Genomic DNA, 51,322 nt, shown 5'->3' with positions numbered 1-51,322 from the left:
GTGACGTCCGGCAGGCCCAGCTCCTCGCCCTGGTAGATGTACGCCGAACCCGGCAGCGCCAGCATCAACAGGGTGGCCGCGCGGGCCCGGCGCAGCCCCAGTTCCCGGTCGCCCGCCGTCCTGATCTGCGTACCCAGACCCGACGGATTCGCGTACCGCGTCGCATGCCGCGTCACGTCGTGGTTCGACAGCACCCAGGTCGCCGGCGCGCCCACCGGACGCATCGCGTCCAGCGACGTGTCGATGATCTTCCGGAGCTCGTCGGCCTCCCAAGGGGCGCCCAGGTACTGGAAGTTGAAGGCCTGGTGCAGCTCGTCAGGACGCACATAGTTCGCGGTGCGCTCCACGGTCGGGGTCCACGCCTCCGCGACGAAGATCCGCTCACCGTCGTACTCGTCCAGGATCGTCCGCCACGAACGGTAGATCGCGTGCACACCGTCCTGGTCGAAGAACGGCATGACATCGTTGCCCAGCAACTTCAACTGATCACCGCCACCGAGGTCCGGCAGCCCCTCCGCCTTCACCAGACCGTGCGCCACATCGATCCGGAAACCGTCCACACCCATGTCGAGCCAGAAACGCAGGATCGACCGGAACTCGTCCGCGACCGCCGGATGCTCCCAGTTGAAGTCCGGCTGCTCCGGCGCGAACAGATGGAGGTACCACTCCCCGTCCGGCAGCCGCGTCCACGCCGGACCACCGAAGATGGACTCCCAGTCGTTCGGGGGCAGTTCACCGCTCTCGCCCTTGCCGGGGCGGAAGTGGTAGCGGTCCCGCAGCGGCGACCCGGAACCCTCCGCCACCGCCCGCTTGAACCACTCGTGCTGGTCCGAGGAGTGGTTCGGCACGAGGTCCACGATGATCCGCAGCCCCAAGTCGTGCGCGTCCCGGATCACCGCATCGGCGTCGAGCAGCGTGCCGTACATCGGGTCGACGGCCCGGTAGTCCGCGACGTCGTAGCCGCCGTCGGCCTGCGGGGACGCGTAGAACGGCGACAACCAGACGGCATCCGCCCCCAGCTCCTTCAGGTACGGCAGACGGCGCCGGATGCCCTCCAGATCACCCGTCCCATCGGCATCACTGTCGGCGAAACTGCGCGGGTACACCTGGTAGATCACCGCGTCCCGCCACCAGTCGGCGGCCTCGCGGGTCGTGGTGGCAAACGAAGCGGGCACAGCTGACTGGTCCGTGGAGTGCTGGCTCATGGTGTCCTTGAGACGTGAGGGGCTGGACGACTGGTGGGTGGTGCGGGGCGGTTCAGCCCTTGGTGCCGCCGGCGGTCAGACCGGTGACCAGGTTCTTCTGGACGAGGTAGAAGACCGCGGAGATCGGGACGGCGATCAGCACGGCCGTCGCCGCCATGTACTGGCGCTGTGCGTCATGCTCGCTGATGAAGCTCTGGAGTCCCACCGCGAGGGTGTACTTCTGGTCGTCGAGCAAGAAGGTCGTGGCGAAGGCGACCTCGCTCCATGCCGTGATCATGGTGTAGAACGCGGCGACGGCGAGACCCGGCCGGGCCAGCGGCAGGATGAGGCGGAAGAACGTACCGAACGGCGAGAGCCCGTCGACCCGGCCCGCCTCGTCGATCTCCAGGGGGATCGTGTCGAAATAGCCCTTCATCAGCCAGGCGCAGTACGGCACGGCGGTCGTCAGATAGACGATGATCAGGCCGGCGTAGGTGTCGATGAGGCCGAGGTCCGAGAGGATCACGTACATCGGGACCATGAGGACCGCGATGGGGAACATCTGCGTGACCAGCAGGACCCACATGAACTTCCGGTAGCCCGGGAAGCGCATCCGCGACACCGCGTAGCCGCTGGTGGCGGCGACGAGCACGCCGATCACGGTGGTGCCGAGCGACACGATGAGCGTGTTGCCCAGCCACTTCAGGAAGTTGGTCTGCCCGAGCACGTACGTGTAGTTGCTCAGGGTCGCCGTGTCGAGGATCCGCGACGGGTGGAGGTAGTCGTCCTTGTCCGGGCCGAGGGAGAGGAAGACCAGCCAGGCGATCGGGAACAGCGCGACGAGGCTCGCCACGATGAGGACGGCATGGGTGGCGAAGGACGCCTTGCGGCTGCGCCGGCCGCGCTGGGGCGCGTTCACGTACCGCGGGGCCGCGGCGGGTTCGGGGACGGGGGTCTTCGTCAGGGTCTCGGTGCTCATGGCGGTGGCTGCTCCTGCGGCGTCAGATGGCGGCTTGAACGTCATTGCGGTTCAGCCAGCGGCGGTAGACGGAGGTGAAGACGATGAGAAGGGACAGGAGCAGCACGCCGTACGTGGCGGACTGGGCGTAGTCGCGGGGTGTCTGGCCGAAGCCGAGGTAGTAGGCCCAGGTGACGAGGATCTGCGCGTCCGGCGCGGTGTTGCCGAAGAGCAGGAAGATGATGGCGAACTGGTTGAACGTCCAGATGATGCCGAGCAGGACCACCGTGGAGCTGACCGAGCGCAGGCCGGGCAGGGTCACGTTGCGGAACTGCTGCCAGGCGCTCGCGCCGTCCATCTCGGCGGCCTCGTAGAGCGTCGAGTCGATGGACTGGAGCCCGCCGAGCAGCGAGACCATCATGAACGGCACACCGCACCAGGTGTTGACGAGGATCGCGGCGATCTGCTGGAAGAGGGGGTCCTCGAGCCAGGACGGCGAGGGCAGACTCAGGGCGTCGAGCGTGGTGTTGATGACGCCGGAGTCGGCGAGCATGAACCGCCAGGCGAAGACGGTGACGAAGGTCGGGACCGCCCACGGCAGGATCAGCATCAGCCGGTAGGCGGTGCGGGCGCGCAGGTCCTTCTGGTTGAGCAGCAGCGCGAGGCCGAGCCCGATCACGTAGTGCAGCGTGACGCAGGACGCCGTCCAGACGATCGTCCAGATGAAGTGCGACCAGAAACGGTCGTAGGAGGTGGGCCCCCACAGGATGTCGGCGTAGTTGTCGAGGCCGATGAACTTGTAGGTGGCGTCGATGTGGTTGACGCCGATGGTGCGGGCCGAGTTGAGGCTGTCGGCGTCGGTGAGCGTCAGGTAGAAGCCGCGGACCAGGGGGTAGAGCACGATCAGCGCGAGTACGGCGACCACCGGGGCGATCATGGCGTACGCGTACCAGTGCTTCTGGTAACCGTTCTTGAGCCGGGCTATGAGGCCCGGACGCCGGCCGCGGTCACCTCCGCTGGGGGCGGCCGGGCGCTCGACGGCGACAGTCATGGGGAACACCTTCTGGTCTGCGGGTGGTGCACGGCTTCGGGGTGGTACGGAGTGCGGGTGCCGCGGTCCCACGCGCGGGGCGGGCTGTCGGGTGGGACCGCGGCACCTGATCAGGGGCGTGCTCGGTTACTTGGTGAAGCCGTCGGGCAGGAGCTTGCCGTACTGGGTGGTGACGGAGGTGAACATCTTGTCCAGGCTCTCCTTGCCGCTCGCGGCCTTCGGCAGCTCGGTGTCGAGCGGGCCCCACAGCGAGCTGTACTCGGGCAGTTCGGGGCGCGGCGAGGCGGCGGCCAGCACCTTCTGGAAGCCGGCCAGGCCCGGGTCGGAGGTGACCTCGGAGGTGTAGGCGTCGTCGCGCGTCGGCAGCGTCGAGTTCTTCAGCGCGATCTGCGTCTGCGTCTTCGCCGACGTCATCCACTGGACGAACTTCAGGGACGCGTCCTGGTGGGCCTTGTCCGAACCCGCGTACACCGACAGGTTGTGGCCGCCGGTCGGGGCGCCCGCCTTGCCGGAGGAGCCGGCCGGGACGGTGGCGACGCCGAGGTTCGCCTTGTCCTTGAACGCCGAGCCCTTGTAGAAGTTGGTGACCTCCCACGGGCCCTCGATCGTCATGGCGACCTTGCCGTTGACGAAGGCGTCCTGGCGGTGGGCGTACGAGTCGGCGGTGATGTCGGCCTTGTGCAGGCCCTTGCCGTTGAAGGTGCTCAGCCAGGTCTTGGCGGCCTTCTGGCCCTCGGCCGAGTCCAGGGTGATCTTCTTGGCGGCGGCGTCGACGGTGTCGACGCCCTCGCCCAGCAGGAAGGGCTCGAAGTAGTAGCCCTTCTCGGAGCCGAAGTAGCCGTCGACGCCGGTCTTCGCCTTGATGGTGGCGGCGTCCTTCTTCAGGTCGTCCCAGGTGGTGGGCGCCTCGGTGATGCCGGCCTTCTTGAAGAGGGCCTTGTTGTAGACGAGCCCGAGGGTGTCGGTGAGCAGCGGAACGCCGTAGGTCTTGCCCTCGTACTGGGCCTGCTTGATCAGGTTCGGCTTGAACTTGTCCTTGTCCGCGAGGGCCTCGGTGCCGTCCAGCGGCAGCAGGTAGCTCTTCTTCGCGAAGGCGGGCGTCCAGCCGACCTCGGCGCGCAGCACGTCCGGGGCGCCGCTGGCACCGGCCGCGGTGTCGAACTTGTTCTGCGCCTGGTCGAACGGCACGTTGACGTACTTGACCTTGATGCCCTTGTTGGCCTTCTCGAAGTCCTTGACCAAGGCCTTGAACGTGGGCGACTCGTTCGTGGCGTTCGACGTGTCCCACCACGTGATGGTGACCGGCCCCGAGGACTTGCCGCCGTCGTCGTCGCTACCGCCACAGGCCGTCGCCGCGAGTGCGAGGGACGCCACCACCGCGGTGGCCGCTATGCCACGCCGCATGAGATCTCCTAGAGAGTGAAAGCCCGTGAGTGGATGGGGGCACGGTCCCGACCGCTCCCCTGACCGACTTGCCGGACGCTCCGCTGCGGCCGCCGGGCGACGTGAACGTAACAGCGTGGAAAGCGCGGCGAAAGACCTTGCGCGAAATTTCTGCAAGACGGAGTCATCGTTACATCGCCGTGTCCTGAAGGTTGCCGGAGGATCGCTTGACTCCCACCTCCAGACACGGACATAAGCCCGCCAATGGTCTGCAAATGCGTGCGCAAGACGTCGCGTTGGCCCGTCGTCGCGGCCGGTTCACGACCCCACAACGCTCTGCAACACCTTCCAAAGAAGTTGCGGGCAGCGGTTTCTCCCTGTCGGTGGGCATTCCCGCAGGCAACCGGTACAGTCCAATGCCATGACCGCGCGGCTCTCCGACATTGCAGCCCAGGCGGGGGTCAGCGAAGCCACAGTCAGCCGCGTGCTCAACGGCAAGCCCGGTGTGGCCTCCGGCACCCGCGAATCCGTCATGGCCGCGCTCGACGTGCTCGGTTACGAGCGGCCGCCGCGACTGCGCACCCGCAGCGCCGGCCTGGTCGGCCTGATCACCCCGGAGCTGGACAACCCCATCTTCCCCGCGCTCGCGCAGGTCATCGGCCAGGCGCTGACCCGCCAGGGCTACACGCCGGTGCTCGCCACCCAGACCCCGGGCGGGTCCACGGAGGACGAGCTGACCGAGATGCTCGTGGAGCGCAGCGTCTCCGGGATCATCTACGTGTCCGGGCTGCACGCCGACACCACGGCCGACACCCAGCGCTACGACCAACTGCGCGGCCAGGGCATCCCGTTCGTCCTCGTCAACGGCTTCTCGGCGCAGATCAAGGCGCCGTTCGTGTCCACCGACGACCGGGCCGCGACCCGGCTGTCCGTGCAGCATCTCGCCTCGCTCGGGCACACCCGGATCGGCCTGGCCGTCGGCCCGCGCCGGTTCGTGCCCGTGCAGCGCAAGATCGAGGGCTTCCAGTCGGGCATGGCCGAGCAGCTGGGCCTCGGCACGGAGCAGAGCGAGGAGCTGGTCCAGCACTCCCTTTACACGATGGAGGGCGGACAGGCGGCGGCCGCGGCACTTCTTGCGCAAGGTTGCACAGCCATCGTGTGCGCCAGCGACATGATGGCGCTGGGCGCGATCCGCGCCGCCCGCCAGGCGGGCCACCGGGTCCCGCAGGACGTGTCGGTGGTGGGCTTCGACGACTCCCCGCTGATCGCCTTCACCGATCCGCCGCTGACGACGATCCGTCAGCCGGTGCAGGCCATGGGGCAGGCGGCGGTGCGCGCGGTCCTGGAGGAGATCGGCGGGACGCCCGCGCCGCACACGGAGTTCGTGTTCATGCCGGAGCTGGTCGTCCGCGGTTCGACGGCGGCGGCGCCCGACCGGCGCGACTGAGCGGGCCGCGGCCGCTGTCCGCGGTCAGCCGATGAGCGTCTCCTTCGGCCGGACCACGCAGAACTCATTGCCCTCCGGGTCGGCGAGCACGGTCCACGACTCGTCGCCGCGCTGCCCGACGTCCGCCCGCCGGGCGCCGAGCGCGAGCAGCCGCTCGATCTCCTCCGCCCGGTCCCCCGCCGCCGACGTCAGATCCAGGTGCAGCCGGTTCTTGACCGTCTTCGGGTCGCTCACCGGCATGAAGCAGATGCCCACGGGGGCGGTCTCGTCCGGCCCGATCACGATCTCCCGGTCCCGCTCGGACAGGATCCGCCAGCGCAGCGCCGCCGCCCAGAAACGGGCCAGGCCCGGCAGGTCGTGGGCGTCGATCACGATGTGATGCAGCGACAGGGGCATGCCGGTCAGTATCGTCCGGTCAGGCCGCCGCGTGCAGGGACGTCCACCAGTCCGTGTGCTCCCGGTACCAGCGGGCGGTGTCCGCGAGGCGCCGTTCGAAGTCGCCGCCCGGCCGGTAGCCCAGTTCCTCGGTGATGCGGGTGTGGTCCACGGCGTAGCGCCGGTCGTGGCCCTTGCGGTCCGTGACGTGGCGGATCCGCTCCGGGCCCGCTCCGCACAGGGTCAGCAGGCGGCGGGTGAGGTCGAGGTTGGTCAGGGAGGTGCCGCCGCCGATGTTGTACGTGCGGCCGGGGCGGCCGGCGGTGCGGACCAGTTCGATGCCGCGTACGTGGTCGTCGACGTGCAGCCAGTCGCGGATCTGCAGCCCGTCGCCGTAGACCGGGACCGTGCCGCCGTCGAGCAGGGCGGTGAGGAAGCGCGGGATCAGCTTCTCGGGGTGCTGGTACGGGCCGAAGTTGTTGGAGCAGCGGGTGACCCGGACGTCGAGGCCGTGGGTGCGGTGGTGGGCCAGCGCGAGGTGGTCGGCGGCCGCCTTCGACGCCGCGTAGGGCGAGTTGGGGCTCAGCGCGGTGTCCTCGGTGGCCGCCCCGGTGGGCAGGTCGCCGTACACCTCGTCGGTCGAGATCTGCACGAAGGTGCGGATGCCGTGGCGCAGTGCCGCGTCCAGGAGGGTCTGGGTGCCGAGCACATTGGTGCGGGCGAAGGCGGCGCCGGACTCGATCGAGCGGTCGACGTGGGACTCGGCGGCGAAGTGCACGATGTCGTCGTGCTGGGCGGCGAGCCGGTCCACGAGCGGGGCGTCGCACACGTCGCCGTGCACGAAGGTGAGCCGGGGATCGTCGTGCACGGCGTCGAGCCGCGCCGTGCTGCCCGCGTAGGTGAGGGCGTCGAGCACGGTCACCCGGACGGCGGGCGGCCCGGCGGGGCCGAGCAGGGCGCGCGCGTAGGCGGAGCCGATGAAGCCGGCTCCGCCGGTGACGAGGAGGCGTCGCGTCATGAGGTCAGGTGCACCTTGCTGTGGTCTCCGATGACGAGCCGGTGGGCCCGGGACAGGGCGGGCGCGGGTGCGACGACCGCGCCGCGCCCGATGAGGGAGTCCTCGATGCGCGCGGCGCCCGCCACCCGCGCCCCGGGTAGCAGCACCGAGTGGGCGATCGCGCTGTCCTCGACGCGACAGCCCTCGGCGACGGCAGTGTACGGACCGATGTGGGATCCGGTGACGACCGCCCCGGCCCCGATGATCACCGGTCCGGTGATCCGGGAGCCGCGCACGACCGCGCCCTCGGCGATGCTGACCCGGCCGCGCACGGTGCTGCACGCGTCGACCTTGCCCTCGACCGTTCCGACCAGGGTGTCGAGGACCTGCCGGTTGGCCTCCAGCATGTCGTCGACGTTGCCGGTGTCGCGCCAGGGCGCGGTGGTGGTCTCGGCGCGGACGGGCAGCCCCTGCTCGATCATCCACTGCACGGCGTGGGTGAGCTCCAGCTCGCCGCGCGCGGACGGGGTGATGGCGCGGACCGCGTCGTGGACGGCGGGCGTGAAGGCGTAGACGCCGACCAGGGCGAGGTCGCTGCGCGGGCGTTCGGGTTTCTCCTCCAGGCCGATGACCCGCTCGTCGTTCGCGGGGTCGAGCTGCGCGACGCCGAAGGCGGTGGGGTCGGCGACCCGGGTCAGGAGCAGTCGCGCGGCGGCCGGCGTCGTGCGGGCCCGGTGGAGAAAGCCGTGGACGCCGTCGGGGAGGTAGTTGTCGCCGAGGTAGAGGAGGAAGTCGTCGTCGCCGAGGAAGTCGCGGGCGACGAGCACCGCGTGGGCGAGGCCCAGGGGGTGCTCCTGGCGGAGGTAGGTGAGCCGCAGGCCGAACGCCGAGCCGTCGCCCGCGGCGTGCCGGATCTCCGGTTCGTGCGCGCCGACGACGATGCCGGTCTCGGTGACACCGGCCGCGGCCAGCGCGTCCAGCGCGTAGAAGAGCACGGGCCGGTTGGCGATCGGCAGGAGCTGTTTGGCTCCGGTGTGGGTGAAGGGACGCAGTCTGCTGCCGGTCCCGCCCGCCAGGAGCAGGGCTTTCACGCGTACCCCCGGCGGGGCGGTCCTGCCGGTGGATGTGGTCTCAAGGGTTCCTCCTCGGCGACGCGAGCAAGACGGGCCCGGGTGACGACCACCCGCCGGCCCCGACTCAAGCAGACCCCCGAACCCTTCCGCAAGACCAGTCTGAAATTTTCAGCAACTACTTGCTAGAGCCGTCGCCGTGGTGTTTCACTCGGTGCCCGCAGCACTCAACAGCCTTGATCCACCGGCCAGTTCGCGCCGTCCGGCAGCACCGAGGGAGCCGCAGTGAGGCAACACAGCCGCCAGCTCGCCCAGTTGGAGCGGGAGGATCGGCGTCTGGCGCCGGGCGCGTCGGAGGAGGCGGCCGTGGGCCGACGGGTGTTCGCCGAGGGCCGCGGCCCGGTACTGACGGACCTCGACGGCAATCAGTACCTGGACTTCGCCGCGGGCACGCTCACCCAGTCCCTCGGCCACACCCATCCCGAGGTGGTGGCGGCGCTGACGGCGCAGGCCGCACGTTTGTGGAACGTGCACGACACGGCCACCCCCGACCGGGCCCGGCTCCTCGACACGCTCGCCCGGTCGCTGCCCGAACACCTCGACACGTACGCCCTGTTCTCGACCGGCGCCGAGGTGGTGGAGGCCGCGCTGCGGGTGGTGCAGGCGACGGCGGCCCCGGGCCGCAACCGGATCGGCGCGCTGCGCCACGGTTTCCACGGCAAGACGATGGGCGCGCGGATGCTGGTGCACTGGGACATCGGGCACCAGTCGTTCGCGGGCAACAGCGTGCTGGGCTACGCGCCCTACTGCTACCGCTGCCCGCTCGGTCTCGACCGCTCGTCGTGCGGGCTGCGCTGCGCGTCGCTGGTGCGGCGGCACATCGCGGACAAGCCGAGCACGGCCGCGCTGGTCTTCGAGCCGGTGCTCGGCGCGGCCGGTGTCATCGTGCCGCCGCCCGGCTACTGGGAGCAGATCGGTGACGCCTGCCGTGAGAACGGGGTGCTGCTCGTCGCCGACGAGGTGCTGACCGGCGGCGGCCGGACCGGCGCCTTCCTGGCCAGTGAGCGCGTGGGCGTGGAGCCGGACCTGGTGGCGCTGTCCAAGGGCATGGCGAACGGCTTCCCGTTCGCGGTGCTGGCGGGCCGCCGCGCCCTGCTGCACGATCCGGCGGCGGCGACACCGGGCGCGTACGCGTCGACGTACGCGAGCAACCCGCTCGGCATCGCGGCGGCCCGCGCCACGCTGGAGATCATCGAGCGCGACCACCTGATCGAACAGGTCAACAGGCTGGGCGAGTTGCTTCAGGAGCGCCTGCTCGGGCTGCACGACCGCTTCGACCGGCTCGGCGACGTACGCGGGCTCGGGCTGCTGTGGGGCCTGGAGTTCGTGACGGACCGGGCGAGCCGAACGCCCGCCCCCGCGCTCGCCCGCGCGGTGTACGCGGCGGCGCTCGATCTGGGACTCCGGGTCGCCCTCGGCGGTCATGTGCTGCGCCTCGCGCCGCCGTTCACGATCGACGAGGCGCTGCTCGACGAGGGCGTCGGTCTACTCGAAAAGGCGATCGAGCAGGCGGTGACCGCGTGATCGTCGCGCACGAACTGGTCAAGGAGTTCCGGATCCCCGAGCGCGGGCCGGGCCTGGCCGGCAGCATCGGGACGCTGTTCACGCGCCGGCACCGCGTGGTGCGGGCGGTGGACGGGGTGTCGTTCGAGATCCCGGCGGGCTCGCGCACCGCCTACATCGGGGCGAACGGCGCGGGCAAGTCGACGACCATCAAGATGCTCACCGGGATCATGACACCGACCTCGGGACACTGCCGGGTGCGGGGCATCGAGCCGTACCGCCACCGGCAGCGCAACGCCCGCTCGATCGGGGTCGTCTTCGGGCAGCGCAGCCAGCTGTGGTGGGACCTGTCGGTGCCGGACTCGTTCCGCATCCTGCGCCGGATCTACGACATCCCCAACGCCGTCTACCACCGCAATCTCGCCCTGTACCGCGAGCTGCTCGACATCGACGCGCTCGGTACGACGCCCGTGCGGCAGCTGAGTCTCGGGCAGCGGATGCGGGCGGAGATCGCGGCGAGTCTGCTGCACGATCCGGCCGTCGTGTTCTGGGACGAGCCGACCATCGGGCTCGACATGGTGCTCAAGGAGGCGGTGCGCGAACTGGTCGTCAGGGCCCACCGGGACCTCGGTACGACCGTCGTGCTGACCAGCCACGACATCGCGGACATCGCCGCGATCTGCGACAGCGCGCTGGTCGTGGACCGGGGCCGGGTGGTGCACCAGGGCACCCTCCAGGAGCTGCTGCGCACCGCCGACCGCAGGTCGGTCGTCTTCGACCACCGGGACCGGCTGGCGGCGGACGCCGCGTGCGCGCTCGTCGAGCGGCAGCTGCCCGGGGTGCGGGCCGTGCCCGCCGAGGGCGGCCGCGTCCAGGTCGACTATCCGGCGGCGGAGTTCACCTCCCGCCAGGTGCTGGCGTTCCTCCTCGACCGGTTCGACCTCGTGGACTGCTACGCGCCCGAGCCGGACCTGGAGGACGTGCTGCGGCAGATCTACGGCCGGGGGCGGGCCCCGGAGCCGGCCGAGGTGAGCGGCGCATGAGCGTGCGGACCTCGTTCAGGGCCCATCTGCCGTTCGCGACGGGCGGGCTCCAGTCGCTGCTCCAGTACCGGTCGATGTTCGTGATCACCGGGGTGACCGCGGCCGCGGGCGCCGCCGTGACGGTGTTCCTGTGGCGGGCGGTGTACGCGGACGCCCCGGACGGCGGCGGGCCCGGCGGCTTCACGCTCACCGGTATCACCACGTATCTGCTGGTGGCGCAGGTGCTTCAGGTCCTGCACACGAACCGGGTGGACGACGAGGTCGCGGCCGAGGTGTACCGCGGGGACGTCGCCGTGATGCTGGTGCGGCCGGTCAGCTATCCGCTGGTGCGGTTCTTCGCGTGTCTGCCGGTGGTCGTCGCCAACGCGGCGCTCGTCGGGGTGCCGGTCCTCGCGCTCTTCGCGGCCGTCGTGCCGCTCGCCGTGCCGCGCCCCGCCGACCTGGCGCTGTTCGTGGCGTCGACGGGGCTCTCGGTCCTCATCGCGTTCTGCGTCAATCTGCTCACCGGCATGACCGGCTTCGTCACCACCAACACCTGGGGGGTGCGGATGGTGAAGCAGAGCGTCGTCGCCTTCTTCGCCGGGCAGCTCGTGCCGATCGCGCTGATGCCGGGCCCGCTGGCGGCGCTCGCGTACGCGCTGCCGTTCCGCGGCATGGTCGACGGCCCGCTGACCCTGCTGCTCGGCCGGTACGACGGTGCGGCGGGCGCGTGGTCGGTCCTCGCCCAGCAGGCGGGCTGGGTGCTCGGCCTGGGAGCGCTCTGCGCGGCGCTGTGGCGGGCCGCGCTCGGCCGGCTCGAGGTGCTGGGCGGATGAGCGGACTGCGCACGGTGGCGCGGTACGCGCGCCTGTCCTGGTTCCTGGGCGGGGTGGGCCTGCACCGGCTGACCGCGTACCGGCTCGACTTCGTGCTCGGCGCGGGCGCCTTCCTCGTGCGGGTCGGGGTGCAGACGGCGGTGGTCGGTCTGGTCTTCCGGCAGGTGCCGGTGGTGGCCGGCTGGTCGTACCACGAGGTGGTGTTCCTGCTGGGCTTCTCGCTGCTGCCGCGCGGCCTCGACCACCTCTTCACGGACCAGCTGTGGGAGCTGGGCCGCAAGCTGGTGCAGCGCGGCGAGTTCTTCCGGCATCTGGTGCGCCCGGTCAGCCCGCTCTTCTCGCTGCTGTCGGAGCGGTTCTTCCATCCGGACGGCTTCGGTGAACTGGTCGTCGGCGCCGCCCTGGTGGCCTGGTCGGGGAGCGAGCTCGGCCTGGATCCGACCGCCACTCAGTGGGCGCTTGCCCCCTTGCTCGTGCTGTGCGGGGCGCTGATCCACACCGCGGTGAAGCTGCTCTTCGCCTCCCTGTCCTTCTGGACGGTGACGAGCCTGCCCGCGATGTACGCGGCGAGCCAGGTCTCCGAGTTCGCCGCCTACCCGCTCGACCTCTACCACCCGACGCTGCGCGCCCTGCTGACCTGGGTGCTGCCCTTCGCCTTCACGTCCTACGCCCCGTGCGCGTACCTCCTCGACGGCGACACCGGACTCGTGGTGTGGCTGCCGCTGGTGACGGCCGCCGCGCTGGGTCTCGCGCTCGCGGTGTGGCGGCGCGGCATCACCACGTACGAGATGACCGGGAGTTGAGAGCCGCATGATCGACGACGGCGCACTGGACGCGCTGCTGCGCACCGCCCCCTGGATGCCGGAGGACGGGCGCGCGGCCGAGCGCTACGAGCGGGTCGACCACGCCGTGCTGGGCCCGGCCGCGCTGCTCCTCGTGGTGGCCGCGGCGGGGCGGCGGTTCTTCGTGCCGGTGCGGGCGGGCCGGGACGGGCGGCTGGAGGAGGCGGTCGGCAGCGACGCGTTCGACGAGGCCGTGGTCGCCCGGACCCTGGCCGGCGGCCGGGTGCACACGGCGCGGGGCGGCACGATCGAGTTCCGGGGCACCGGGCGGGCCGCCGCGCGGGTGCGGCGGCTCCCCTTCGAGCAGGGCTGGTCCTCCAACGCGCTGTCCCTGGTGGACATCGCGGGCACGCCCTGCATCCACAAGACGTACCGGAGTCTGGACGAGCCGGTGCACGAGCCGGAGCTGCTGCGCCGGATGAATGGCACCGGCCGCACCCCGGAGTGGGTCGGCGACTACGCCTACACGGACCCGGCCGACGGCACCCGCCACCCGCTGGGCGTGGTCTACCGCTACGCCCCGGGCGACGGCATCGACACCCCGCTGCGGGAGAACCTGCGCTCGATGTGGCCGCTCCTCACCGACGCCATGCCGCACGGGCGTGTGGTGGAGGCTCATCTGCGGCCGCTGGAGGCGAAGTTGAGGGGCGTCGGCGTCTTCCTCTCCGCCTTCCACCGCGACCTGGCCGAGCGGCTTCCCGGTACGGCCGTGTATCCGGTGCGCGAAGCTCTCGCGGACGCGACCCGCAGGCTCGACCACCTCGGCCGGCACGACGCGTTGCCGCTGCCACCGGCGGCGCGCGCCGCGGCCTACGCGTCTCTGCGCACCGAACTCACATCCCTGGATGCCGAGTTCGAGGAGTCTTCCGGACTTCCGGCCGCCGGTCCGTGCCACGGCGACCTGCATCTGTCGCATCTGCTGCGCACCGGCGACGACGCCTGGCGGCTGACCGTCATCGACCTGTCCACCCCCGCCCTCTCCCCCGCCGAACCGCGCTGGTCCGAACAGTCCCCGCTCCAGGACCTGGTCGCGGTCGAGCGGGCCCTGGAGTACTTCGCGGCGGACGAGGCCGCCTTCGAGAGCGCGCGGCGCCTGGGGGTCGACTCGCTGGAGACGATGCTCGCCGCGCTCGACGACACCCACGACCTTTCCGAGCCCCGACGGGCGGTGGTGCGGCAGGTGTTCGGCGCGGCCGACGCCTGGCGGGAGCGGGTGCTGCGGCTGCTGCTCGGCCCCGCCGCGCGCGATCCGCTGCGCCGTCTTCTCCATGTGCGCCGGCTGCTGCACGAGCTGGCCTACAACCAGGCCCATGCCCGCCCCTACCACGCGGCGATCGACCTGCGGCACGCCCGCGCGCTCGCCCCCGCCATCGCCTTCGCGAGGAAGTGACCAGCTCATGCGACAGCCCACGGGCGAGCGTATGCACATCATCGAGACGTACTTCGAATGCTGCGGTTTCGACCACACCTTCATCCAGGGCGGCACCTCCGTCTATCTGTGGAATCTGTCCCGGACGTTCGCCGCGCGCGGGCACCGCGTCTCGATCGTCACCCCGGCCCACGGCCGTCTCGGTGATCTGCGGGACCGGTACGAGGTCGAGGACCTGCCGTACGAGGACGCGTACACGCTTCCGCTCCCCCTCGACCCCGAGGTGTGGCACGGCTTCCCGGCCGAGGCCGCCCTGGAGCTGCGGACCACGGCGCACCGCATCCGTCTCGACGGCGTCGACCTGTACTTCCTGGCCAACGAGTGGCTGGACCGGCTGCCGGACACCTTCTATCCGCCCTACGACAGCAAGGGCCGCGACCTGGTCTTCTTCAAGCCGCTCGTGTTCCAGGTGGACGCGGTGCGGTTCCTGCGGAGCTGGTTCGGCGACGAGAAGGCGCTGGTGCACGCGCACGAGCCGTACTACCACTACCTCCTTCCGGCGGCCCTCCGCGACGACCCCACCAAGCTGGTCGTCAGCAATGTGCAGAGCAACATGCCGATCGCGAAGCAGGTCTACGCGCCCGAAGTGCGACGGCTGCTGGACCTGTTGGGTGTTTGCGCGCCCCGGGCCGCCGAGGAGAGCGCACCCGACGCTCCGGCGGCGATGGTCCAGTACCAGCGGCGCACCCACCTGCACTACACGTACGGACCCGACCACGTCCCCGTGTACGAACTGACGGCGGACAACGCCGACTTGATCGACTTCCTGTCGGCTGGCCAGCTCGACTTCTACGCCTCGTTCCGCGACACCCCCTTCGAGGAGCTGTTCGCCCGGCTTTCGATCGCGGACGTGGTGCGCCGCAACGCGCACAAGATGTTCGTCGGCGGCTGCGCGATCTCGGACCGTTGGCTCGCCTGGGACCCGGCGGACGTCGACCGGTCGGCGGTGCTCGGCGCGCTCGGGCTCGACCCCGGGCTGCCGACCTTCTTCCACAACGCCCGCTACGCCGTCCACCACAAGGGCCAGCGGGAGCTGATCCGGGCCGTGGACCAGGTCCTGAACGCCGGTCTCGCGGCCAACTTCGTGGTCCGCTGCATCTCCGGCGACGGCATCGCCGACCCGCTGTTCCACGAGATCGCCGAGCGCCACAAGGGGCGGCTCCACCTGGAGTGGGAGCGGGTGGCGGAGCGGCAGGTGTTCGGGTACGCCGCCGCGTCGGACTTCTGTCTGTTCCCGTCGAAGTTCGAGATGGACACCTTCCTGATCGCTCAGGGCGAGGCGATGGCGGTCGGCGCGGTGCCCCTCGCCACGGACCAGCGCGGCATGGAGCACTTCCGGCACGCGGACGGCCCGGAGACGACCACCGGGTTCGCCGTGAACCGTTCGTTCGCCGAGGACGACGACCTGCTCGTCGCCGCGCTCGTCGCACGCGTCCACGAGGCGACGGCGCTCTGGCACGAACAGCCGGACCGCTACCGGGAGTTGTCGCGGCGGGCCACCATCGTGGCCCGGGTCTTCACCTGGGACCACTGCGCCGATCTGCACCTGGAGGCGTTCACCCGGCTGTGGCGGGGCGAGCCGCCCCGCCTCGATGTGCGGCGCGCGCTGCGGCACGGCTGGTTCGACCTGCTGGACGACGCCGCGCTCACGCCGGAGGCGGCCGTCGCGCACGGCGATCCGGCCGCGTACGAGCGGTGCGCGCCGCTGGACGACGCGGCGGCCCGCACGCTGTTCGCCGCCGCCTGGGAGCGGGCCGACTTCGCCGCCTGTGCCGTCGCCGCCGAGCGCCGGCCGGGCGCCGTCGCCGACGCGGACCTGGAGCGGCTGCGGACGCGCGCCACGGTGTCGGCCGACGGCACCCTGCGCTACCGGCTCCCGCACGCGGCCCGCGTCGAGGTCGTCTCCCCCGCCACCGCCGCGGGCGACCGCGCCCTGCCCGGCGTACGGCCGCTGGCGCGGACGGCTCCCGGCACCTTCGAGGGGCCGCCGCCCGGGCCCGGCGCGCTGCTGCTGCTCACGCTCGACTCGGGGCGTGTGACCTGGGACGAGGTGCGGCATGGCTGAACGTGACGGGGTGCGCGCCGTACTGCTCGCGGGCGGTGAGGGCAGACGCATGGGCCCGCTGGGCACGGGCCGCCTCAAACCGCTCGTCCCGTACGGCGGGGCGTGCCGGCTCATCGATTTCAGCCTGGCGAACGCGCACGCCTCCGGGCTCGGCGAGGTGCTGCTGCTCTCGCAGTTCGAGGAGCGGCGGCTGATGGACGATCTGCACCGGGTGTGGCACGCACGGCCGGGGCTCCGGGTGCACTTCGGCCCGTACGACGCCGCGTACCGGGCGACCCCGCCCGGTGAACTGCCACGTGAACTTCCGCCCCCGTCCGGTGCGCCGGAGCGCGGTACGGCCGACGCGCTGATCCGCAAGGCCCCGTACGTCTTCGGTGCCGAACAGGTCCTCGTGCTGCACGCGGACCACGCCTACCGCTTCGACTACGGCCCGCTGATCGCCGCCCACCGAGCCTCCGGCGCCGCGCTGACCATCGCGTACCAGCGGATCGAGCGGCGCTGGGTGCACCTCTTCGGGATGGTCGAGTTCGACGGTCACGGCCGGCTGACCCGGTTCGTCGAGAAGCCCGAACTGCCCACGTCGGACCTGGTGTTCGCGGCGTTCTGCGTCTTCGACTCCGCGATCCTGCACCGGTACCTCGAACAGCTCGACGGCACGGACTGGCAGCACGACATCAGCCGTGACGTCATCCCGGCGATGCTCGCCGCCGGGGAGGACATCCGCGGCTACGAGGTGCGCGACCACTGGGCGGACATCGGCACCGTCGAGCGCTACCACCGCGCCCATCTGGCCCTGGCGGACGCGCCCCGCGACGGCCTGCCGGTGGACCGGATGCCGTGGACGGTCCGGCCCGGGGTGCGCCGCACCTGGGTGGCCGACCGGCCCGGCGTGCGGAGCTCGTGGGTGCCGCGCGACCTCGTCAACGACGGGCACGTGGAACGCAGCGTGCTCTTCCCCGGCGTGCGCGTCGGCGCGGGCGCGCGGGTGAACCGCAGTGTCGTGCTGCCCGGCGCCGTCGTTCCCGCGGGGGCCGACATCGACGCGGCGGTGGTCCTGGAGGACGGGACCGTCCAGCACGTGCCGCAGACCGAAGGAGCACTGACATGACAGCGAACCCCAGCCCCTCCTCGTACGACATCCTGGTGGCGGGCGGCGCCGGAGTGGACACCATCGTCCGGGTACCGGCCCTCCAAGTGCCGCCCGGCGACTCGGTGTTCGTGCCGCCCGTGCACGACTACGTGGCGCACACCGGCAACGGCGTGGCGCGCGGCGCCCGCGCGCTCGGCATGGCCACCAAGTTCATCGACTTCCTCGGCGACGACATCCAGGGCCGCACGATCCTGGACGCGTACGCCGCCGACGGCCTCGACTTCAGCCATGTCGTCTCGCCGCACGGCACCCCGCGCGGGGTGAACCTCGTCGACCCGCAGGGCCGCCGCTTCTCCTTCTACGACGGCCGCCACCCGGCGGACCTGCGGCTGCCCCGCGACTTCTGTCTGCCCTTCCTGGAGCGGGCCCGGCACGTCCACCTGTCCATCACGGGCGTCACGAAGGACCTGTACGAGGACATCCACCGGCTCGGCATCCCCAGCTCCACCGACCTGCACGACTGGGACGGCGAGAACGAGCACCACCTGACCTACGCGCTCGCCTCCGACTACGTGTTCCTCAGCGCCGCCGCGATCCACGACCGTCTCGACGACGTCCTGCGCTCGATCGTGGACCGGGGACGGGCGCGCCTGGTCGTCGCGACGGACGGCGCCGCCGGCTGCCATGTCCTGGAGCGCGGCGACGACAAGCCGCGGCACTTCGCGGCCGTGCGGCCGCCGCGTCCCGTCGTCGACAGCAACGGCGCCGGGGACGCCTTCGTGAGCGCCTTCCTGTACGGGCTCGCGCAGGGCCTGCCGGTCGCACAGTGCGTGCTCGCCGGATCGGTGTCGGGGGCGTTCGCCTGCACCAGCGCCGGTACGCACACCGAGTTCATCGACGAGGCCGGGCTGCGGTCCGGGTGCGCAGCGGCGACGGCCGGCTGAGGGCGGGGACGACACCGACGTGCACATCATCGCGTTCTCCTTCGAGTGCGGCGGCTTCGACCGGCGGCTGATGCGGGGCGGTCTCTCCCCGCTGGTGTGGCAGTTGGCGCGCCAGTACGCGGCGCAGGGCCACCGCGTCTCGCTCGTCACCCCGGCGCACGGTCAGCTGGACCGGCTGCGGGACACGTACGCCGTCGAGGACCAGCCGCACCGCACCCTCACCCACACGGTGCCGCTCGCGCTGGATCCGAAGATCTGGACGGGCCGTCCCCCGGACCTCTCCCTGGAGCTGACGACCACCGCGCACCTGCTGCGGCTCGACGGCGTCGACATCCACTTCCTGTCGGACGCCTTTCTCGATCTGCTGCCGGACCGGCTGTATCCGCCGCCGGGAGCGGAGGGCCAAGATCCGGCGCACTTCAAGCCCCTGGTGTTCCAGGCGGCCGGTCTGCGGTTCGTCCAGGAGCATCTGCGCACCCCCGGCGAACCGGCCGTGGTCCACGCCTTCGAGCCCGCCTACCACTATCTGCTGCCTCCCGTGCTCGCCCGGGACCCGCTCCTGCGCACGGTGAGCACCGTCGCCGCGAACGCGCCGATCGGGCAGAAGGTGTACCGGCCCCTGGTGGAACGGATGCTGGCGCTGTTCGGCGCGGACGACGTCGCGCTCGACGCGCTGGACGGACCGCTGCCCGCCGAGGGCTCGGCGCGGGCGACGATGGGCCGCGCCCTGGCGGGAACGCGGATGCACGTCGAGTACGGGCCCGGCCATGTCGGCCTGTTCCCGCTCGTCGCGGCCCACGCCGACCTCGTCGACTTCGTGTCGCCCGGACAGCGCACGTACTACAGCACGTTCCGGGACGCGCCGGTCGAGGCGCTGTTCGAGTCGCTGCCGGTGGCGAAGGTGCTCCGGGCCCGCGCGGACCGGCTGCTGACCGGCGGCTGCGGGGTGACCGACAGCTGGCTGGCCCGGGACCCCTCCGCGGTGGACCGCACCGGGTTCCTGCGCGGCCTGGGTCTCGATCCGGACCGGCCGGTCTTCTATCACGCGGCGCGCTACGCGGTGCACCACAAGGGGCAGTTGGAGCTGATGCGGGCCGTCGAGGAGGTGCTCGACGGCGGTCTGGAGGCGAGCTTCCTGATCCGGTGCGCCACCGCGGACGGCGCCGCGGCGAACGCGTACTTCCGGTCGGTCGCCGACCGGCACCCCGACCGCGTCCGCCTCACCTGGGAGCTGGCCGACGAGGACACCCTCTTCCGGGAGGCGGCCTCGGCGGAGTTCTGCGTGTTCCCCTCCAAGTTCGAGCTCGACGGTTTCCTCATCGCGCAGGCGGAGGCGATGGCGTGCGGCGCCGTCCCGCTCGCGACCGACCAGCAGGTGACCCGGCACTTCCGGCACGCGCTGCCGCTCGACCATCCGGAGGCGACGGGGTTCGCGGTGCCCGCCTCGTTCCGGGACGACGACCCGGAGCTGGCGCGGCTGCTCGCCGAGCGCATACGGGAGGCGGCAGCCGTCCACGCCCGCCGCCCCGGCACCTACGCACGGCTGTCCGCCACCTCGCGGGCGACCGCCCGGCGGTTCACCTGGCGGCGCGCGGCCCGGGCCCGCCTCGACGCCTTCACCGGTCTCCTCGGGGACGCGCCGCGCCCGTACCCCGTGGAGGAGGCGGCGGCCGACGGCTGGTTCGACGACCTCCCCGACTCCGCGTGGCGGGACCGCCCCGGGACGATCCGCGCCGCCGCGCTGGCCCACGGGGACGCCGAGGCGTGGGAACGGGCGGGCGGCACCCTCGACCCGCGACGGTACGAGGAACTCTTCGCCGCCGCCTGGTCGCGGGCGGACTTCGCCCGCTGTCTGCGCACCGCGATCCTCGCGAACCGCCCCGATCTGGCCGACCGGGTCCACGGGCGGGCCCGCGTCACCCGGGACCCGGACGGCTCGTGGCGGCTCACGTACCGGCACGACGGGGCGGCGACGGTGGAGATCGTGCGGGAGGGCGCGGCGGCCCCGGCCCGCGCCCTCCTGGAGACCGCCGCCGAGACGCTGGCCTCGGACGAACCGGCCCCGGCCGCCACCGGCACCACCTTCCGCGCCCTGGCCAGGACCGCCCCGGGCACCTTCACCGGCCCGCTCGGTCTCACCGGGCCGCCCGACACCCTCTCCGACGCCGGTGCCGTGGTCGTCATGGTCACGCTGGCCACGGGCCGGGTCGCCTGGGACAGCCTGTCGCCCGCGGGACCGCCGTTCCGGCTGGTCGCCACCGATCTCGACGGCACGCTGCTCCGCGACGACCAGTCCGTGTCGGAGCGCACCCTGCGCGCGCTGGCGGCGGTGGCCGACGCGGGCGCACACCATGTCGTCGTCACCGGCCGGCCGGCGGCCGCCTGCGCCCGCGTCCTCGACGCGCTCGGCTACCGGGGGCTCGCCGTGTGCGGGCAGGGCGCGCAGCTCTACGACGCCGGGTCCGGGCGGCTGCTGTCCTCGGCCCGGCTGTCCCGTGCCCTGGCCCGCCGGATCGTCACGCGTGTGGAGGGGGAGCTGGGGCCCGTGGAACTCGGGGTGGTGACCGCGGCGCCGGACAGCCGGTTCAAGGTCACCGAGCGGTTCGGCGAACGCATCCGGCACGGCTGGGACGTGACGGCCGACCGGGACCGGCTGTGGGACACCCCGGTGGACAAGCTGATCCTCCACCATCCGACCGTCCCGGAGGACGAACTCGCCGTCGCGGTGCAGCGGTTGTGCGGTGCCGAGGCGACGGTCGTGCATTCGGTGAAGGGCATGGTCGAAGTCCTGCCGCCCGGCACCACCAAGGCCGCCGGCATCGAACGCGCCGCCCGTCTCCTCGGCTGCACGGCCGCCGACACCCTGGCCTTCGGCGACATGCCCAACGACCTTCCGCTGCTTGCGTGGGCGGCCCACGGCGTGGCCGTCGCCAACGCCCACCCCGCGCTCCTGGCCGCCGCCGACGAGATCGCCCCCGCCAACGAGCAGGACGGCGTGGCCAGGGTCCTGGAACGCCTCTTCGCGAGCACCTACGCCCCGTGAGGGCGCCGGACCTCCGTCCCTCCGCGCCCGACACCCACCCTCGAAAGGCGACCTCATGTCCCCGCCCGCCGAAGACGCCCTGCTCCGCCTGGCCCGTGCCCGGGGCGTCGCCACCTCCTACACCACGGACCGCGGCACCCGTACCGACGTCCCGCCCGACACCCTGGTCGCGGTGCTCGCCGCGCTCGGTGTCGACGCGAGCACTCCCGCCGCCGCTGCCGAGGCCCTGGCGGCGCTCGAACAGCGGCGCGGCACACGGCTGTTGCCGCCCTTCATGACGCTCGGCACGTCCGACACGCTGCGCCTCGACCTGCCGGACGGTGCTCGGGCCGACATCGAGTGGGAGGACGGCGCGGGAACGGCCCCCGTGACGGGCCCCCTCGCCGGGCTCCCGGCGGGCCTGCACACCCTCCACGTCCGCACCGACCGCGCCGCCGAGAGCACCCCGCTGCTCGTCGCCCCCGAACGCCTCGCGCTGCCCGGGGGCCGTCACTGGGGGTTCCTCGTCCAGCTGTACGCCACCGTCTCGCGCCGCTCCTGGGGCATGGGCGACCTCGCCGACCTGGCCGACCTCGCGGAGTGGTCGGCCCGTGATCTCGGCGCGGGTTTCGTGCAACTGGGCCCGCTGCACGCGGCGGAGCCGGGGCCCGGCACCGACCCCTCCCCGTACCGGCCGGGCTCGCGCCGCTTTCCCGACCCATTGCATCTGCGCGTCGAGGCGGTGCCCGAGTACGCGTACCTCGGGGGCAGGGCGCGCGACCGCGTCGACAGGTGCGCGGCCCGCGCCCACGCCCTCAACGACGCGCTCCTGAGGGGCGGTTCGCTGATCGACCGGGACGCCGTGCGGGAGCTGAAGCTGGGCGCGCTCCGGGAGCTGCACGCCGGTGTCCCGCCGACTCCGGCCCGCGCCGCGTCCTTCGCCGCGTTCGTGCGGCGCGAGGGCCGCGATCTCACGGACTTCGCCACGTGGTGCGCGCTGGCCGAGGTGCACGGCGGGGCCTGGCGCTCCTGGCCGGCCGCGCTGCGCGACCCGCGCTCCGGCGCGGTGGAGCGCGCCCGGGCCGAACTCGCCGACGCCGTCGCCTTCCATCGCTGGCTGGCCTGGATCACGGACGAGCAACTGGCCGGGGCCCAGCGGCGGGCGACGGCGGCCGGGATGCCGATCGGGCTCGTGCACGATCTCGCCGTGGGGGTCTCCCCCGACGGTGCGGACGCCTGGGCCCACCAGGACTTCCTCGCCGCCGGGACGAGCGTCGGCGCGCCGCCCGACGACTTCAACCGGCGCGGCCAGGACTGGGGCCAGCCGCCCTGGCGGCCGGACGCGTTGGAGGCCGCCGGGTACCGTCCGCTCGCCGGAGTGCTGCGGGCCGGGCTGCGCCACGCGGGCGCGCTCCGCGTGGACCATGTGATGGGCCTGTTCCGGCTGTGGTGGATCCCGGAGGGCCGGCCGCCCGCCGAGGGCACCTACGTCCGCTACGACGCCGACGCCCTCCTCGGCACGCTCGTGCTGGAGGCCCACCGGGCGGGCGCCGCCGTCATCGGGGAGGACCTGGGCACGGTCGAGCCGGGCGTACGGGAGCGGCTCGCGCGGCGCGGCATCCTCGGCACGTCCGTCCAGCGCTTCGAGTACGTGGGCGGCTCCGAGGGCCGGGCGGGTCCGCTGCCCGCACAGCGGTGGCGCGGCGACTGTCTGGCCACGCTGACCACGCACGACCTCCCGACCACGACGGCGTGGCTGACCGGCGAGCACGTCGAACTCCGTTCGCGGCTCGACCTGTTGACGCGTCCGGAGGCGGAGGAGAAGGCGCAGGCCGCGGCGGAGCGGGACGGCTGGCTCGCCGAGCTGGTCCGCTGCGGCCTGCTCGACGAGGGCGACCACGACCCGGAGACCGCGCTGTCGGCACTGCACCGGTTCCTGCTGCTGACCCCGTCCCGGCTGCTCGGCGTATGGCTGCCGGACGCCGTCGGGGACCGCCGCCCGCAGAACCTGCCGGGCACGTCCGGGGTGCACCCGAACTGGCGGCTGCCGACGGCGGACGGAGCCGGGCGCCCCGTTCCGCTGGAGGAGCTGGCGGAGCACCCGCTGGTCCGCAGGATCACCCAGCTGTTCACCACGCTCCCCCGCGCCTGCGGGCGGGAGACGCCGGAGCCTCACGAGAGAGAAGAGAGAGATGCCAGGCCAGCTTCTTGACCAGGCCGGATCGGGCGTACGCGAGGACGCCGGCGGCTTCGGCCTGCGGGCGCCCGACGGCACGGCCTATCGCGTGGACGTCACCGACGGCGTGTTCGACCAGGACAATCCGCTGCTCGCGCGGTCCGTCGCGGGCCGCAGGGTCGTCGCCTTCGTCAGCCCGACGGTCGACCGGCTGTACGGCGACCGGCTGCGCGCCTATCTCAACACACATGTGGATCCGGGCAGTTGGAGCGTCCATCAAATCCGTACGGGCGAGCACCACAAGACGCTCGCCGCAGCCGAGCAGGTGTGCGCGACCGCCAAGGCGGCGGGGCTCGACCGGCACGGGGTGATGCTGGCCGTGGGCGGCGGGATCGTGGCGGACGTCGTAGGCTTCGCGGCGTCGATGTACGCCCGCGGCATCCGCTACGTCAAGGTGAACACGACGCTGGTGGGGCAGGTGGACGTCGGCGTCGGCGTGAAGACGGGGGTCAACGCGCTGCGCACCAAGAACATGTTCGGCGCCTACCATCCCGCCCACGCGTCGCTCAACGACCCCGCGTTCCTGTCGTCGCTGCCACCGCGCGAGGTCCGCTGCGGGCTCGCCGAGATCGTGAAGATGGCGGTGATCCTGGACGCGGACCTGCTGCGCACCCTCGAGGACCGTCCGGACGTCTTCCTCAACTCGTCCCGCACTCCCGGCCCGTTGGAGACGCACGTCCTGCGGACCTCGATGCGGCTGATGATGGAGGAGCTCTGCCCCAATCTGCGCGAGCACGAGCTGGCCCGGCTCGTGGACTTCGGCCACACCTTCAGTCCGGTCATCGAGACGGCGGGCGATCACCGGCTGGAGCACGGGGAGGCGGTCGCCGTCGACATGGCGCTGTCCGCGCACATCGCCCGGCTGCTCGGCCTGACGGACGCCGACACCTGCGCGCGGATCGTCCGGCTGCTGCGGCGCATCGGGCTGCCCGTGCACGATCCGCGGACCTGCACCCCCGAGCTGATGTCCGACGCCCTGCGCGCCTCCTGGGAGCGGCGCGGGCGCAGGCTGCACCTGGTGGTGCCGACGGCGCCGGGCAGGGCGGCGTTCGTCGACGAACTGGAGGACGTCCCGCAGACGTTGCTGCGGTCGGCCCTCGACGCGCTGGCGCGGGACGGGGAGCGGCACGGTGGCTGACGCCGGGAAAGTACCCAATCTGCGCGACCTGCTCGCGCCCAAGACGCACGACCACGGCGGGACGGGCACCCTCCACGCCCACCGGGCCTTCGCGCGGCGGCCCGGCGGCCACGGCGCCGAGTTCGTCGATCTGGCCGTGCTGCCGCCGGGCACGTCCATCGGGCGGCACCGGCACGGCGCGGACCGGGAGACGTACATCGTGCTCGACGGCAGCGGCCTGATGTTCCGCGACGGGGTCCGCTTCCGGGTCGCCGCAGGTGATGTCGTCGTCAACCGGCCGTACGGCGAGCACGGCCTCGTCAACGACGGCACGCGGGAGCTGCGCCTGCTGGTCTTCGAGGAGCCGCTGCCCGACTCCGACCCGGCGTCCACTCCAGGAGGTTCCGCGTGAACTCCCCTTCTCCACATGCCCCCTTCACCGTCCTGGACGTCGGCGGCACCACACTGCGGATCGCGGAGTACGCGCCGGAGACCGGGGCACTGTCCCGGGTGCGCCGGGTGCCGGTGGACGGCATGGCCCAGGACGCGGAGGCGCCCGTACCGGTTCTCCAGGAACGGGTCGTGGCCCAGCTGGTCCGGGAGATCGAGGCGCACTCGGCGGCCGGTCCCGCCCCGCGCGCCGTCGGTGTCGCCTTCGCCGGGCCGATCACGGCCGCGGGTCTGGTGCTGGCGGCGCCGACGGTGTGGGGCGGGCGCGGCGAGCCGCTGCCGCTCGGCGCGCGGCTCACCGCGCGGCTGGGCGTCCCGGTGGTCGTCGTCAACGATCTGACCGCCGCGGCCTGGCGCTACGCGGCGACGGAGGACGAGCCGTTCTGTCTGCTGACCGTCAGCTCGGGCATCGGCAACAAGGTGTTCCGCGGCGGTGAGATCCTGCTCGACGCGGACGGGCACGGCGGCGAGCTGGGCCACTGGACCTGTGACACCTCGCCGGACGCGCCGCTGTGCGACTGCGGGGGCCGCGGCCATCTGGGCGCGATCGCCTCGGGCCGCGGGGTGCTGGCGGCGGCCCGCAGGGCGGCGGAGTCCGACCCGGACGGATTCGCCGCGTCGCTGCTGTCCGCCCTCACGCCCGGCGGGCGCCCCGCCGCGCTCACCAACGAGGCGCTGGCGGCGGCGGTCCGCGCGGACGACCCGTTCGCGACCGCCGTGCTGCGGAGCACGCTCACCCCGCTCGCGCAGGCGATCGCGTCCGTGTTCACGTCGATCGGGATCTGCCGGTACATCGTGATGGGCGGCTTCGCGCTGGCCGTCGGGGAACGCTACCGGCGGCTGCTGGTCGGCGAGTTGGCGCGGCTCGGCTGTTTCGGGCTGGCCGCGGAGGGGGTCGACGCGATGGTCGCGCTGGGGGTCGCGGACGACGATCACGGGCTGATCGGCGCGGGCCGGCTGCTGGCCGAGCGGCTGCCGGTGCCGGCCGGGCAGGGGGTGCGATGAGCGGCGTACTCGTCATCGGCAGCGGGTTCGTGGGCACCGGTGTCGCCCGTCGGCTCAGCGCCGACGGCATCCCGGTCACCCTGGCCTCCCGGGGGCGTCCCGCGACGCCGCCGGCCGCGTACGGGGCGCGGTGGTCGGCGCTGGACGCCACCGTCCCGGAGGCGTGCGGGCGGCTGCTCGACCGGGTGCGCCCGGACGGTGTCGTCCTGGTGCACGGGCCGTCGGACGTGACGTGGTGCGAGGCGCATCCCGCCGCGGCCGAGCGGGCGCACACGGTGGTCGCCGACAACATCGCCTCGCTGGCGCCCGGTGTGCGGATCGTGCTGATCTCGACCGACAACGTCTTCGACGGCGCCGCCGAGCGGAACGCCGAGTCGGCGCCGGTCTCCCCCGCGAACGCGTACGGCCGCGCCAAGCGCCGCGCCGAGGAGGTGCTCCTCGCCACGGCGGCGGACGCGGTGGCGTTGCGGGTCAGTCTCGTCTACGGGTACGAGCCGGCCGACGCGGGGAAGTGGCTCAACTTCTTCGCGGCCTGCGCGCACCATCTGCTGCGCGGCGAACCGGTGCGGGCCCCGGACGACCACTGGACCACGCCGATCGCCGTCGACGACGTGGCCCGGGTGACGGCGGCGCTGCTGGACGCGGCCGGGCCGCTGCCGCCGGTGCTGCATCTGGCCGGCCCGGACCGGGTCACCCGCGCCGAGTGGGCGCTGACGATCGCCGACGCCCTCGGCGCGGACGCCCGCCTGGTGGTCCCGGTGCCGAAGGCGCGGACCCGCTACGCGTCCCGGCCGCGCAACGCCTGCCTGACCAGCGATCTGCTGACGGCCCTGCCGGCCCTGCGTTCGTTGAGCGTCCGGGGCGTCGACGCGGCGGCCCGCGCCCTGGCCCCGGAGTTCACCGGCTCCGCAGCACCGTGATGAACGCGCCGACCGTGCGCGCCATCGCCTCCCGGCCCACGGTGAGGTACTTGCGGGAGTCGACGGCGTCGGGGTGCGCCGCGAGGAACTCCCTGATGGCGCCGGTCATCGCGATGTTCAGGGCGGTGCCCACGTTGACCTTGGCGATGCCGCCGCGCACGGCCGCGGCCAGCTCCGCGTCGGGCACGCCCGACGAGCCGTGCAGCACGAGCGGTACGCCGAGGTCGCCGAGCCCTTCCGCGAGCCGTTTGAGCAGATCGTGGTCGAGGCTCGCCGTGCGGGTCGTCATCGCGTGCGAGGAGCCGACCGCGACGGCCAGCGCGTCGACCCCGGAGTCGGAGACGTAGGCGCGGGCCTCCCCGGGGTCGGTGCGGGCACCGGGTGCGTGCGCGTCCAGCGGCGCGGCCCCGTTCTTCCCGCCGACCTCGCCCAGCTCGGCCTCCACCCAGAGCCCGTGGGCGTGCCCCCAGTCGGCGGCGGCACGGGTCGCGGCGAGGTTCTCGTCGTAGGGCAGATGGGCGGCGTCGTACATCACCGAGCTGAATCCGGCGTCGGCCGCCTGCCGCAGCAGGTCGTCGCTCTGTACGTGGTCCAGGTGGAGGGCGACGTCGACACCGGCCCGCTCGGCGACGGCGACCGCCGCGCGGGCCAGCGGCAGGAGCCGTCCGTACCGGTAGCGGACGGCGTTCTCGCTGATCTGCAGGATGACGGGGGCGTCGACCGTCTCGGCGCCGGCGACGACGGCCTCGATGTGTTCGAGGGTGATGACGTTGAACGCGGCGACGGCGCCCTGCCGGGCCGCCGCCGCACCGACGAGGGTGCCGGTGGCTGCGAGAGGCACTGCCTCTCCCTTCTCATGTCGGCGGTGGCGAAGGTCAGTTGGCGTCGAGGATCACGGAACGGGTGAGGTGGCGCGGCTGATCGGGGTCGAGGCCGCTGCGGGCGGCGACGGCCACCGCGAGGCGCTGGGCGCGGACGAGCTCGGCCAGCGGATCGAGGCGGCCCTCGATCCAGAGCGCGCCGGTCCCGGCGACCTGCTCGGCCAGGCCCTCGGGCGCCTCGCCGAGCATCCAGGTGGCGGTGCCGGAGGTGGTGACGGAGATCGGGCCGTGCCGGTACTCCATCGCCGGGTACGCCTCGGTCCAGGACAGGGAGGCCTCGCGCATCTTGAGGGCGGCCTCGTTGGCGAGACCCACCGTCCAGCCGCGGCCCAGGAAGGTGAACTGCCCGCAGTCCACGAGCCCTTCGGGCAGCGGTCCGGCCAGCGCGGTGCGGGCGTCGGCGACGGCCTGCTCGGTGTGCAGGCCGAGGTGGGCGCGGAGCAGGGTCAGGGCGGTGGTGGCGAAGCGGGTCTGGACCACGGACTTCTCGTCGGCGAAGTCGAGCACCACGAGGTCGTCGGCGGCCGTGCGGATCGGGGTGTCCGGGTCGCCGGTGATCGCGGTGGTGCGGACGGTGCCCCGGACGGCGGCGAGGAGTTCGAGGACCTCGGTGGTGGTGCCGGAGCGGGTCAGGGCGATCACCCGGTCGTAACGGCGGCCCGCCGGGAACTCGGACGCGGCGAACGCGTCGGTCTCCCCCTGCCCCGACTCCTCGCGCAGCACGGCCGCCGCCTGCGCCATGAACCAGGAGGTGCCGCAGCCGACGATCGCGACCCGCTCCCCGGCGGCCGGCAGCGCCGCCTCGTGCCGCGCGGCCAGTCCCGCGGCGCGCGTCCAGCACTCCGGCTGGCTGTTCAACTCGTTCTCGACATGGCTCATGCCGGGCCCCACTCCCCTATGTATGTTTCGAGCTACTCAAGCGACTGCTTGTTCCTGCAAGATATAGCCAGCTTTCAAGCACAATCAAGCATTCATGGGCACAGCAGCTAGGGTTTGCGCGACCGAGTCGATCGTCGATTGGAGGCCGCGGATGTCCCGCGACGCCCGCTGGAAGTCCCTCCTCGAACTGCTCGTCGAGCGCGGCCGCCTCGACGTGGAGGACGCGGCCGGCGAACTGGGGGTGTCGGCCGCGACGATCCGCCGCGATTTCGACCAGCTCGCCGAGCAGCAGATGCTGGTGCGCACCCGCGGCGGCGCCGTCGTGCACGGCGTCAGCTACGAACTGCCGCTGCGCTACAAGACCGCCCGCAACGCCTCGGAGAAGCAGCGCATCGCCACCGCGGTCGCCGAACTCCTCACCCCGGGCGAGGCGGTGGGCCTGACCGGCGGCACGACGACGACCGAGGTGGCGCGGGCGCTCGCGGTCCGCCCGGACCTCGCCTCCGGCACCCCCGCCCTGACGATCGTCACGAACGCCCTCAACATCGCCAACGAACTGGCGGTGCGCCCCCAGTTCAAGATCGTGCTGACGGGCGGGGTCGCGCGCCCGCAGTCGTACGAGTTGATCGGTCCGCTCGCCGACGGGGTCCTCGGCCAGATCACCCTGGACACCGCCGTGCTGGGCGTCGTCGGCCTCGACGTCACGCACGGCGCCTCCGCGCACGACGAGGCGGAGGCGGCGATCAACCGGCTGCTGTGCGAGCGCGCCGAGCGCGTCGTGGTCGCGGCGGACGCCAGCAAGCTGGGCCAGCGCGCCTTCGCCCGGATCTGCGACGTGGCGCAGGTCGACATCCTCGTGACGGACGAGTCCGCCGACAGGGCGACGCTGGAGCATTTCGAGGAGGCGGGCGTGCGGGTCCTCGCCGTCTGACGTCCCCCACCCGAAGTGATCACTCCGGGCGCGCGGTGCACTCGTGCACCGCGCGCCTCGGCATGCCCGCGACCGGCGGCGCGCCCCTTCCCGACCCCCCTTGCCGCGAGGGCGGCCACGCCTCTAACCTGACTTTGTGCCGCTACTAAACAAACTGGGGACGGTCAGCGCCGACAGCCCCCGCCTCCCCTCCCTGACCCGTCTGCGCATCGCCATCACGGTCTTCTTCGCCCTCGACGGCTTCATCTTCGCGGGCTGGGTGGTCCGCATCCCCGCCATCAAGGAGCAGACGGGGGCGTCGGCGAGCACGCTCGGGCTCGCCCTGCTCGGGGTGTCCGCCGGCGCCGTGATCACGATGATGCTGACCGGGCGGCTGTGCCGGCGCTTCGGCAGCCACGAGGTGACGGTCGCGTGCGGGGTGCTGCTGCCGCTGACCATCGTGCTGCCGCCGCTGACCCACTCGCCGCTCACGCTCGGCCTGGTGCTGCTGGTGTTCGGAGCGGCGTACGGCGGCATCAACGTGGCGATGAACAGTGCGGCCGTCGAGCTGGTCGCCGCGCTCGGCAGGCCGGTGATGCCCAGCTTCCACGCCGCGTTCAGCCTGGGCGGCATGGTCGGTTCGGGTCTCGGCGGGCTGGTCGCGGCGCATCTGTCGCCGACCCGGCACCTGATGGCGATCATGGTGATCGGCCTCGTGGTCACGGCCGCGGCCGGGCCGACGCTGCTGCGCCACCGCTCCCCCGGCACCCGGGAACGCATACCGGCACGCCCCCGGCCCGAGGAGCCCGCGCCGGCGCGGCGTCCGGACCGCGGCACCCGGCTGCTCGTCCTCGTCTTCGGCCTGATCGCGCTGTGCACGGCGTACGGGGAAGGGGCCCTGGCCGACTGGAGCGCGCTGCACATGGAGGAGGACCTGCACGCGCATCCGGGTGTGGCGGCGGCCAGTTACTCGTGTTTCGCCTTCGCCATGACGATCGGCCGGCTCTCCGGCACCACCCTGCTGGAACGGCTCGGCCGGACCCGCACCGTGGTCCTCGGCGGCGCGACCGGCGCCGTCGGCATGCTGTTCGGCGCGCTGGCGCCCTCGGTGTGGCTCGCCCTCGTCGGCTTCGCGATCACCGGCCTGGGGCTGGCGAACATCTTCCCCGTCGCGGTCGAGCGGGCCGGGGCGCTGGCCGGTCCGACGGGTGTCGCCGCCGCGTCCACGCTCGGCTACGGCGGCATGCTGCTCGGGCCGCCCGCGATCGGGTTCATGGCGGACTGGTTCTCACTGCCCCTGGCGCTGACGAGCGTGGCGCTGCTCGCGGCGGTCGCGGCGACGATCGGGTTCGCGACGCGCCGCGCGGCCGTCGACTGAGTCCCGGAAATTCCGCGCCGCGGCACGGGTCCACCGGGCACACTCGCCCCATGGAGATCGCCGAACACATTCACGTCGTGGACACGGAGGGCCGGTTGCTGGCGGCCGCCGCCGAGAAGGCCGGGGTCGACGCCGAGGTCGCCACCTGCCCCGGCTGGCGGATCCGCGACCTCGTGCGCCACCAGGGACAGGTGCACCGCTGGGCCACCGGATTCCTGGCCGAAGGACACCTGACCCGCCACCCGCTGCCGGACGTCCCGCCGGATCTCGACGGCGACGCGCTGCTCGCCTGGTACCGGGAGGGGCACGGAAGACTTGTCGACACATTGACAGGAGCGCCGCTCGACCTGGAGTGCTTCGCGTTCCTTCCGGCGCCGTCGCCACTGGCGTTCTGGGCGCGACGGCAGGCGCACGAGACGGCGGTGCACCGGGTGGACGCCGAGTCGGCGCTCGACCGGCCGTCCCGGGACGCGTCCGAGCCGGTCACCGAGGAGTTCGCGGTCGACGGGATCGACGAGTTGCTGTCCGGGTTCCACGCGCGGGACCGCAGCCGGATGCGCTCCGACACGCCCCGCCTGCTGCGGGTACGGGCCACGGACGCCGACGCCGCCTGGACGGTGCGGATCACCCAGGACCCGCCCGCCGCGGAGCGGGGCGCCGCAGGGGACGCCGAGTGCGAGGTGTCCGGCCCGGCGGCGCGGCTCTATCTGGCGCTCTGGAACCGACTGCCCTTCCCCGAGGTCACCGGGGACGCCTCCCTCGCCGCACTGTGGCGGGAGCGCTCGGGGGTCTGACCGTTCAGGGGCGGGCCGTCACGCCGGGGAGTCGGACTCCAGCATCCGGCTCAGCACGGCCCGCTGCAGCGGGCGCACCTCGGTGTGCAGGGCACGCCCCTTGGCCGTGATGCAGACCCGGACCCCGCGCCGGTCCTCGCTGCACATGCCGCGCTCCACGAGACCGTCCTTCTCCAGTCGGCCGATGAGCCGGGACAGGGCGCTCTGGCTCAGGTGCACCTGGCCGGCGATCTCCTGTACGCGATAGCCGGACGCGCTGTCCTCCGGCGTGCCCTCGGCGAGCACGTCGAGCACCTCGAAGTCGCTCGCGCCCAGGCCGTGCCGGTGCAGCTCGCGGTCGAGTTCGCACATCGTGCGCGCGTGCAGCGAGAGGATGTCCCGCCACTGTTCCACCAGGCCGACCGGCGTCCCGGCCTCCGCTTTTCCTGCCGCCATGACCGCACCGTAGCAGAAAATCCCCCATTTATTGCATCGTCATTAAATGCACGTGCAGTCAATGCATGTGCATGTACTGTGCTCCGCATGACTTCTCCGCTCACCGCTGCTCCCTCGTCCCCCGAGGCCTCGTCGGAGCACTGGTCCCCGCGCCTGTGGGGCACGCTGCTCGTGCTCTGCGCCGCGATGTTCCTGGACGCGCTCGACGTCTCGATGGTCGGTGTCGCCCTGCCGTCCATCGGCTCGGAACTGGATCTGTCGACGGCGACCCTGCAATGGGTCGTCAGCGGCTACATCCTCGGCTACGGCGGCCTGTTGCTCCTCGGCGGCCGGGCGGCCGATCTGCTCGGGCGGCGCCGCGTCTTCCTGATCGCCCTCGGCGTCTTCGCGCTCGCCTCGCTGCTCGGCGGTCTCGTCGACTCCGGGCCGCTGCTCATCGCGAGCCGCTTCATCAAGGGGCTGAGCGCCGCGTTCACCGCGCCGGCCGGTCTGTCCATCATCACGACGACGTTCGCCGAGGGCCCCGTACGCAACCGGGCCCTGTCCATCTACACCACCTGCGCCGCCACCGGCTTCTCCATGGGTCTCGTCCTCTCCGGCCTGCTGACGGAGGCCAGTTGGCGCCTGACGATGCTGCTGCCCGCGCCGATCGCGGTCGTCGCGCTGCTGCTCGGCCTGAAGCTGATCCCGCACAGCGCCAAGGAGGAGAACCACCGCGGCTACGACATCCCCGGCGCCGCGCTGGGCACCCTGTCGATGCTCCTTCTCGTCTTCACGGTGGTGCAGGCGCCGGAGGCGGGCTGGACCTCGGCGCGCACCCTGCTCTCGTTCCTGGCGGTCGTCGTCCTCCTGGCGGTCTTCGTCCGGGTCGAACGGCGCTCGCCGTCGCCGCTGATCCGGCTCGGCGTACTGCGCTCCGGTTCGCAGATCCGCGCGCAGCTCGGCGCGATGACCTTCTTCGGCTCCTACGTCGGCTTCCAGTTCCTGGCCACGCTGTATCTGCAGTCGCTGCTGGGCTGGTCGGCGCTGAGCATGGCGCTGGCGTTCCTGCCCGCGGGCGCGCTCGTCGCCCTGTCGTCGACGAAGGTCGGCTCGATCGTGGACCGCTTCGGTACGCCCCGGGTCATCGCCGTCGGCTTCACCTTCATGGTCATCGGCTACGCGCTCTTCCTGCGCATCAGCCTCGACCCGGTCTACGCGGCCGTCATCCTGCCCACCATGCTGCTGATCGGCGCGGCGTGCGCCCTCGTCTTCCCGTCCCTCAACATCCAGGCCACGAACGGAGTGCACGACGACGAGCAGGGCATGGTCTCCGGGCTGCTCAACACCTCCGTACAGGTGGGCGGGGCGATCTTCCTCGCGGTGGTGACGGCCGTCATCACGGCGAACGCGCCCGAGGGGGCCTCGCCGCAGGCCGTCCTGGACAGCTTCCGCCCCGGCCTCGTGGTCATCACGGCGATCGCCCTGGCGGGACTGCTGGTCACGCTAACCGGTCTGCGCTCGCGCCGGGTCCGGGAGACCGTGGTGATCGCGGGATCGGCACCGGTCGACGCGGCGAAGGGCGCGGAGGCCGACGCTCAGCGACTCGCCCTGCGCGACTGACATGGAGTGGGCGGGCCCCGTGGGCGGCGGACGCATACCCTCGCCCCCGGGGCCCGCGTGTGCCACCATCACCGGCGTGACGCACACGGGGGACACCACGATGGAGACAGCACGCACACGCAGAACACAGGCCCAGCGGGACGCGACGACCGTGGAGATCGGGTTCGCGCTGTTCACCGGCGCCCTGCTGGCCGGCGCGGTCTTTGCGCTGCTCGCCCTTCCGGCGTTCCTCGGCATCGTGTCGGGCGGCGGGCTCTACAAGGCGGCGGGAACCGTGGCGGCCGTGGCCTTCCTCGCCCGGGTGGCACGGGTGCTGTCGCGCTTCGACCGCCACCGGTCCGCCGCGGACGAACCCGGCCCCCGCGCGTAACCGCCTGACTGTCGCGTCCCGCTCGCCCTAGGCTCGTGGCCATGCACAGCACCCTCACCGACCACGCCCGCTGCCTGTACGGCGACGAGTACCGTCCCACCCCGGAGTGCGCGCTCGAGCACCACGAGCGCTACTTCGTCGAGGAGCTGACGTTCGCCCACGCGGAGGCGATCCTCACGATGCTCCACGAGCTGTGCCCGCACGTGGTCGACGGCCATCTCCCCGTGTGGATCCGCAATCTGGCCCACCGTCTGGTGCTGCTGCAGCGGCCGGACGAGCCCGCGCTGCTGCGCGGCGCCGCCGACCATCTGTGGATGCACGGCCCCGACTGGGACGACATCGCGGCCGCCCTGGTACGCCGCGCCGAGGCCCTGGAAGCCGGCTGATCAGCCGAGCCATCCCGGCCGCACCAGGCCCGACTCGTAGGCGAGGACGACGAGTTGGGCCCGGTCGCGGGCGCCCAGCTTGACCATGGCGCGGCTCACGTGGGTCTTCGCCGTGAGCGGGCTGACGACGAGGCGCCGGGCGATCTCCGCGTTCGACAGGCCGATCCCGACGAGCGCCATCACCTCACGCTCCCGCTCGGTCAGCCCGGCCAGCGACACCGCGCCCGCGGGCTCCTTGGAGCGGGCCGCGAACTCGGCGACGAGCCGCCGGGTCACGCCCGGCGACAGCAGCGCGTCGCCGTGCACCACGGCCCGTACCGCCCGCAGCAGTTCGTCCGGCTCGGTGTCCTTCACGAGGAAGCCGGAGGCGCCGGAGCGGATCGCCTCGAAGACGTACTCGTCGAGCTCGAAGGTGGTGAGCATGACCACCCGCACCGCCGCGAGTTCCGGGTCGGCGCCGATCCGGCGGGTCGCCGCGAGCCCGTCGAGCAGCGGCATCCGGATGTCCATCAGGACCACGTCGGGACGCAGTTCGCGCACGAGGCGGACGGCCTCCTCCCCGTCGGCGGCCTCGGCGGCGACCTCGATGTCGCTCTGCGCGTCGAGCAGTGCCCGGAATCCTGCGCGGACCAGCGACTGGTCGTCGGCGAGAAGTACGCGGATCACCGGGAGTCCTCCGAAGACGGGGCGGGCGGGGCGAGCGGCAGTTCGGCGACGACGCGGAAGCCGCCGTCGGGGCGCGGCCCCGCCTCGATGGTGCCACCCAGGGCGGCGGCGCGCTCGCGCATCCCGGCGAGTCCGTTGCCGCTGCCGCCCGCCTCGGCGTGGCTCGCGGGCCCGTCGTCGTCGACGGTCACCGTCAACGCGCCCTGCCGGTAGTCGAGTCGCACGCTCGCCCGCCGGGACTCCGAGTGCCGGACGACGTTCGTCAGAGCCTCCTGCACGATCCGGAACGCGGCGAGGTCCGCCCCCGGCGCGGCCGTCACCCGCTCCCCGCCGGTGCCGACGTCGACGGTGAGCCCGGCCCCGGCCGCCTGCTCCACGAGCTCGGGCAGCCGGTCGAGCCCCGGGGCGGGGGCGCGGGGGGCCTCGCCGGGCGCCCGCAGCGTGTCGAGGACCTGCCGCACCTCCCCCAGCGCCTCCTTGCTGGCGCCCTTGATCGTCGTCAGTGCCGTACGCGCCTGTTCCGGATCGGCGTCGAGCAGCGCGAGCCCCACTCCCGCCTGGACGTTGATGACGGAGAGGGAGTGGGCCAGCACGTCGTGCAGTTCGCGGGCGATGCGGAGCCGCTCCTCGTCGGCCCGCCGCCGCGCCGCCCGCTCCCGCTCGGCGCGGGCCTGCGCCCACTGCTCGCGCCTGACCCGGACCAGTTCGGCAGCGGCGGCGACGGCGAGCACCCACGCCGCGACGATCCCCTCCTGCCCCCAGGCCGCGGGACCGTCCCCGGCCGGCGGCAGATACCGGTACAGCCGGTGCCCCACGACCACGTGCCCGGCCCAGAAGAAGGCGACGGCGCCCCACGCCGCGTACCGGCGCCCCGCGACGATCGCGACGAAGCACCCCAGGGCGACGGGGAGGAAGACGGGCCCGTACGGGTATCCGGCCGCCAGGTACACCGTCGCGCACAGGGCCGTGCCGTACGCGACCGCCACCGGGTACCGCTGCCGCCACAGGAGCTGGACCGAGGCCAGGAGGAGGAGCAGGTGCGCGAACGCGTCGAGGCCGACGCGGTCGCCGCCCCGGCCGTGCGCGGCCATGCTCGAGCCGACGAGGACGATCAGGGTGACGAACACCGTCGACCGCCACGGCAGGCGGCCACCGTCGGCCCGGTTCCACCACGTGGGCCCCGGCGGCCCCCACGGCGGCCCGCCGCCGCGTCGCCACGGGGGTCCGCCCAGGTCTCCGGGCGCCCTGGGCGGACCCCCGGCCCGCTCGCGCTGCTCGTCCATGCGGCCACGCTAAGGGCCGCGGACCGTCCCGGGCGTCAGCCGGGCGTGGCGATCACGCGTACTCCCCGCGGAGTACCCGTCGGCCGTTGTCCCGACCGGGTCACTTCACGAGCCCGACCCCGTGGGCGAGCTGCGCCGCCGCGTGGTCGAAGAAGGCGGCCCGGTCCTCGACGACCCGGTTGAACTGGCCGAACAGCTCGAACCCGATGAGCCCGAACAGTTGCGCCCAGGCGGCGATCAGCGCGGCCATGAGCTCGGGCGGCAGGTCGGGCGCGATGTCGGCGGCCATCCGCTCGGCCTCCGGGCGCAGCGCAGCCGGCAGCTTGGGCAGGGCCACGCCCTTGTCCTCGTACGCCTCCCGGACGACGCCGATGAGCAGCAGTCCGACCCGTGAGGCGGCCTCGACGGTGGCCATCGGAGCGGTGTAACCCGGCACCGGGGAGCCGTAGATGAGGGTGTACTCGTGCGGACGGGCGAGGGCCCACTCGCGCACGGCCCGGCAGACGGCGACCCAGCGCTGGGCCGCGGTGGCGGTCGGCTGCCGGGCGGCGTCGGCGCGCTCGGCGGCCTCGCCCAGCGAGTCGTAGGCGTCGATGATGAGCGCGGTGAGCAGCTCGTCCCGGCTGGGGAAGTAGCGGTACAGGGCCGACGAGACCATGTCGAGTTCCCGGGCGACCGCGCGCAGCGAGAGCTTGGCGGCGCCGTCGGCGGCGAGCTGTCTGCGCGCCTCGTCCTTGATGGCGGCGGTGATCTCCTGCCGGGCGCGGGCGCGGGCCCCTTGTGTGGTGCGGCTCGTACTCATGGCTTCAGTGTTCCACGCCGACGGAGCGGTGCACACGTTTCGGAGCGCTGACCAAAAACGAGAGCACTGCTCTTGCTTTGGAGCGCCCCTCTCGTGCACACTGCTCTTAAGCGAGAGCAGTGCTCACACTTCGGAGCGCCGCCCGCACTCATCCTGGGGGTCACCATGAGCGCACAGTCCGAGCCCTACTACCTCAAGGGCAGCCCCACCGCGATCCGCCTCAACAAGGTGATCGGGTGGCTGGCCCGGCGCGGCCTCAGCCTCGCCGGCTCCGCCGAACTCTCGGTGCGCGGCCGCAAGAGCGGTCAGCTGCAGCGGATCCCGGTGAACCCGCACACGTACGAGGGCGTCCAGTACCTGGTGTCGGCCCGCGGCCACTCCCAGTGGGTGAAGAACATGCTCGCCGCGGGCGGCGGCGAACTGCGCGTCGGCCGCAAGGTCCGCACCTTCGAGGCCGTCGAACTCCCCGACGGCGACCTGAAGCGCGAGGTCCTGCGCACCTACCTGGAGCGCTGGGGCTGGCAGGTCAACGACTACTTCAAGGGCGTCACGGCGAAGTCGACGGACGCCGAGCTCTCGGCCGCGTCCCCCGACCACCCGGTCTTCCGGATCACCGTCGCCGACTGACGCCGTCGGCGACCGACGCCCGCGCCGACCGGCACCGGCACACCCGGTCCCGGCGCGGCGGGCGCCGCCGACGTCAGCGCTCGAACCGGGACAGCGCCCGTCCCGCCATCGGATGCGTCCGCACCAGCTCGCCCAGGGAGGACGAACCCCGGGTGATCCTCGCGAACGCGTTCCACGCCGGGCGCAGGCCCGTCAGGGCCGCGTGCAGCAGGGCCGGCTTGCGCTCGAAGACGGTCAGCATGCGCTTGCCGACGGCCATCTCGACGCCCAGGCCCGCCTTGATGGCGAACGCGTAGTTCAGCGCCTGGCGGCGGGCGTCCACGGCGTCGTGGGACTCGGCGACGCGCACCGCCCACTCCCCCGCGAGCCGGCCCGAGCGCAGGGCGAAGGAGATGCCCTCGCGGGTCCACGGCTCGAGCAGTCCTGCCGCGTCGCCGCAGACCAGGACCCGCCCGCGCGACAGCGGCGAGTCGTCGGCCCGGCAGCGCGTCAGGTGCCCCGAGGAGACCGCGGGTTCGAAGCCCGCGAGCCCCAGGCGGGCGATGAAGTCCTCCAAGTACTTCTTGGTGGCGGCGCCTTCGCCGCGCGCCGAGATGACGCCGACGGTGAGCGTGTCGTCCTTGGGGAAGACCCAGCCGTAACTGCCCGGGATCGGGCCCCAGTCGATGAGGACCCGGCCGCGCCAGTCCTCGGCGACCGTCTCCGGCACCGGGATCTCCGCCTCCAGGCCGAGGTCGACCTGGTCCAGCTTCACCCCGACGTGCGCTCCTATCCGGCTGGCGCTGCCGTCGGCGCCGACCACGGCGCGGGCGAGCACCGTCTCGCCGTCCTGCAGCACGACCGCGACGGTCCGCCGGTCGGGCACCGCTGAACCGTGCTGCTCGACCCGCGTCACCGTGACCCCGGTGCGCAGCTCCGCGCCCGCCTTCTGCGCGTGCTCGACGAGCTGGGCGTCGAACTCCGGGCGGTTGATGAGCCCGAACAGCATGCTGCGCGACCGGCGCGTCCGCGTGTACTTGCCGTTCAGCGAGAACGTGACCGCGTTGACCCGGTCCTTGAACGGCAGCTCGAAGCCGGGTGGCAGGGAGTCGCGGGACGGGCCGATGATGCCGCCGCCGCACGTCTTGTAGCGCGGCAGTTCCGCCTTCTCCAGCAGCAGCACACGGCGTCCCGCGACCGCGGCCGCGTACGCGGCGGAGGCGCCGGCGGGGCCCGCGCCCACGACCACGACGTCCCACACGCTCATGTCCCGCTCGTCGCCCATGTCGTTGCCCGCCGCGTTCTCGGGGTTCTCGCTGCTCACGATGGTTTGATGCTCCGTCTTCAGCCGCCTGCCGCACGTTTCCCAGGCATCCTACGGCGGGCGGCGCCGTGACCCTCTGTGGGAGGATCTTCCGTACCCCCTGTACAACGTCGCACCTACGAGGAGCGTGCCCATGTCGCCGCATCCGATCGCCGAATCCGTCGCCTCCCTGCTGCCCCGCGCCAAGGCGGAGCTGGCCGAGCTGGTGGCCTTCAAGTCGGTGGCGGACTTCGAGCAGTATCCGAAGAGCGAGAGCGAGGGCGCGGCCAACTGGGTCGCGGACGCCCTGCGCGCCGAGGGCTTCCAGGACGTGGCACTGCTCGACACCCCGGACGGCACCCAGTCGGTCTACGGCCATCTGCCCGGCCCCGAGGGCGCGCCCACGGTCCTGCTGTACGCGCACTACGACGTGCAGCCGCCGCTGGACGAGGAGGCGTGGGTGACGCCCCCGTTCGAGCTCACCGAGCGCGAGGACGGCCGCTGGTACGGGCGGGGCAGCGCCGACTGCAAGGGCGGTGTGCTGCTGCACCTGCTGGCGATCCGCGCGCTGAAGGCGAACGGCGGGGTGCCGGTGGGCGTCAAGGTGATCGCCGAAGGCTCGGAGGAGATGGGCACCGGCGGCCTGGAGCGCTACGCCGAGCAGCACCCGGAGCTGCTGACCGCCGACACCATCGTCATCGGTGACGCGGGCAACTTCCAGTGCGGTCTGCCCACCGCGACGGCGACGCTGCGCGGCATGACGCTGGTGCGGGTGCAGGTCGACACGCTCGAAGGCAACCTGCACTCGGGCCAGTTCGGCGGGGCCGCGCCCGACGCGCTGGCCGCGCTGGTGCGCGTACTGGACTCGCTGCGGGCCGAGGACGGTTCGACGACGGTCGACGGTCTGGACGGGGCCGAGTCCTGGAGCGGTCTGCAGTACGAGGAGGAGGCGTTCCGCAAGGACGCCAAGGTGCTCGACGGCGTCGAGCTGATCGGCGCGGGCACGGTGGCCGACCGGATCTGGGCGCGCCCTGCCGTGACGGTGCTCGGCATCGACTGCCCGCCGGTCGTCGGCGCGACGCCGTCCGTGCAGGCCGGCGCCCGCGCGCTGGTCAGCCTGCGGGTGCCGCCGGGCACGGACGCCGGCGAGGCGACGAAGCTGCTGATGGCGCACATCGAGGCGCACACTCCGTGGGGCGCCCGGGTGTCGGTCGAGCAGGTCGGCCAGGGCCAGCCGTTCCGGGCGAACACCCAGAGCCCCGCGTACGCCGCGCTGGCGGACGCGATGGCCGAGGCGTACGACGGCCAGGAGATGAGCTACGCGGGCCAGGGCGGCTCGATCCCGCTGTGCAACACGCTCGCGTCGCTCTACCCGGAGGCGGAGATCCTGCTGATCGGCCTCAGCGAGCCGGAGGCGCAGATCCACGCGGTCAACGAGTCGGTGTCGCCGCAGGAGTTGGAGCGGCTCTCGGTCGCGGAGGCGCTGTTCCTGCAGAAGTACGCCGCCGCGAACTGACCCGCCCCACCGCCGGCTCTGCTCTCGGCCAAGACGTGGGAGCTTCGGCGGAGACGGCTCGTACGGTCGCCGCATGACGACCTACGACCTCATCGACGCGTTCGACGTCACCCCACGGCTGCGGCTGCTGCGCTTCCCCGTGGGGCAGGCCTACCTGTGGCGGGACGACGACGGGCTCACCCTGATCGACGCGGGCGCGCCCGGCGCGGGCCTGCCGATCGCCGATGCCGTACGTGCCTGGGGGCATGCGCCCGAGGACGTACGGCGGATCGTGCTCACCCACTTCCACGAGGACCACGTGGGCGGCGCCGCCGAGTTCGCCCGGCTCAGCGGCGCCGAGGTGTACGCGCACCACCTGGACGCCCCGTTCGTGCGGGGCGAGGCGGCCGGGCCGCCGCCGGTCTACGAGGACTGGGAGCGGCCGCTGCACGCCCAGGCCCTGGCGCAGCTCCCGCCGCCGCTGCCCGAGCCCGATCTACCGCTCGTGGTGCGGGAGTTGACGGACGGCGACACGCTGGATCTCGGCGACGGGGCGCGGATCGTCGGCGCGCCCGGCCACACCGACGGATCCATCGCCGTGCATCTGCCCCGGCACGGCGTGCTGCTCACCGGCGACGCGGTCGCCGCGTCACCGGTCGACGGGCAGATCATGCTGGGCGTGCTGAACCTGGACCGGAAGCGGGCCGTCGCCTCCTTCGCCCGGCTCGCCGCGCTGGAGAGCGAGGTGGCCTGCTTCGGGCACGGCGATCCGCTGACCGAGAACGCCGGCGCCGCGCTCAGGGCGGCATCGGCGACGTATCAACCCGCTTGAGGTTCACAGCGGTTCGAGGTGAGCTGCGCTTTCACGGTGAGACCATCCCTTGAGAATCAGGGGCGTCGGCAGAGCGGAGCCGGGTGTCGAGTCGCTTCTCAGCCGAGTGGGACACCGGCCTCCAGGTAGTGCGCCGCACCCCGTTCGCGAGCACGAAGGGCCCATCGCAGCCGCTCGTACCGCACGGGCGGCAGCAGACCCGCCGCCTCGGCCTCGTCGACGAACCGCCAGCCCCGCAGCTCCGGTCCGGGCAGCAGCACATGGGCCGCCACGTCGCGGTCGAGCCGCCCGCCGTCGAAGAGCAGCCGCAGACCGCCGAAGCCGGGCGGCACGGGCCGCTCCCAGTCGACGACCAACAGCCCGGGTACGTCGACGAGTTGGATGCCGGTCTCCTCCAGGACCTCCCGCATGCCCGCCCGCGCGGGCGCCTCGCCCGGCTCGACGACGCCGCCGGGGAACTCCCAGCCCGGCTTGTAGGTGGGGTCGACGAGCAGGACACGGTCCTGCTCGTCGAAGAGGAGCACGCCCGCGGCGACCGTCTCGGCGGTGGGCTCGGCCGTCTGCACGATGTCGCAGGGCGCCGCCTCGCCGGTGCGCACGGCGGCGGCGATGCGGACGGCGGTGTCGTACGGGGACAGCGTGCCGCTGTCGACGAGGTAGGCGTCCGCGGCGAGCCAGCCCGCGAGCGCGGCGCGGTAGGGCTCGATGTCGGCGGGCGCCTCGCCGCTGGGGTCACGGCTGCGCAGGATCGTTTCACCTGGAGCAAGGACCACATGGCACACAGGGATCCGCCGGGCGGCGAGCCCACCGAAGATCTCGTCGCGGTACTCCTGGCGCATCAGCCCCATCGGCACCACGAGGACTCCGCCGAGTTCGGCGAGGAGGGCGGCCGCCGTGTCGACGACGAGCCGCCGCCAGATCGGCAGGTCCTGATGGTCGCTGACCTCGGCGAGCCGCTTGGGCGGCAGCAGCCGCTCCAGCTCCGCGTCGATCTCCTCGGGGTCGAAGAGCGTGCAGTTGGGGATCAGGTCGAGCAATTCGCGCGCGGCGGTCGTCTTGCCCGCGCGGGATGCCCCGTTGACCCAGACGATCACGGTTCCCCCTCTTCCGTCGGCCCCCTGAGGCTTGCCCGCAACACCCTGCCGGGGAAACCCGGTGCTGATGAGCGTGTTCGCGCGGGCGGTCAGACGCCCGCGAGCAGCCCGTCGAGCGGCGCCGGCACCCGGGCCGGGTCGAGGGCCGCCACGAGGAGTCCGCCGTAGCGGATCTTGCGGCCCTTCTTGGTGCTGAGAAAGCGCCGCACCTGCTGCTCGCGGGGGCGGCCGCGCTGGGCGGGCTGGGTCAGGAAGATCTGCCAGGACCGCAGGTCGCCCTCGGTCCGGAAGACGTCCTCGACGGCGTCGGTGCCCAGGGCCCGGATCAGCTCGTCCTCCAGGTCGACGACGCACACGAAGAAGTCCCCGGACGGCGCCCCGGCCCGCTCCAGACCGCGCGTGAAGTAGTCCCGCTCCCCCTCGTCGCACAGCCCCGTCAGGCGCAGGCCGAGGCCGGGCGGCCCGAGGAGGTCCGCGTACCGGCCGACGCTCATGGCACCGCCCATCGCGACGACGCACACCCCTTCGGCGGTCAGGTCACGGCCGCGCCGGACGGCGAGGGTCTCGACGGCCGCGAGATCGCTGGCCCCCTCGACCAGGACCGCCGTCCGCAGCCCGAGCCGACGGCTCAGCTCGCCCGCCGGCTCCCCCGGCCCACCGGCCGCCCATCGCGCCACCGCGTCTCTGAACGCCCCTACGTCTTCCATGGGGCGAGTCTGCACCGTGATCGTCGCCAGTGGCACGGAATATCGGGGCGCGCGCCGCGGCCCACGCCGCGGTGCCGCGCGTACCCCACCGACCACGCCGGGCCGGGGGACGATCTCGATTCGCGCCTGCGCTCGGCGGGTTCGGCACCAGCCTGGCCGAGCTTCCTGTCGGGCATCGCGCCGACGTCCGTCGTGCCGGCGCTGTCGGCAGCCCTGGCCCGAGGGCGTTTGCGCGTACCCCCTGGGCGCCGAACGAACGGCGCCCGCCCACCGCCTCGGGTGTCTCGGCGACGTCACGGCGGGCGGGTCATCCGTAAGGGGCGGATGCGGACCCCACATCCTCCCGTGCGCCTCCGGACATCGGGGGGAGAGTCCGGAGCCGCCCGCGGAAGGACCTGGGACGTCGCGCCGACCGCTGCCCGACGATCGGCGGCCGTCCCGCTTTCGGCCTTCCGCTGCCTTCCTGCCTCCGCAGTCAAGCGCAGTCGGCCGGGCGGCGCAGCCGTGTGCGCACACGCTGTCGCGGCGCGGAATTCACACGGGGTGTGCGTCCCGCACACCGTCGTCGCCGGGCCGCGCGAGCGCCGCCCGGATCTGCCGGGTGGTGGCCTCGGCGATCCGTGGACTCTCGGCGGCGTACGCCGTGTAGGCGATCAGGCCGGAGGTCAGGGCCCAGCCACGACCGCGCAGCCAGGTCGCGTCGTCCACCCCGAGCGCGGCCCGGAACACCGTGGCGCAGCGCGGCGACAGCAGCGTGAAGGCGATCATCAGATCGACCGCGGGATCCCCCGCCCCCAGGCTGCCGAAGTCGATGACCGCGCTCAGGCGGCCGTCGGTGGTGAGCAGATTGCCGGTGTGGAAGTCGCCGTGGCACAGCACGGGCGGTCCGGGCCAGGCCGGGGCGGCGAGGGCCGCGTCCCACAGCGCTGTCGTCGCCCCGGCGTCGAAGGCGTCGGCCGCGCGGGCGATGGCGGCCCGGGTCGCCGCGTCCCGGTCGGCGAGCGTCTCCCGCACCTCGGCCGGCCCGGCGCGATGCGGATCCACCGCCTGCAACGCCCGCAGAAAGGCCGCGAGTTCACGCGCCGTCTCGACGGAGTCCCCCAGCCCCTCGACGGTGGCGACCTCGCCGCCCAGCCACCGGGTCACCGCCCAGGGCCACGGGTACCCGAGCCCAGGACGTCCCACGGCCACGGGGACGGGCACGGCGAGCGGCAGCCGGGGCGCGAGGCCGGGCAGCCGGTCCCGCTCCTTCTCGGCCTGCCCGATGGCACCGGAGTGGCGGGGCAGTCGCACGGCCAGTTCGTCGCCGAGCCGGTGGATGACGTGGTCGGAACCGCCGGGCACGACAGGCGTGAGCGCCAGCCCGGACCACTGCGGAAACTGGCGGTCGAGAAGGTCCCGTACGAGTGCGGTGTCGATGAACGGCCGCTCGTCGGCATCCCCCGCACCAGACGTGTCCTGCGCTGTCGCCAAGGCGGCTCTCCTGGAGAGGGCCCATCCCCCGATGGGCTGTGGGCAGAGGGTCCATGACAGCGCACCGCACCCCATCTGTCGCACGCTTTTTCTCCAGCCGCACATCTTCGGTGTCAAGCGTTTTGTATTGAATTCACCTCATCAAGTGATGCGCGGGGCCGGGAATCGTTACGGCACGACGTGGCCTCACTCCTCCCGCTACGGTGGCCGACCAGGCGCCCCAGCCCCCGGCGACCTCGTGATTCGTTCGCACACCGACGTTTCGTTCGCGCCAGAGTGGACGGCTCCCTCCGGAGCCGGACAGGTGTTCAGGCCGGGGGGCTTGATGAGGCAAGGCAATCAACAGGACTTTCTGTCCGACGACTTCGGAGATTCCGAGCGCTGCGGGCTCCTCGGAGGCTGCGGTGTGCTCGCGGGCACGGCCGATCCCGACAACGCCGTGCACCCCGCCGTGGTCCACATGATCGACGACTGCGCCGTCGTCGAACTCAGCGGTGACATCGACCTCCTGGCCTTCCACCGGCTGGCTCCCCTCCTCGACACCGTGGCGGACGGCCCCTACCGGGTCGTCGCGGTCGACCTGACCGCGACCACCTTCTTCGACTGCTCGGGCCTCAGCCTGCTGGTCCGAGCACATCGCCGGGCGCTGGAGCGGGGCGGCCGCGTCACCGTCGTGTGCCGGCGCCGGCTGACGCTGCGCATCATCGCGATGTCCCGGCTCACCGAGGTGCTGCGCCCCGTGCCGACGGTGGAAGAGGCACTGAGATGACTCCCGGGGACTTCGCCGCTTAACGTATTCCGCCTGTACCGGCATCACTCGGGGGGAATCCGTGCGCACCCGTGTCATCAGCACCGTCATACTCTGCTCCGCCGCCACGACGGCCCTGGTCGCCTGCGGCGGGGCGGACACCTCGGGTTCCGAGCCGTCGCGGTCGCCGACGCTCTCGCCGAGCACCACGGCGCCCGCGTCACCGACGACGAGCGCTCCTGACGCCGGGGCGAAGAAGGCGGTGCCCACGTTCGTCGGCATGGGCCTGCAATCGGCTCAGGACAAGGCGCAGGAGACGGGGTTCGCCATCCTGACGTCGCACGACGCGCTCGGCCGCGGCCGCCTTCAGGCCTTCGACCGGAACTGGAAGGTGTGCAGCCAGTCCGTCCCGGCGGGCACGAAGGTGGCCACGACGACGATGCTCGACTTCGGCGCGGTGAAGACCGGCGAGGCGTGCCCGGCGAAGGACGAACAGGCCCCGGCGAAGGCCGACGGCACGATGCCCGACTTCAAGGGCAAGAGCGTGAAGGCGGCTCGCGGGGCGCTCGACGCGGACACCTCGGTCGATGTCAGGGACGTGGGCGGGACCAACCGCTTCGTCTTCCTGGGCTCCAACTGGAAGGTGTGCTCGCAGACGCCGGCCGCCGGGACGAAGCTGACGGGCCGGCCGGTGACCTTCAGGGCCGTCAAGTTCGGCGAGTCCTGCCCGTGACCACAGCACGGCGCCGCTGCGGTCCCGTCCGGAAGGACGGGACCGCAGGGCGCCGTGCTGCCCGGATGCGCGCCGCGGGTCGTCAGACGGCCTGTCGCCGCGCCTCGTCGACCGCGCTCCCGCCGCGCAGCGCCGCTGCCGCGGCGCCCACGAGCCCGGCGTCCGTGCCGGTCGAGGCAGGGACGACGGTGAGCCGCTGGACGAACGAGAGCGTGGCGTAGTCGCGCAGGGCACGGCGGAGCGGCTCGAACAGGACGTCCCCCGCCTTCGCCACGCCCCCGCCGATCACCGCGATGTCCACCTCGACGAGTGTCGCGGTCGCGGCGATCCCGGCGGCGAGCGCCTGCGCGGCCCGGGCGAAGGAGGCTGCCGCGACCGGGTCGCCCGCCCGGGCCGCGGTGGCCACGGCCGCGGCGGTCGTGTCGCCGTCCGGTCCCGGCCGCCAGCCGTCAGCCAGCGCGCGCCGGGCGATGTTGGGACCCGAGGCGATGCGCTCGACGCAGCCGCGCGCTCCGCAGGGGCACAGGTCGCCGTCGAGGTCGACGCTGATGTGGCCGATGTGGCCCGCGTTGCCGGTGGGGCCGGGGTGGAGTTGGCCGTTGAGGATCAGGCCGCCGCCGACGCCGGTGGACACGACCATGCACAGCGCGTTGTCGTGGCCGCGCGCCGCTCCCTGCCAATGTTCCGCCGCCGTGATCGCCACACCGTCGCCGACCAGCTCGACGGGCAGCCCGCCGGTGACGGACCGGACCCGCTCGACGAGCGGGAAGGCGCGCCAGCCGGGCACGTTGACCGGACTGACCGTGCCCGCCGAGCGGTCCACGGGCCCCGCGCTGCCGATGCCGACGGCCCCGGTCCTCGACCACAGTTCGGACGCCGTCAGCTCGGCGAACACCGCCTCGACCGCGCCCATCACCGTCTCGCCGTTCTCCTGCGCGGGGGTCGGCCGCTGGGTCCGCGCGAGGATCCGGCCCCGGTTGTCCACCAGGGCGCCGGCGATCTTGGTGCCGCCGATGTCGAGCGCGGCGACGAGGTCCGTGTGCATCAGTGTCTGGTCTCCTGCGGGAAAGGGGAGAAAGGGGCAGTTCACAGAAGCCCACTGTAGGAAGGCTCAGGAAAGCGGTGGACAGTCTCTCCCGCATCTGACAACGTTGTCCAGGCCCTATGCTCGACGCCACATGCTCGTACGGCAGCCGGTACAGCATGATGAACCCGATGAGCGGTCGCCCTCCGCCCCTTCCGGGCCACCGCTCATGACGGCAGCGACGACAGGACAGGACAGCGCATAGTGGACCGCACCGCCCGCCGCACCGAGAACCGCTACGGCAATCGCCCGACCATGAAGGACGTCGCCGCGCGCGCCGGAGTGGGCCTCAAGACGGTGTCCCGTGTCGTCAATGGTGAGGCCGGAGTCACGCCCGACACCGAGCGGCGCGTGCAGGAGGCCATCGCGGCCCTCGGCTTCCGGCGCAACGACAGCGCGCGGGTCCTGCGCAAGGGGCGTACGGCGAGTATCGGGCTGGTCCTGGAGGATCTGGCGGACCCGTTCTACGGACCGCTCAGCCGGGCGGTGGAGGAGGTCGCGCGGGCACACGGCGCGCTGCTCATCAACGGGTCGAGTGCCGAGGACCCGGACCGCGAGCAGGAGTTGGTGCTCGCCCTGTGCGCGCGCCGGGTCGACGGTCTGGTCGTGATCCCCGCCGGGGACGACCACCGGTATCTGGAGCCGGAGATCGCGGCCGGTGTCGCGACGGTGTTCGTGGACCGTCCCGCGGGGCGGATCGACGCGGACTGCGTGCTCTCCGACAGCTTCGGCGGCGCCCGTGACGGCGTGGCGCATCTGATCGCGGGCGGTCACCGCCGGATCGGCTTCATCGGCGACCAGCCGCGCATCCACACGGCCGCCGAGCGACTGCGGGGTTACCGGGCGGCGATGGAGGACGCCGGGATATCGGTGGCGGACCGCTGGATGTCGCTGGGTGTCACCGATCCCGAGCGTGTGCGCAGGGCCGCCGAGGAGATGCTCAAGGACCCCGAGCCGGTCACCGCGATCTTCGCCGGCAACAACCGGGTGACCGTGACCGTGATCCGGGTGCTCGCCGAACTCGACCGGGCCGTGGCCCTGGTGGGCTTCGACGACATCGAGCTCGGCGATCTGCTCCAGCCGGGGGTGACGGTGGTGGCGCAGGACGCCGCGCAGTTGGGCCGCACCGCGGCGGAGCGGCTGTTCCGGCAGCTGGACGGGGCGACGCTGCTGCCGGAGCGCATCGAGCTGCCGACGCGGCTGATCCGCCGCGGCTCGGGCGAACTGCCGCCCGCCGTCTGAGCGTTGCCGGTTTCGCCGTAGGACCCCGCGCCTATGCTGCGGGGATGATCAGATCCCTTGAGCTGGTGATATTCGACTGCGACGGCGTCCTGGTCGACAGCGAACGCATCGCGGTCGGCCTGCAGGTCGAGCTCGGCGCCGCGCTGGGCTGGCCGCTGACGGCGGAGGAGGTCGTCGCCCGGTTCATCGGACGCTCGCACGCCGACATCCGCGCGCTGGTGGCGGCCCGGCTGGGCGAGGAGACCGCGTCGATGTGGTCGAAGCGGTTCGAGGAACGCCACCGTGAGGAGGTGGACTCCGGCCTCGTCGCGGTCGACGGGATTCGCGAGGCGCTCGACGCCATCACCGTGCCGACCTGCGTGGCCTCCAGCGGCTCCCACGACAAGATGCGGCACACGCTGGGCCGCACCGGATTGTACGAGCGCTTCGCGGGCCGGATCTTCAGCGCGTCCGAGGTCCCGCGTGCCAAGCCCGCCCCCGACGTCTTCCTGCACGCCGCCCGGCGGATGGGCGTCGACCCGGCGGCCTGCGCGGTGGTCGAGGACAGCGGCAACGGCGTGCGGGCCGCGCGCTCCGCCGGGATGCGTGCCTTCGGCTATGCCGGCGGGCTCACCCCGGCCGCGCAGCTCGCGGGCGCGGACACCGTGGTCTTCCACGACATGCGCGAACTGCCCGCTCTGCTCGGCACGACGAGCTGAGCGGCCCCCTGCACACCACTGCCCTTCCCCGGCCGTCCCCGGGAAAGGGCAGTGATGCCGCGTGCGCGAGCGCCTACTGCCCGGCCGTCACCGTGAGGTCGCCGCGGCGCGGCGCCGCGTAGCCCTCCAGGTCGGCGCGGGTCAGACCGGCGCGGCGGGCGACCTCGCCGTTGTCGAGGGCGCCGCAGTCCAGGCCGCGCAGCAGGTATCCGGCGAGGGCCTTGGCGGTGGCGGGCTCGTCGGCGATGTCGCCGGTGGACTGGCTGGCGTAGGCGGCGAGGCGGGCGGCGGCCTGCTCGAAGCCCTCGCGGTAGAAGGCGAAGACCGCGGCGTAGCGGGTCGGGATGTGGCCCGGGTGCATGTCCCAGCCCTGGTAGTAGGCGCGGGCGAGGGCGCGGCGGGTGAGGCCGTAGTGCAGGCGCCAGGCGTCGTGGACCTTCGCGGTGGACCCGACCGGCAGGACGTTGGTGGAGCCGTCGGAGACGCGGACTCCGGTACCGGCGGCGGCGACCTGCATGACGGCCTTCGCGTGGTCGGCGGCGGGGTGGTCGCTGGCCTGGTACGCGGCGGAGACGCCGAGGCAGGCGCTGTAGTCGAAGGTGCCGTAGTGCAGCCCGGTCGCGCGGCCCTCGGCGGCGTCGATCATGCGGGCCACCGCGGCGGTGCCGTCGGCGGCGAGGATGGACTGGCTGGTCTCGATCTGGATCTCGAACCCGAGCCGCCCGGCGTCGAGACCGTGCTGCTTCTCGAAGGCCTCGAGGAGCCGGACCATGGCGGTGACCTGCTCCGGGTACGTGACCTTGGGCAGGGTCAGGACCAGCCCGTCGGGCAGTCCGCCGTGCTCCATGAGGCCGGTGAGGAAGATGTCGAGGGTGCGGATGCCGCGGTCGCGGACGGCCTCCTCCATGCACTTCATGCGGATGCCCATGTAGGGCGCCGCCGTGCCGTTCTTGTAGGCGTCGGCGATGACGCGCGCGGCCCGCGCGGCCGTCTCGTCCTCGTCGGCGGAGGAGGCGGGGCGGTAGCCGTCCTCGAAGTCGACCCGCAGGTCCTCGACGGGCTCCCGCTCCAGCTTGGCGCGTACGCGGCTGTAGACGGGCTCGGCGAGCTCGTCGGAGAGGCCGAGGACGGCAGCGAAGGAGGCGGCGTCCGGCGCGTGCTCGTCGAGCTGCGCGAGGGCCTGGTCGCCCCAGGAGCGGACGGTGCCGGCGTCGAAGGCGTCCCCGGGGACGTAGACCGTGTGGACGGGCTGGCGGGTGCCGGGGTCTCCCGGGTACCGGCGCGCGAGCTCCGCGTCGACCGGGGCGAGTGAGGCGCTGATGCCCTCGCTGACCGCGCCCGCGAGGCTCGTCGACACCTTCTCCTGCTGACCCATTCGTGCACCCTCCATACGCTCAATGTTTCCGCTTCACGGAATCAACAATCCGTATAGCGAAGTTAACTGTCGTCGCAGTCCAGGTCAATGGTCATCTTTCCGGGTCCCGGTACGCGGACGGGGCCGCGCGGTGCTGAACACCACGCGGCCCCGTCGGCTGCCGTCACCGGCCGAACGGACTCAGCCCTTGCGGGTCTTGACCTCTTCGGTCAGGGCGGGCACGACGTCGAAGAGGTCGCCGACGACGCCGTAGTCGACGAGGTCGAAGATCGGGGCCTCGGCGTCCTTGTTGACCGCGACGATCGTCTTCGAGGTCTGCATGCCGGCCCGGTGCTGGATCGCCCCGGAGATGCCGTTGGCGATGTACAGCTGCGGCGACACGCTCTTGCCGGTCTGGCCGACCTGGTTGGAGTGCGGGTACCAGCCCGCGTCCACCGCGGCGCGGGAGGCGCCCACGGCCGCGCCGAGGGAGTCTGCAAGGGCCTCGATGATCGCGAAGTTCTCCGCGCCGTTGACGCCACGGCCGCCGGAGACGACGAT

Annotated in this window: 48 protein-coding genes; 28 read left to right on the top strand and 20 right to left on the bottom strand. The window is 72.8% G+C overall.

Annotation, left to right across the window (positions count from 1 at the left end):
* From ABZ930_RS33480 to ABZ930_RS33465, 4 genes are all read right to left on the bottom strand, one after another.
* The coding region (locus ABZ930_RS33480) for a glycoside hydrolase family 13 protein (RefSeq protein WP_361556429.1) at positions 1-1,205 on the bottom strand (1,205 nt) is incomplete at its 3' end.
* Between the two features lie 52 nt (positions 1,206-1,257).
* Complete coding sequence (locus ABZ930_RS33475; RefSeq protein ID WP_361556426.1) at positions 1,258-2,163, bottom strand: carbohydrate ABC transporter permease; 906 nt, start codon at positions 2,161-2,163, stop codon at positions 1,258-1,260.
* Positions 2,164-2,185: 22 nt separating this feature from the next.
* On the bottom strand, positions 2,186-3,193 hold the full coding sequence (locus ABZ930_RS33470; protein ID WP_361556423.1) for a sugar ABC transporter permease: 1,008 nt from the start codon (positions 3,191-3,193) through the stop codon (positions 2,186-2,188).
* A 126-nt stretch (positions 3,194-3,319) separates the two neighbouring features.
* Complete coding sequence (locus ABZ930_RS33465) at positions 3,320-4,597, bottom strand: extracellular solute-binding protein (protein WP_361556420.1); 1,278 nt, start codon at positions 4,595-4,597, stop codon at positions 3,320-3,322.
* Positions 4,598-4,997: 400 nt separating this feature from the next.
* Here ABZ930_RS33465 and ABZ930_RS33460 point away from each other — a divergent pair, with 400 nt between their 5' ends.
* On the top strand, positions 4,998-6,023 hold the full coding sequence (locus ABZ930_RS33460) for a LacI family DNA-binding transcriptional regulator (RefSeq protein WP_361556417.1): 1,026 nt from the start codon (positions 4,998-5,000) through the stop codon (positions 6,021-6,023).
* A gap of 24 nt (positions 6,024-6,047) precedes the next feature.
* On the opposite strand, the gene ABZ930_RS33455 is transcribed toward ABZ930_RS33460, so the two are convergent.
* Genes ABZ930_RS33455 through ABZ930_RS33445 form a run of 3 tightly spaced genes read right to left on the bottom strand, consistent with a single transcriptional unit; the run spans position 6,048 to position 8,486 of the window.
* A complete protein-coding gene (locus ABZ930_RS33455; RefSeq protein ID WP_361556414.1) occupies positions 6,048-6,419 on the bottom strand; it encodes a VOC family protein in 372 nt (123 codons plus the stop codon).
* A gap of 19 nt (positions 6,420-6,438) precedes the next feature.
* Positions 6,439-7,416: a dTDP-glucose 4,6-dehydratase gene (rfbB, locus tag ABZ930_RS33450; protein WP_361556411.1), complete on the bottom strand. Its 978-nt coding sequence runs from the start codon at positions 7,414-7,416 to the stop codon at positions 6,439-6,441.
* The gene (locus ABZ930_RS33445; RefSeq protein ID WP_361556408.1) at positions 7,413-8,486 is read right to left on the bottom strand and encodes a glucose-1-phosphate thymidylyltransferase; all 1,074 of its coding nucleotides are present in this window, start codon (positions 8,484-8,486) and stop codon (positions 7,413-7,415) included. The genes rfbB and ABZ930_RS33445 overlap by 4 nt, the downstream gene beginning before the upstream one ends.
* A gap of 264 nt (positions 8,487-8,750) precedes the next feature.
* On the opposite strand from ABZ930_RS33445, the gene ABZ930_RS33440 reads away from it, so the two are divergent.
* Genes ABZ930_RS33440 through ABZ930_RS33375 form a run of 14 tightly spaced genes read left to right on the top strand, consistent with a single transcriptional unit; the run spans position 8,751 to position 27,006 of the window.
* Positions 8,751-10,049: an aminotransferase class III-fold pyridoxal phosphate-dependent enzyme gene (locus ABZ930_RS33440; RefSeq protein ID WP_361556405.1), complete on the top strand. Its 1,299-nt coding sequence runs from the start codon at positions 8,751-8,753 to the stop codon at positions 10,047-10,049.
* Positions 10,046-11,071 carry an ATP-binding cassette domain-containing protein gene (locus ABZ930_RS33435; protein WP_361556402.1) on the top strand — a complete coding sequence of 342 codons (1,026 nt, stop codon included), beginning with the start codon at positions 10,046-10,048 and terminating at the stop codon, positions 11,069-11,071. Before ABZ930_RS33440 ends, ABZ930_RS33435 begins: the two co-directional genes overlap by 4 nt.
* A complete protein-coding gene (locus ABZ930_RS33430) occupies positions 11,068-11,886 on the top strand; it encodes an ABC-2 family transporter protein (RefSeq protein ID WP_361556399.1) in 819 nt (272 codons plus the stop codon). Before ABZ930_RS33435 ends, ABZ930_RS33430 begins: the two co-directional genes overlap by 4 nt.
* The gene (locus ABZ930_RS33425; protein WP_361556396.1) at positions 11,883-12,689 is read left to right on the top strand and encodes an ABC-2 family transporter protein; all 807 of its coding nucleotides are present in this window, start codon (positions 11,883-11,885) and stop codon (positions 12,687-12,689) included. Before ABZ930_RS33430 ends, ABZ930_RS33425 begins: the two co-directional genes overlap by 4 nt.
* Before the next feature lie 7 nt (positions 12,690-12,696).
* A complete protein-coding gene (locus tag ABZ930_RS33420; RefSeq protein WP_361556393.1) occupies positions 12,697-14,118 on the top strand; it encodes a hypothetical protein in 1,422 nt (473 codons plus the stop codon).
* A 7-nt stretch (positions 14,119-14,125) separates the two neighbouring features.
* Positions 14,126-16,222 carry a glycosyltransferase gene (locus ABZ930_RS33415; protein WP_361556390.1) on the top strand — a complete coding sequence of 699 codons (2,097 nt, stop codon included), beginning with the start codon at positions 14,126-14,128 and terminating at the stop codon, positions 16,220-16,222.
* Entirely contained in the window at positions 16,215-17,330 is a 1,116-nt protein-coding gene (locus ABZ930_RS33410) for a sugar phosphate nucleotidyltransferase (protein WP_361556387.1), read from the top strand. Before ABZ930_RS33415 ends, ABZ930_RS33410 begins: the two co-directional genes overlap by 8 nt.
* Positions 17,327-18,256 (top strand): carbohydrate kinase family protein, encoded by a 930-nt coding sequence (locus ABZ930_RS33405; protein WP_361556384.1) that lies wholly within the window; start codon positions 17,327-17,329, stop codon positions 18,254-18,256. The genes ABZ930_RS33410 and ABZ930_RS33405 overlap by 4 nt, the downstream gene beginning before the upstream one ends.
* A gap of 19 nt (positions 18,257-18,275) precedes the next feature.
* Positions 18,276-21,299, top strand: coding sequence for an HAD-IIB family hydrolase (locus ABZ930_RS33400; protein ID WP_361556381.1), 3,024 nt, complete (start codon positions 18,276-18,278; stop codon positions 21,297-21,299).
* A gap of 55 nt (positions 21,300-21,354) precedes the next feature.
* Positions 21,355-23,490: a 4-alpha-glucanotransferase gene (gene malQ / locus ABZ930_RS33395; RefSeq protein WP_361556378.1), complete on the top strand. Its 2,136-nt coding sequence runs from the start codon at positions 21,355-21,357 to the stop codon at positions 23,488-23,490.
* Positions 23,471-24,652, top strand: coding sequence for a sedoheptulose 7-phosphate cyclase (locus tag ABZ930_RS33390; RefSeq protein WP_361556375.1), 1,182 nt, complete (start codon positions 23,471-23,473; stop codon positions 24,650-24,652). Before malQ ends, ABZ930_RS33390 begins: the two co-directional genes overlap by 20 nt.
* Positions 24,645-25,043, top strand: a complete 399-nt coding sequence (locus tag ABZ930_RS33385; protein ID WP_361556372.1) for a cupin domain-containing protein — start codon at positions 24,645-24,647, stop codon at positions 25,041-25,043. Before ABZ930_RS33390 ends, ABZ930_RS33385 begins: the two co-directional genes overlap by 8 nt.
* Positions 25,040-26,086 carry an ROK family protein gene (locus ABZ930_RS33380; RefSeq protein ID WP_361556369.1) on the top strand — a complete coding sequence of 349 codons (1,047 nt, stop codon included), beginning with the start codon at positions 25,040-25,042 and terminating at the stop codon, positions 26,084-26,086. The genes ABZ930_RS33385 and ABZ930_RS33380 overlap by 4 nt, the downstream gene beginning before the upstream one ends.
* Positions 26,083-27,006, top strand: a complete 924-nt coding sequence (locus ABZ930_RS33375; RefSeq protein ID WP_361556366.1) for a sugar nucleotide-binding protein — start codon at positions 26,083-26,085, stop codon at positions 27,004-27,006. The genes ABZ930_RS33380 and ABZ930_RS33375 overlap by 4 nt, the downstream gene beginning before the upstream one ends.
* On the opposite strand, the gene ABZ930_RS33370 is transcribed toward ABZ930_RS33375, so the two are convergent.
* A complete protein-coding gene (locus ABZ930_RS33370) occupies positions 26,984-27,847 on the bottom strand; it encodes a class II fructose-bisphosphate aldolase (RefSeq protein WP_361556363.1) in 864 nt (287 codons plus the stop codon). The genes ABZ930_RS33375 and ABZ930_RS33370 overlap by 23 nt on opposite strands.
* Before the next feature lie 34 nt (positions 27,848-27,881).
* Positions 27,882-28,766 carry an SIS domain-containing protein gene (locus ABZ930_RS33365; RefSeq protein WP_361556360.1) on the bottom strand — a complete coding sequence of 295 codons (885 nt, stop codon included), beginning with the start codon at positions 28,764-28,766 and terminating at the stop codon, positions 27,882-27,884.
* Positions 28,767-28,917: 151 nt separating this feature from the next.
* Between ABZ930_RS33365 and ABZ930_RS33360 the strand changes: the two genes are divergently transcribed.
* The 3 genes from ABZ930_RS33360 to ABZ930_RS33350 all read left to right on the top strand — a co-directional run bounded on the left by ABZ930_RS33360 (position 28,918) and on the right by ABZ930_RS33350 (position 31,848).
* Positions 28,918-29,697 carry a DeoR/GlpR family DNA-binding transcription regulator gene (locus tag ABZ930_RS33360; RefSeq protein ID WP_361556357.1) on the top strand — a complete coding sequence of 260 codons (780 nt, stop codon included), beginning with the start codon at positions 28,918-28,920 and terminating at the stop codon, positions 29,695-29,697.
* A gap of 136 nt (positions 29,698-29,833) precedes the next feature.
* Positions 29,834-31,054, top strand: a complete 1,221-nt coding sequence (locus ABZ930_RS33355) for an MFS transporter (RefSeq protein ID WP_361556354.1) — start codon at positions 29,834-29,836, stop codon at positions 31,052-31,054.
* Between the two features lie 50 nt (positions 31,055-31,104).
* Positions 31,105-31,848, top strand: coding sequence for a maleylpyruvate isomerase family mycothiol-dependent enzyme (locus tag ABZ930_RS33350; protein WP_361556351.1), 744 nt, complete (start codon positions 31,105-31,107; stop codon positions 31,846-31,848).
* 18 nt (positions 31,849-31,866) lie between these two features.
* Here the strand turns inward: ABZ930_RS33350 and ABZ930_RS33345 are convergent, their stop codons facing one another.
* Positions 31,867-32,283: a MarR family transcriptional regulator gene (locus ABZ930_RS33345; RefSeq protein WP_361556348.1), complete on the bottom strand. Its 417-nt coding sequence runs from the start codon at positions 32,281-32,283 to the stop codon at positions 31,867-31,869.
* Positions 32,284-32,370: 87 nt separating this feature from the next.
* Here ABZ930_RS33345 and ABZ930_RS33340 point away from each other — a divergent pair, with 87 nt between their 5' ends.
* The 3 genes from ABZ930_RS33340 to ABZ930_RS33330 all read left to right on the top strand — a co-directional run bounded on the left by ABZ930_RS33340 (position 32,371) and on the right by ABZ930_RS33330 (position 34,641).
* A complete protein-coding gene (locus ABZ930_RS33340; protein ID WP_361556346.1) occupies positions 32,371-33,885 on the top strand; it encodes an MFS transporter in 1,515 nt (504 codons plus the stop codon).
* A gap of 76 nt (positions 33,886-33,961) precedes the next feature.
* Positions 33,962-34,255 carry a DUF6332 family protein gene (locus ABZ930_RS33335; RefSeq protein ID WP_361556343.1) on the top strand — a complete coding sequence of 98 codons (294 nt, stop codon included), beginning with the start codon at positions 33,962-33,964 and terminating at the stop codon, positions 34,253-34,255.
* Between the two features lie 41 nt (positions 34,256-34,296).
* Positions 34,297-34,641: a hypothetical protein gene (locus ABZ930_RS33330; protein WP_361556340.1), complete on the top strand. Its 345-nt coding sequence runs from the start codon at positions 34,297-34,299 to the stop codon at positions 34,639-34,641.
* On the opposite strand, the gene ABZ930_RS33325 is transcribed toward ABZ930_RS33330, so the two are convergent.
* From ABZ930_RS33325 to ABZ930_RS33315, 3 genes are all read right to left on the bottom strand, one after another.
* Positions 34,642-35,307, bottom strand: a complete 666-nt coding sequence (locus ABZ930_RS33325; RefSeq protein ID WP_361556337.1) for a response regulator transcription factor — start codon at positions 35,305-35,307, stop codon at positions 34,642-34,644. It abuts the gene before it with no gap.
* Positions 35,304-36,590, bottom strand: a complete 1,287-nt coding sequence (locus tag ABZ930_RS33320) for a sensor histidine kinase (protein WP_361556334.1) — start codon at positions 36,588-36,590, stop codon at positions 35,304-35,306. The genes ABZ930_RS33325 and ABZ930_RS33320 overlap by 4 nt, the downstream gene beginning before the upstream one ends.
* Before the next feature lie 100 nt (positions 36,591-36,690).
* Positions 36,691-37,392, bottom strand: a complete 702-nt coding sequence (locus ABZ930_RS33315; protein WP_361556331.1) for a TetR/AcrR family transcriptional regulator — start codon at positions 37,390-37,392, stop codon at positions 36,691-36,693.
* A 165-nt stretch (positions 37,393-37,557) separates the two neighbouring features.
* Between ABZ930_RS33315 and ABZ930_RS33310 the strand changes: the two genes are divergently transcribed.
* Entirely contained in the window at positions 37,558-38,019 is a 462-nt protein-coding gene (locus tag ABZ930_RS33310) for a nitroreductase/quinone reductase family protein (protein WP_361556328.1), read from the top strand.
* Between the two features lie 73 nt (positions 38,020-38,092).
* On the opposite strand, the gene ABZ930_RS33305 is transcribed toward ABZ930_RS33310, so the two are convergent.
* On the bottom strand, positions 38,093-39,283 hold the full coding sequence (locus ABZ930_RS33305) for a geranylgeranyl reductase family protein (protein ID WP_361556438.1): 1,191 nt from the start codon (positions 39,281-39,283) through the stop codon (positions 38,093-38,095).
* 172 nt (positions 39,284-39,455) lie between these two features.
* Between ABZ930_RS33305 and ABZ930_RS33300 the strand changes: the two genes are divergently transcribed.
* Together ABZ930_RS33300 and ABZ930_RS33295 are read left to right on the top strand one after the other, a co-directional pair.
* A complete protein-coding gene (locus ABZ930_RS33300; RefSeq protein WP_361556325.1) occupies positions 39,456-40,817 on the top strand; it encodes a dipeptidase in 1,362 nt (453 codons plus the stop codon).
* 91 nt (positions 40,818-40,908) lie between these two features.
* Entirely contained in the window at positions 40,909-41,628 is a 720-nt protein-coding gene (locus ABZ930_RS33295) for an MBL fold metallo-hydrolase (protein WP_361556435.1), read from the top strand.
* A 98-nt stretch (positions 41,629-41,726) separates the two neighbouring features.
* Here the strand turns inward: ABZ930_RS33295 and ABZ930_RS33290 are convergent, their stop codons facing one another.
* The 3 genes from ABZ930_RS33290 to ABZ930_RS33280 form a co-directional block, all read right to left on the bottom strand.
* On the bottom strand, positions 41,727-42,722 hold the full coding sequence (locus tag ABZ930_RS33290; protein ID WP_361556322.1) for an NUDIX domain-containing protein: 996 nt from the start codon (positions 42,720-42,722) through the stop codon (positions 41,727-41,729).
* A gap of 89 nt (positions 42,723-42,811) precedes the next feature.
* Positions 42,812-43,429: a TOPRIM nucleotidyl transferase/hydrolase domain-containing protein gene (locus ABZ930_RS33285; protein ID WP_361556319.1), complete on the bottom strand. Its 618-nt coding sequence runs from the start codon at positions 43,427-43,429 to the stop codon at positions 42,812-42,814.
* Positions 43,430-43,963: 534 nt separating this feature from the next.
* Entirely contained in the window at positions 43,964-44,902 is a 939-nt protein-coding gene (locus ABZ930_RS33280) for an aminoglycoside phosphotransferase family protein (RefSeq protein ID WP_361556316.1), read from the bottom strand.
* Between the two features lie 325 nt (positions 44,903-45,227).
* On the opposite strand from ABZ930_RS33280, the gene ABZ930_RS33275 reads away from it, so the two are divergent.
* Both ABZ930_RS33275 and ABZ930_RS33270 read left to right on the top strand, forming a co-directional pair.
* Entirely contained in the window at positions 45,228-45,671 is a 444-nt protein-coding gene (locus tag ABZ930_RS33275) for an STAS domain-containing protein (RefSeq protein ID WP_361556313.1), read from the top strand.
* Positions 45,672-45,732: 61 nt separating this feature from the next.
* Entirely contained in the window at positions 45,733-46,383 is a 651-nt protein-coding gene (locus tag ABZ930_RS33270) for a PASTA domain-containing protein (RefSeq protein ID WP_361556310.1), read from the top strand.
* 82 nt (positions 46,384-46,465) lie between these two features.
* Here the strand turns inward: ABZ930_RS33270 and ABZ930_RS33265 are convergent, their stop codons facing one another.
* A complete protein-coding gene (locus tag ABZ930_RS33265; protein ID WP_361556307.1) occupies positions 46,466-47,428 on the bottom strand; it encodes an ROK family protein in 963 nt (320 codons plus the stop codon).
* Positions 47,429-47,671: 243 nt separating this feature from the next.
* On the opposite strand from ABZ930_RS33265, the gene ABZ930_RS33260 reads away from it, so the two are divergent.
* Both ABZ930_RS33260 and ABZ930_RS33255 read left to right on the top strand, forming a co-directional pair.
* Complete coding sequence (locus ABZ930_RS33260; protein WP_361556304.1) at positions 47,672-48,709, top strand: LacI family DNA-binding transcriptional regulator; 1,038 nt, start codon at positions 47,672-47,674, stop codon at positions 48,707-48,709.
* A 44-nt stretch (positions 48,710-48,753) separates the two neighbouring features.
* Positions 48,754-49,407, top strand: a complete 654-nt coding sequence (locus ABZ930_RS33255) for an HAD family hydrolase (RefSeq protein ID WP_361556301.1) — start codon at positions 48,754-48,756, stop codon at positions 49,405-49,407.
* A 73-nt stretch (positions 49,408-49,480) separates the two neighbouring features.
* Here the strand turns inward: ABZ930_RS33255 and ABZ930_RS33250 are convergent, their stop codons facing one another.
* Positions 49,481-50,782, bottom strand: a complete 1,302-nt coding sequence (locus ABZ930_RS33250) for an aldolase/citrate lyase family protein (protein WP_361556432.1) — start codon at positions 50,780-50,782, stop codon at positions 49,481-49,483.
* A gap of 180 nt (positions 50,783-50,962) precedes the next feature.
* Positions 50,963-51,322, bottom strand: a 360-nt coding sequence (locus ABZ930_RS33245; protein ID WP_361556298.1) for an electron transfer flavoprotein subunit alpha/FixB family protein, incomplete at its 5' end; no start/stop codon positions are given.

The organism is Streptomyces sp. NPDC046716 (assembly GCF_040645755.1).
In the GTDB taxonomy this organism is placed as follows: domain Bacteria; phylum Actinomycetota; class Actinomycetes; order Streptomycetales; family Streptomycetaceae; genus Streptomyces.
This window is presented reverse-complemented; position numbering and strand designations above follow the sequence as displayed.

Coding starts and splice junctions, on each gene's coding strand:
- ABZ930_RS33455 (WP_361556414.1), bottom strand. CDS start 6,419: ATGCCCCTGTCGCTGCATCACATCGTGATCGACGCCCACGACCTGCCG.
- ABZ930_RS33360 (WP_361556357.1), top strand. CDS start 28,918: ATGTCCCGCGACGCCCGCTGGAAGTCCCTCCTCGAACTGCTCGTCGAG.
- ABZ930_RS33415 (WP_361556390.1), top strand. CDS start 14,126: ATGCGACAGCCCACGGGCGAGCGTATGCACATCATCGAGACGTACTTC.
- ABZ930_RS33420 (WP_361556393.1), top strand. CDS start 12,697: ATGATCGACGACGGCGCACTGGACGCGCTGCTGCGCACCGCCCCCTGG.
- ABZ930_RS33340 (WP_361556346.1), top strand. CDS start 32,371: ATGACTTCTCCGCTCACCGCTGCTCCCTCGTCCCCCGAGGCCTCGTCG.
- ABZ930_RS33475 (WP_361556426.1), bottom strand. CDS start 2,163: ATGAGCACCGAGACCCTGACGAAGACCCCCGTCCCCGAACCCGCCGCG.
- rfbB (WP_361556411.1), bottom strand. CDS start 7,416: ATGACGCGACGCCTCCTCGTCACCGGCGGAGCCGGCTTCATCGGCTCC.
- ABZ930_RS33425 (WP_361556396.1), top strand. CDS start 11,883: ATGAGCGGACTGCGCACGGTGGCGCGGTACGCGCGCCTGTCCTGGTTC.
- ABZ930_RS33390 (WP_361556375.1), top strand. CDS start 23,471: ATGCCAGGCCAGCTTCTTGACCAGGCCGGATCGGGCGTACGCGAGGAC.
- ABZ930_RS33350 (WP_361556351.1), top strand. CDS start 31,105: ATGGAGATCGCCGAACACATTCACGTCGTGGACACGGAGGGCCGGTTG.
- ABZ930_RS33345 (WP_361556348.1), bottom strand. CDS start 32,283: ATGGCGGCAGGAAAAGCGGAGGCCGGGACGCCGGTCGGCCTGGTGGAA.
- ABZ930_RS33330 (WP_361556340.1), top strand. CDS start 34,297: ATGCACAGCACCCTCACCGACCACGCCCGCTGCCTGTACGGCGACGAG.
- ABZ930_RS33315 (WP_361556331.1), bottom strand. CDS start 37,392: ATGAGTACGAGCCGCACCACACAAGGGGCCCGCGCCCGCGCCCGGCAG.
- ABZ930_RS33365 (WP_361556360.1), bottom strand. CDS start 28,766: ATGAGCCATGTCGAGAACGAGTTGAACAGCCAGCCGGAGTGCTGGACG.
- ABZ930_RS33300 (WP_361556325.1), top strand. CDS start 39,456: ATGTCGCCGCATCCGATCGCCGAATCCGTCGCCTCCCTGCTGCCCCGC.
- ABZ930_RS33255 (WP_361556301.1), top strand. CDS start 48,754: ATGATCAGATCCCTTGAGCTGGTGATATTCGACTGCGACGGCGTCCTG.
- ABZ930_RS33285 (WP_361556319.1), bottom strand. CDS start 43,429: ATGGAAGACGTAGGGGCGTTCAGAGACGCGGTGGCGCGATGGGCGGCC.
- ABZ930_RS33460 (WP_361556417.1), top strand. CDS start 4,998: ATGACCGCGCGGCTCTCCGACATTGCAGCCCAGGCGGGGGTCAGCGAA.
- ABZ930_RS33265 (WP_361556307.1), bottom strand. CDS start 47,428: ATGCACACGGACCTCGTCGCCGCGCTCGACATCGGCGGCACCAAGATC.
- ABZ930_RS33410 (WP_361556387.1), top strand. CDS start 16,215: ATGGCTGAACGTGACGGGGTGCGCGCCGTACTGCTCGCGGGCGGTGAG.
- ABZ930_RS33250 (WP_361556432.1), bottom strand. CDS start 50,782: ATGGGTCAGCAGGAGAAGGTGTCGACGAGCCTCGCGGGCGCGGTCAGC.
- ABZ930_RS33405 (WP_361556384.1), top strand. CDS start 17,327: ATGACAGCGAACCCCAGCCCCTCCTCGTACGACATCCTGGTGGCGGGC.
- ABZ930_RS33375 (WP_361556366.1), top strand. CDS start 26,083: ATGAGCGGCGTACTCGTCATCGGCAGCGGGTTCGTGGGCACCGGTGTC.
- ABZ930_RS33275 (WP_361556313.1), top strand. CDS start 45,228: ATGAGGCAAGGCAATCAACAGGACTTTCTGTCCGACGACTTCGGAGAT.
- ABZ930_RS33320 (WP_361556334.1), bottom strand. CDS start 36,590: ATGGACGAGCAGCGCGAGCGGGCCGGGGGTCCGCCCAGGGCGCCCGGA.
- ABZ930_RS33430 (WP_361556399.1), top strand. CDS start 11,068: ATGAGCGTGCGGACCTCGTTCAGGGCCCATCTGCCGTTCGCGACGGGC.
- malQ (WP_361556378.1), top strand. CDS start 21,355: ATGTCCCCGCCCGCCGAAGACGCCCTGCTCCGCCTGGCCCGTGCCCGG.
- ABZ930_RS33305 (WP_361556438.1), bottom strand. CDS start 39,283: ATGGGCGACGAGCGGGACATGAGCGTGTGGGACGTCGTGGTCGTGGGC.
- ABZ930_RS33465 (WP_361556420.1), bottom strand. CDS start 4,597: ATGCGGCGTGGCATAGCGGCCACCGCGGTGGTGGCGTCCCTCGCACTC.
- ABZ930_RS33310 (WP_361556328.1), top strand. CDS start 37,558: ATGAGCGCACAGTCCGAGCCCTACTACCTCAAGGGCAGCCCCACCGCG.
- ABZ930_RS33470 (WP_361556423.1), bottom strand. CDS start 3,193: ATGACTGTCGCCGTCGAGCGCCCGGCCGCCCCCAGCGGAGGTGACCGC.